Origin of the sequence: Shewanella surugensis (assembly GCF_023284005.1) — a bacterium.
In the GTDB taxonomy this organism is placed as follows: domain Bacteria; phylum Pseudomonadota; class Gammaproteobacteria; order Enterobacterales; family Shewanellaceae; genus Shewanella; species Shewanella surugensis.
In genome coordinates, this window is the sequence record NZ_JAKIKS010000042.1 from 1 (window position 1) to 42,628 (window position 42,628).

The window sequence follows — 42,628 nt, forward strand, 5'->3', positions numbered from 1 at the left end:
TTGCGGTGCGCCAAGTCAGCGAAATAAGCTAAAAAAGGCGAGTTGGGACGATGATTACAGGGCAAAAGTTTTCTTTGGTTAATTATCCGACAAAGTATGCTCCCGCCCTGACGCGAAGCGGGGTATTAATATACTGAAAGACTAAAACTTACGCAGCCAGCTGCGGGGAATCAGACCCACTGAGATTGAAATTTGAAGGAAATCAGGAATAACTTCTATACTTGATGCTAATGTGAAATATCGATTCAAATGTACCCTCTAGATGAATGGATTAAATAAAATGCTTAATTACCTAAAAAGCCAGCAAATATTGCGCTGGTACTTATTACTTTTACCCACACTCTGGTCTATTTTATTTCTGGCTAACTTTCTTTGGAATATCAACCCTCAAGCAGGTAATTATTTTGCTTTATTTATCTGGGGATTACAAGCCATCATGATGCTATTGATGATGCTGGCTAGCGGCTATTTTTTCACGAAGATGTTAATTGAGGATAAAAAAATAATAACACAACAAGAAAAAGCAAACACAAAGCATTTAATCATATTACCTTGCTACAAGGAGCCCATTGAAGTCATAAATCAATCACTTACTTACTTATTAAATCAAACGATTAATACTAAAAACAATGTTATTCTCATTGTTAGCTTTGAAGAAAAAAGCCCACAATTAGAAGAATCAAGACAGTTTTTACTTGAAACATACCAAGAGCAATTTTACTTCTTTAATATTTGTGTACACCCAGAAAATATCACCAAAGAAATACCAGGAAAGTGTAGCAATGAGCGGTTTGCTGTAAAGTATGCTCTGTCTATTCTAGACAAAAAAAACTGTGAGTTTACCGTTAACAATACACTGATCACAGTGATGGATTCAGATACACTTTTACATCGCCGCTATTTAGAATATATCGCCAATGATTTTGAAAGGCAGGGCCAAACTAGAGGCTTTAATATTATTTGGCAAGCCGCTTTATTCTATAATTGGAATTTAAATCACTCATCTTTTTTTACACGGATCACCGCTCTGTTTAGGAGCATTTGGATGATAGGTTTTAATATTCCTTTTCAAGTCCATTCAATGAGTGTTTACTCATCATCTTTAAAGCTGTGCATCGATAATGATTTTTTTGATCCCACTTACCAAATGGAAGACATGCATTATTTTGTCTCTTCGATGAATACCCGAATGGGTAAAGTCAAATTGCACCCTATTTATCTGCCCGTGATCTGTGGCCCAACTTCAGGTGAAAACTGGCAAGAAGAATTAAGTGAGTGGCATAGGCAAGCAAAAAGGTGGAGTATAGGTGCATTTGAAATCTTTCATTATATATGCACTAAAGCGCCCAATATGGGGCTCATGATCACAGCTCGCCTAGCGTTAACGTTAACCTTACTTTACGGTCTTTTTCAAAGTATTATTTTTTTTGCAACCTTAATTGCTATCCCCGTTTTACATCATTATCAACAAACGGCTGATGCACAGCTGTGGTATATTTTCGGCATGATCCCTTGGCTATTCATCATTTGGGTATTTTGCATTGATAGGCTTTTTGTGCACTTTTTTAATCTAGAAAAAGAAAAAGTCGGCCTTTTTCGTAATATATTACATATCTTCCTTACTCCCTTTGTATTACTTTCATACAATCTAGTATCATTTTTTTCACTGCATATACTGGCAATACGTGGAAAATCGGTTTGTAAACATGATCCTTCCGAAAAATCTAATCTCGCCAAATTCAAACAAAATAGCCCAAAATAACCTAATTTCAACTTCCATCAGCAAACAGTTAAACCTAAGTAAAAAAAACTAAACTTATTCATTTTGCGGCCGATATGCATATTACGTTTTATATTCACGTGATTTTACACGAGTAAACACAACGATGGAGTCCTCTATGAAAATGAATGTCGCTACACGTGTAATAGGAGGGTTTAGTGTCGTCACCTTGCTATTAATTATATTAGGTACCGCTTCTTTACTCACCAATAATAAATTAAAAACCAGCACTAGTGTATTACAATATGTCAGTATCCCAGCATTAAAATCAAGTAACTCTTTATCAAGCTCATTGTTTCTCCAAGAAAAACAAAATATCACCGCATTTTATAGCCAAGACCCCAACGAAATCCCAAACTTAAAATCTAATTTTGATACATACAGCCAGCAGTTTACTGATGAACTCGATGCATTATCATCACAAGTTAAAAATGAAGCTGATTTTAATGTCGTCCTTTCTAATTTAAAAAGCAATTATCAGGCATTCGAAAAGTATAGTAGGAGTATGCTTCAAACTCACGAAACCACGCTACTAACACAAAAAAGCCTTATAGATAAAATGGATGTAATAGAAACCACAGCGGATGATACCGCTTCCTACTTACTCGATTTAATTGATCTTGAAATTAGCGATGACTCACAAGAACAACAAATAGCATCCATCGCTAGTGGTATCGACACGGGGTTTACTGGCATTGTAAGTACCAGCTATGATTTACTACAAACACCTGATAAAACTAAGTTTAATACGATAAAAAAAGAGCTTACTTTCATTGTAAGTGACACAAAAAATAAGCTCCGTTATTTGTCTGAAACATGGGGCTATGTCATTGATGATCATTTAATACAAAAAATTAATGATGAAGCGGCAAGACTGTTTGCATTAATTGAAGATGGCAACTCCATTTTAGTGTTGAAAAGTAGAACGATTGATAGCCAAATTGCGGCCGTTGATTTGCTCGCCCAAGTTGAACAAGAATTTAGCAATACCAATGAATCAATGAAAAAACTGACCCATGCCATTGAGTCTATGTCTCAAGACATCAGCCATACCGCCATAGATAATATTAATGCTGCCAGTATTAATACGCTTATTTTAGGGATCATCGCTATTATTGTTGCCATTTTGGTGAGCATTGCCGTTATACGTCCACTGACACGTTCATTAAACAGTGTGAATCAAGCCTTCAATATTTTAGCCTCTGGTGATTTAACCCATAAACTCAATGAAGAAGGTCATGATGAATTTGCAAAACTTGCAGGCAATTGTAATCGTCTGATCGACAGTCTGCGTAATCTAATACAAGGGATCTTGCATCGCTCTGATCAACTTGCCGCAGCCGCTGAAGAAACATCGGCTATCACTGCACAAACAACCGTTGGGATCCAAGAACAAAAAAACCAAGTCGATCAAGTTGCAATCGCGACAACACAATTACATTCTAGCGCACAACAAGTCACCACCAGTGCCAATGCGGCGTTAATTGAAATCAAAGCCGCTGATAATGAAAGTCAGCACATGCGTCTTATCGCCGATGAAAATAAACAAACCATTTTAGCCCTTGCCGAAGAAGTCACCAAGGCAGGTCAAGTCATTAACCAATTACATGCAGATAGTGCATCAATCGGCTCCATTTTAGATGTCATTCGCAGTATTGCTGACCAAACCAATTTGCTCGCCCTCAATGCCGCTATTGAAGCGGCTCGCGCAGGAGAACAAGGGCGAGGCTTTGCCGTTGTGGCTGATGAAGTACGTAGCCTTGCTTCTCGCACACAAGCTTCTACCCAGGAAATACAACAAATGATCGAAGTGCTTCAGCAAGGGGCCGAGCAAGCTGTATCGGTGATGGAACTGGGTAAACTGCAAGCCAATTCTTGCGTAGAAAAAACAGAGCAGGCGAATAATGCCTTAGAAAGTATTAGTCATGCCGTTCACAAAGCACATGATTCAGGTACTCATATCACCCAAGCGGCACAAGAACAACATATGGTTAGCCAGCAAGTATCAGAGAAACTTGAGCATATAGCCTCGATCTCAGAAGAAACAGCCACTGGTGCCGATCAAACCGCACAATCGAGTCATCAAGTCGCCCAACTTGCTGAAGAGTTACAAGCATCAGTAAAAGAATTTAAAATCTAAGACATATTCCAAGTCAGTTGGCTATTGTTATCTCTCTACAGAAAAATACCGAACGAGATGTTCGGTATTTTTATACTGGATTACCTTATTTAACCTGAACTCGGGATAATGAGTGTCAAACAATCTCAATATTTCATTTAAAGTCAACAACTTAAAAAAACTGGTTATTCTTTATTTTCATATTTGGCTTAATGCCAAAACTTTTGTCGATATCAAGGCGGGATTTCGTATCTAATAGCTGGCTATTAGTAGAAAACACAACACAGATAGGGGCAAAAATAGCGGTATTAAGCGGCGCTGCTTATCCCGAGTTCAGGTTATTTAATCATACTAACTACCCGCAATCCGTGCTTCTATTACTGATGTAATAGCACTCGATGCATATCCTTTCGTTTTAGCCCAATCAACAATGGTTTTCCCATCAGCCTCCACTGACTTTAATTCTTTTACAGATAAGCGCTTGGCAACAAATGTACCGATGCTATCAGACTTAGAATCCAATGCAGTTCGCAATAAGCTTTGCCCATCGCATGAAATTGCCGAATAAATATTCCTTAGTTTTAAGCGATTTTCTTTCAATTTCTTCCGTAAACGATTTTTATCATCGCTTTGAACATAATTACAAATATTAGCAACCAATTGTTGTGGATCAGCATGCACAGGTACTGAAAATGAAGATGCTATAATCAACGCAGCCATCGCTGTGGGTAACAAACGCATCGGGCACTCCTTTATCTTATTTTTATCAACCCAAAGAAAGCACCAACCAGTGCTTTTTAATCCTTTGAATAACATGTTAAACCAAGGTAATTTAACATTTTTTAACCAAGTTTATAAAGGAATATTCCAATCCAGAGCTATTTTTTTCTACAATTTTGCACTCTTCATGCCAAGAGCCATCATCCCAGTGAGGAAAAAAAGTATCTCCTTCTACATCGAGTTTAATTTCAGTTAAATATAGACGCTCAGCTTTAGGTAACATCGCAGAATATAATTGCCCGCCCCCAATAATCACTAGCTCATCACTCTGCCCTGCTGCCATTATTGCCGAGTCAATTGAATCAACAATGGTGATCCCTGATGCTGAAAAATGTTCCTGCCTTGTAATAACAATATTATGCCTTCCAGGTAAGGGGCGACCGATAGATTCAAAGGTTTTTCTTCCCATCACTATGGGCTTATCCATTGTCATTGCCTTAAAGTGACGTAGATCTTCAGGCAAATGCCAAGGCATTTGATTATCTTTACCAATCACCCTGTTATTCGCCATTGCCGCAATCATAGCGATTCTCATAATATGTCCAATTTTAGCTAATTCAGTTAAAGGCGATCTTACCTATAAGAAAGAAGAAAACACAAGTCAATCATGAGCCTTTCACCACAAAAAATCACCTCGACTTTCTGAGCAGTAAACAAAAAAATATCATCAAAATCGTGGGTAGTAGCCAAGTCAACTCTTCCGTCTGAAGGGGCATAAAAGACAAAAAGTGCATATTGATGCCTACCTGAGTTAATGCATCGATACTGCTAAATATTAGCGCCACACAAACAATTAAAAGGTGGGATAATGCGGGAAATGCAAACCTTGAGGTTAAGAACGTTGACACAATCAGTGCGATCGCCATAGGATAAACCACTCGTAATACAGGCGCACTGATGTGTATTAAAGCAGGTAAACCCACATTGGTGACGACAATACAAATAATAGAAAATATAATAAGGTAAGTTGTATAAGATAATCTAGGGAGCTGCTCATGAAAAAATTCCGCACACGCACCTAATACACCAACCGCTGTTGTAAGACAGGCTAATGTCACAACTATTGATAATAATATCAGTCCAACATCATGAAAATGTTCAGTCACGTAACGAGTGAGGATCACTACGCCATCACGAGGAGGACTTACAAAATCTTTTGACGTCGCCCCTAAATAAAAAAGAGATATATAAACAAACGCTAACCCCAAAGCTGCAATTAATGCTGCTATCACCAAATATCGTGTTTGAATCCTTTTCTTATTAATGCCCTTTTGACGCAACACATCAATTAATAAAATGCCGAAAACCAATGCCCCTAACGCATCCATGGTGTTGTAACCTTGCAAAATGCCACTGCTAAAAGGGTTAAGGATATAATCCCCCTGAGGAGAACCTATAACAGAACTTGGTAACACCACCACAGAGATAGCCAGTCCAATCAGTAACATGATCAATATAGGAGTCAATACTTTACCGACAGTATCAATTAATTTTCCGGGAGAGAAAGCAAAAAATAACACCACAGTAAAAAAAACGACACTAAAGAAACAGTGCACTAAGTTCACACTCAACCCCAAAAAATTTAAATTAGGTAACGCCCCCTTTAAAAATGGTGAAACACCGATGTCGTAAGCAACAAGTGCGGTTCGGGGAACACCAAAGGCTGGACCAATAATGATAAAAATAATGAAAGATAACAAGGTTGCTAAGCCTTTAGGCAACAAGCCCAACACTTTCCCATTCGATTTTGCCACCGCAATTAAGGCTATCAAAGGTAAACCAACAGCCGTTAATAGAAAGCCAAACATGGCTAGCATCATATTTTTGCCAGCCATAAAACCAATTAAAGGCGGGAAAATCAAATTGCCAGCACCTAAGAAAAAAGCAAAAGTCATAAAACCTAATGCCAAGGTATCTTTACGATTTAATGTATGGGTGCTCACTCTTTATCCATAATGATTGAAGGCCATATAAAAACTGTAGCAGTTAATGCACTCTATTGACTTGAAGAAACAACATTCAGATAAATGAAAACAGATTTAATGGATATGCGATAAAACCTCACTCGATATATGAGGCTCGATTTAAACTGAACGGCTATACCCAAACCGACTAAAATACATTAAAGATATATATTTCAGTTGGCTGGGGATAATAAACTAGGAATAAACAGGCATCACTTCTTAAGCCAGAGTCTCTGCTATGTTTTTATCTTGACGTTTCTCGCCTTTCAAAAATAAACACCCCAGAATGGTCACTACCGTCGGTAATAGCCATGCCATACCATGGTGTTGTAACGGCATGAAATCCAGTACATCAACATTCACTCCAGCCTCTTTTAAACCATCAACCACGCCAAACAATAACGCCACGCTCAATACTAATCGATGTGAAAAAACAGGATGAGCAAAACGTTCAGTTAAAAAAGTGACGAGTACTAACGCTATAGCAACGGGATAAATCATCATAAGTACAGGCACGCTAATGCTGATCAGCTCTGATAAACCCACATTGGCGACTAATGCACAAATAATACTAAGGATCACCACAAAAAATCGATATGAGATTGCAGGAAAAGTTTCATTGAAAAATTCAGAACAAGCGCTTAATAGGCCCACGGCCGTTGTTAAACACGCCAAAGTCACCACACTCGATAATAATACCAGTCCAAAAGAGCCGAACTCTCTTACCACATAGTTCGTTAAAATTTGTCCGCCGTTAGTCACATTTAAGGCTAAATCACCCGCTGTCGCGCCTAAGTAGAAAAGCGAGATATACACGAAAGCTAAGCCAGTTGCGGCAATTAACGCGGCTCTAATTAAATATTGCGTTTGTATTTTAGGACTTTCAATGCCCTTTTTACGAAGAATATCAATAATCAAGATACCGAAGATCAATGATGCTAGCGCATCCATTGTATTATAGCCTTCTAAAATCCCAGTAATTAATGGGTGAGATGCATAATCTCCAGAGGCGGCTTGAACATCCGATCCCGGTAAAATTATCACAGAAACAGCCAAGCCCACTAACAATAACAATAAAATCGGGGTTAATACTTTACCGACATTATCCAGTAATTTACCAGGAAAAAGTGCAAATACCATAGAAACAGAAAAAAAAGCAAAAGTATAAAGTAATTGAGCAAGATTAAAGGTGAGATTGGCGATTTGAACTGTTGCACTAGTATCATCTAAAAAAGGTTTTAATCCCACTTCAAATGCCACTAACCCTGTTCTAGGAGCAGCAAAAGCAGGACCAATAATAATAAAAATTGTCACAGCAAATAACGTGGCGATACCTACGGGTAACAAGGCCATAATTTTACCATTCGCTTTCGCCACGGCAATCAAAGCAAGCAAAGGTAAACCGACTGCGGTAAACAGAAAGCCAAACATTGCAAATGTCATATTCTCACCGGCTAAAAAGCCTGTGAGTGGAGGAAAAATCAAATTTCCTGCGCCTAAAAAGAACGCAAAGGTCATAAAACCTAAGCCTAAAGTGTCCGCCAAACTTAATTGATTCTTTTGCAAAGTCACTATCCCATTTTACTATTAAAAAATAGACGATTAGCTTCTATTTATAAGCCCGAACATTGTCAAATCAAGTTTGTTATAAATGTACAGCGCTAACCTAGAAAACTCATCATCCAAAATACACCACATCATTTCTGCCATTGGCCATTTGGTCTTTTTTATATATTTATCTACTATGAATTGATTATTATCTCGCCCTTAGAAAAGAAGCCAACTACCTAAATTCGAAGAATACAACTTCAAAGATATATAGATAAAGAGTCAGTATTTACCACACAAAAAAATCATGGACAACATTATCCCCCTCACTCATAGACCAAAGAACAAATAAAACCAAAACACGAGCATAATAAAAACCAAAAACAAACTTATACGCAACATAAAACCACTTAATTACTCATAACTTTCATGCTCAATCAAAATATGCATTTTAGATTCATTTACGTAAGGAATATCTGTTCACCTTGACTTCATCATCCACTCATAAAAATAGAAAAATCCATTATAAAAATGTCACTTTCAAGCGTTCCGCTACGTTTTAACATTAAATTTAATCAAAAAATCCATTTATATTCCGCTATAACTTAAGAGTGTCTTACTTGTCTACTCGGAAACCTGCTATACTGCTGCGCTGTTTTTAAAATTAAAAAGGTAACTTAGCGTGGAAAGCGCCCAATTAAAGCAATTTGTAATCGATAAAATCGAAGATTTGAAAGCAAAAGATATCACCGTACTCGACGTGTCAGAACAATCCAATATTGCCGATTTTATGGTGGTTTGTTCAGGTAACTCGAAAACGCATGTGAGATCCATTGCCGAAAATCTAGTCGTAGAATCAAAACGAGCCAACCTCAATATTAAAGGTGTTGAAGGACGTGATACGAGTGAATGGGTATTAGTCGATTTAGGTGATGTGATTTTGCATGTTATGCAACAGCAAACCCGTGACTATTATCAACTCGAAAAACTGTGGTCAGAAAAACCCGAATAATGAAAATTCAGTTAGTCGCCGTTGGCACTCGCATGCCAAATTGGGTCGAGCAAGGGTTTCAAGAATATCAGCGCCGTTTTCCAAGAGATATGGCGCTTGATCTTGTTGAAATACCGGCAGGGAAACGTGGGAAAAATGCCGATATCCCTCGTATCCTACATAAAGAAGGGGAGTTAATGCTTGCTGCGGTCCCTAAAAGTAATCATATTGTGAGCCTTGATTTACCCGGTAAAAACTTGACCACGCCCGCCCTCGCCACTCAATTAAATAAATGGCTATTAGATGGAAGAGATGTCAGTTTATTGATTGGGGGACCAGAAGGATTATCCCCAGCCTGTAAACAAGCTGCAACGCAAAGCTGGTGCTTATCCGCACTGACGTTACCCCACCCCTTAGTCAGAGTGATTGTCGCAGAAAGTTTATATCGAGCTTGGAGCATTAATAATAATCACCCATATCATAGAGAATAGGCTCGACTAACATATTGCATTGGCATCTGATAAATTATCGAGCCTGACATTACAGGGTAAGGAGATAGCGTCTGTGGCACCAAATAAACGGGTAACAATGAATGATCATGCTGCCGAGGCATCACTGTTTAAACGTCGCGCCATTTTTACTTTCTTTTGCGTCGTTTCATTGTTAAGTTTGTTACTAATTAACCTTTATCAACTACAGATTATCTCCTTTCAAGATTACACCACTCGCTCAAATGATAATCGTATCCGTGTCGTCCCTATAGCCCCAAGTCGTGGGTTAATTTATGACAGAAATGGCGTATTACTCGCCGAAAATCAACCTTTTTATTCTCTTGAAATGTTGCCCGAAAAAGTCAAAAACATTCCAGAGATGCTCAATGAACTTAAAAGCATCATTCCATTAAGTGCTGAACAAATTGAAGATGTCATTCAATCTCTCAAAGGTCATCGCCGTTTCAAGCCATTAACCATAAAAAACCGACTAACAGAAGATCAAGTCGCCCAGTTTAGCGTCAATCAATATCGCTTTCCCGGTGTTTCTGTTGAAGCTGGCCTTAAGCGATATTATCCATACACGAGTTTATTCACCCATGCCTTAGGTTATGTCGGCCGCATCAATCGTCGCGATCAAATCAAACTTGAACGCGAGAATGAGTGGAAACAATATGCGGCAACCAATGATATTGGCAAGCAAGGAATTGAGCGCTTTTACGAGAGTACCTTACACGGTAAACCCGGTCATCTTGAAGAAGAAGTCAATAATCGTGGCCGCACCATACGAATATTAAAGTCTGACGCGCCAGAACCAGGCAAAGATATTTATTTAACGCTCGATCTCAAATTACAACAAAAAGCCGTGCAGCTCCTCGATGGCAGGCGCGGTTCGATTGTGGCGATTGATCCTCGTGATGGCGGGATCTTAGCCATGGTCTCTAGCCCCAGTTACGATCCCAATATGTTTGTTCATGGGATCAGCAGCAAAGCTTACAATAAGCTATTAAATTCAACCTCTCGGCCACTGATTAACCGTGCGACTCAAGGCCAATATGCCCCTGCTTCCACGATTAAGCCTTTCTTAGCATTAATGGGACTTGAAAACAAAACCATTACCCCTCAAACGCGAGTGTGGGATCCGGGTTATTGGCAAATCCCAGGCGTCGAACGTAAATACCGTGATTGGAAACGTTGGGGTCATGGCTGGGTTAATGTCCACAGTGCGATTGTAGAGTCCTGTGATATTTATTTTTATAACTTAGCCTATAAGAGTGGCGTCAATAACATTGCTCGCTTTATGGCCCCTTTTGGATTTGGCGAAACGACTGGCGTTGATATTAATGAAGAATCAACAGGGATCTTACCCTCTAAAGATTGGAAGCGTGCTCGCTATAATCAACCTTGGTATATAGGCGATACCATTTCAGTGGGTATTGGCCAAGGATACTGGACCGCAACCCCACTACAAATTGCCAATGCAGCCGCTATTTTGGCGAATAAGGGCAAGCGCTTTGTGCCACATTTTCTCAAATCGGTCAACACCAATACCACCGATGAAGATCCTAATAATGAATTAACACCACTAAAATTGAAAGACCCCAGCAATTGGAAGATCGTTAGCGAGGCCATGCGTGAAGCAGCCCATAAATCACGGTTTAAAAATGCGCCTTATACCGCAGCGATGAAAACAGGTACTGCTCAAGTCTTTAGTGTGGCCGAAGATACACGTTATAACGCAAAAACGATTGATGAACACTTACGAGATAATGCGTTAGTGATTGCTTACGCTCCCTATGAAAACCCTCAAATCGTACTTTCAGTGGTACTTGAAAATGTGGGTTGGGGTTCAAAAAATGCTGGCCCTGTCGCACGAGCGATGCTCGATGAATATATGCTAAGAGACAATGGAAAAACGGTGAAATGAGCACACATAACCATAGACCCAATATTTGGCAAAGATGCCATATCGATCTTCCCCTACTATTAGGCTTATTAAGCTTAATGGCCTATGGATTAATTGTCATTTATTCAGCTGGCGGTGAAGACGTAGCATTATTGGATCGCCAAATGGTCCGCATGGTCTTATCTTTGATCATTATGTTTGGTATCGCACAAATTAACCCTGAAGTGTTAAGACGCTGGGCTTTCCCCATTTATATGACGGGGATTATTTTACTCTTAGGTGTGCATTTTTTTGGCGAAATCAATAAAGGCGCACAACGCTGGTTAAACGTGGGTTTCATGAAGTTTCAGCCTTCAGAACTCATCAAATTAGTGTTTCCAATCACGATGGCATGGTACATCAGTAAATTCCCTTTACCGCCCAAAAAACGTTATCTTGCTGGCGCCGGCATATTATTACTCATTCCCACATTACTCATTGCAAAACAACCGGATTTAGGTACCTCGATCCTCGTCGCAGCCTCGGGTATTTTTGTATTATTTTTATCAGGGATGAGCTGGATGATTGTCATTGGTGTCGTCGTTGGGATCCTTGCGATGCTGCCGATACTGTGGTTCTTTTTAATGCATGATTACCAACGCACGCGAGTGCTCACCTTATTTAATCCAGAGCAAGATCCACTCGGCGCGGGTTACCATATTATCCAATCAAAAATTGCCATCGGTTCTGGCGGTCTGTGGGGAAAAGGCTGGCTACAAGGGACACAATCTCAATTGGAATTTTTACCTGAACGCCATACTGATTTTATTTTTGCTGTCATCGGTGAAGAATTTGGCCTTATTGGCAGTGCCATATTACTCACCTTATATCTCTACGTGATAGGCCGAGGTTTGGTCATTGCATCACAGGCACAAACGAGCTTTTCTCGGTTATTAGCCGGCAGTATCACCCTCACCTTTTTCGTTTATATTTTTGTCAATATTGGCATGGTTTCTGGATTACTGCCTGTAGTCGGTGTTCCACTACCGCTGATCAGTTACGGAGGCACTTCAATGCTAACCCTAATGACAGGATTTGGCATTCTCATGAGCATACATACCCATAGACGTTTCATCGACAGATAGGATAACGCTATTATGACTTTTCTCCCTAAATCAATTTCTCGACTATCGCTATTACTCGTAACCTCTTTTGGTTTAATGGCTTGCTCTTCATCCAATGTGGCCTCTGAAGCCCAAACGGCTCAGTACAAACAAGCCTTTATCGATAAACAATTAGCCGCAGGTTATGATAAAAAAACAATCGATTTTTTTCTTAGTCAAGGGCATTACAATCAAGCGGTGATTAATGCTATCACCACCCCTTGGGAAGCAAAGCCTTGGGATCAGTATTATCCTATCTTCCTCACCCAAAAGCGCCTCGATGCAGGACTCACTTTTTGGGATGAATACCAAGACACCATAGAAAAAGCTGCCGAGCAATACCAAGTCGAACCCGAAATTATTGTCGCCATCATCGGTATTGAAACCTTTTACGGAAAAATCATGGGCAATTATTCCGTTGTCGATGCGCTCTATACCTTGGGCTTTTATTACCCTCCTAGAGCCGATTTTTTTCGCTCTGAATTTGCTAATTTACAAGACTTAACCCAAGAAGAGCATTTAGATATCAAGTCGCTTAAAGGGTCTTATGCTGGCGCCATGGGCTATGGGCAGTTTATTCCTTCAAGTTATCGTCACTATGCTGTCGACTTTGATCAAGATGGGCGCAGAGATCTACTCAATAGCCCCATTGATGCCATTGGCAGTGTGGCCAATTACTTCCATCAACACGGATGGCAACAAGGTGCGCCTGTCGCAATACAGCTAGAGCAAACTAACAACAAACCTGATAACCTCAATGTCTGGGCGGGTAAGAAACCTGAATATCAAGTGCTCGATTTCATTCCCTATCTACCTTCATCTTCCAACTCAATCCAAAACAATGCACTCAATCCAGCTTTACTCATAGAGCTTGAACAAGCCTCTGGCAATGAATATTGGCTTGGATTTAATAACTTTTATGTGATCACTCGATATAATCGCAGCCCCTTATACGCCATGGCGGTGTACCAATTTAGCCAAGCATTAAAAGACGCTCATACTCATCCCGATAGAGGGACTAACCTCTAAATCGGATCACGGCCATGTCAAAATGTTCTACTTTCTGACTGGCCGCTGACTCAAGTTTACAAATGTATTAAAATGATACGAAAATTAACATCTAAATTGAAATTAGCACTAGCGCTAATCCTCCCTACCCCTTATGCTGCTTATTATTCCTCGCTGCCAGATCTGTAAAATAATCTCAATGATAAAAAACATCACCCTTATTTTCAGTCTCGCTATTTTATTCATTATCAGTGGCTGCTCCAGCAATAAATCCAATACCGATAACCCTAATGCTGGGCGTTATGCCATGGATAAAGATAAAGCCCCGACATCAGCACCCGATGTCAGCAAGGTCAAAGATGCCACGCCTCAATATGAAGCCTATAGTCGAGGCGGTAATCGCAAGAAATACACTGTAATGGGTAAATCCTACACGGTCTTAAACTCTGGTAAGGGTTATCAAGCCACAGGCATAGCCTCTTGGTACGGACTTAAATTTCATGGCCACCTCACTGCCAATGGTGAGGTCTATGATATGTATGCCATGTCAGCAGCCCACAAGACTTTGCCTTTGCCCAGCTTTGTTAAAGTCACTAATACTGGTAATGGCAAAACGGTCGTCGTGCGTGTTAATGACAGAGGTCCTTTTCATCAAAATAGATTGATCGACCTATCTTACGCTGCGGCCTATAAACTCGACATGCTCAAAATAGGCACAGCAAAAGTCAAAGTTGAAGTCATTTATGTCACCGACCCCAGTCTCCTAGCCGTTAATGACGCCATCCACACTGAGCAACATTATATTCAAGTTTTTGCTTCCAGTGATAAGACAAAAATCAATCAATTAGCAAAGAAACTCACAAAGCAGTACCAATTAAAATCACGACTACAAACAGTTGATAACCTGTATCGCTTACAGTTAGGCCCCATTGGGCAGCAACATCTTGCCACTCAACTGACTGATAAGCTAAAAAATGACGGCTATTCCAATAGCTATTTAGTGACCGAATAAAGTAAGTTTAATGAACCTTCTTTCTCTTGCCCTTTTCAGTAAATGGTATACTCGGGGGAAATGGTTTTCTTCTAACATAAACTAATAAGACGCGCCTTGTTATTATGAAATTTTTAAATAATCCGCTCAAAGCAGTGTTACTTGTCACCTCTTTCGCCTTTACTCAAGCCTACGCTGCCCCCATGGTGATCCCTGATGCGCCTAAAGTCGCCGCGAAAGCTTTTGTATTAATGGATTTCAATACTGGGCAAATCATTGCAGAGGAAAATGCATATGAAAGCCTCAATCCAGCCAGCTTAACCAAAATGATGACCAGCTATGTCATCGGTCAAGAAATTAAAGCGGGCAATATTAATCCAACAGATGAAGTCACCATCAGTAAAAATGCATGGTCTAAAAACTTCCCCGATTCTTCGAAAATGTTTATTGAAGTCGGTAAAAAAGTCTCTGTTGAAGAGCTTAATAAAGGCATCATCATTCAATCGGGTAATGATGCTTGTGTTGCCATGGCTGAACACGTTGCAGGCACGCAAGATGCTTTCGTTGACTTGATGAACTCTTGGGCTGAACAAATTGGCATGAAAGACAGCCATTTTGAAAATGCCCATGGTCTCGATGCTGAAAATCATAAGAGTACCGCATATGATATGGCGCTCTTAGGCGCTGCACTTATTCGTGATGTTCCCAATGAATATGCTATCTACAAACAAAAATCATTTACTTATAACGGCATCAAACAATATAACCGTAATGGCTTATTGTGGGATAAAAGCTTAAATGTCGATGGTATTAAAACTGGGCATACTTCGGGCGCCGGATATAACTTAGTCACCTCGGCAACCAAAGACGGCATGCGCCTTATTTCCGTTGTGATGGGCACAAAAAGTGAAGCTGCACGTAAGGCTGAAAGTAAAAAATTATTAAACTACGGCTTCCGCTTCTTTGAAAGCGTCACGCCTTATAAGGCAGGCGACAGTTTTGTGACTCAAAAAATCTGGTACGGCGATCGCAGCAGTATTGATTTAGGCTTTAATGCCGACACAGCCATTACCATTAATCGTAGTCAGGCTAAAAACTTAAAAGCCAATTTTGAATTGACCAAGCCACTCACTGCACCGATCGCTAAAGGCGAAGTCGTCGGCAATGTTTATTTCCAACTTAATGGTAAAGACATTGCACAGTTCCCCCTCATCACCTTACAAGAAATCAATGAAGGTAGCTGGTTCAGTCGCTTAATGGATTATTTTCAACAAAAATTTGATTCTTGGTTTAGCTAAATCTTAAGCACTAAAAACATCATAATATCGAAGCGACCACAAGGTCGCTTCTTTGCTTAATGGCTTCTCATTCCAATCACTCGTGTAGGGGCTTTCACAATACCGCTTGAATTAGGTATAATAGCCACCCTATAAGCGGTATCTGTATAAAGTAAGAGATAACACATGTTAGAAACTAAATTTGATGAGTTAATGGAATTTCCGAACTCTTTTCCTTTTAAAGTGGTTGGTAATGCCTGCGATACTTTGGCTGATCGAGTCGTTGCGGTTGTGCAAAAACATGCACCGGGTGACTATATCCCCTTAACAAAAACGTCCAGCAAAGGCTCTTATCACTCAGTGACTATTCGTGTCACTGTGATCAGTAAAGATCATGTTGAAATCCTCTATACTGAATTAGCGGCTATTGAAGGCGTAAAACGCGTACTTTAATCGTAACGCTAATCAAACAAAAGAGGATAAGTGTGATTAAGTTAACATTTATCGTATAATATCGAGCATCAGTATTTGAGTAGAGAGGCTGCCCTTGCAAGAAGCCGTTTTGCATATAAGGCATCTAGGACAACAAGACTATCAAAGCGTGTGGCGATCCATGCAAGATTATACCGATAATCGCGATACTTTGAGCCCAGATGAGCTTTGGATAGTTGAACACCCGTCCGTGTTCACCCAAGGACAAGCAGGTAAAAGCGAACATATCCTTAATCCGGGTGATATCCCAGTGATCAAAGTCGATAGAGGCGGCCAAGTGACTTACCATGGCCCCGGCCAACTTGTCGTTTATCCCCTGCTCGATATCAAAAGATTAAAAATGGGCGTGAGAGAATTAGTCACTAAAATAGAGCAAAGCATTGTTGATATGCTGGCGCAATACCAAGTGACCGCTTATGCCAAAGCCGATGCCCCCGGCGTATATGTCGATGAGCGAAAAATTGCTTCATTAGGGCTCAGGATCCGTAAAGGCTGTTCTTTTCATGGACTGGCACTTAATGTCGATATGGATATGTCGCCTTTTCAACGCATCAACCCTTGTGGTTATGCGGGAATGGAAATGATCCAATGCAAGCCTCTGGGCGGTCCTCAAAACGTCATCGAGGCAGGCAATCAATTGCTCAATACGCTTAGCCAACAGCTTGGCTACCAACATCTAGTTCATCACCAAGGATTAGCAGAGTCATTATGAATAGGCCTGAAAGATTACAACCTGGCGTAAAGCTGAGAGACGCAGAGAAACTGGCACGGATCCCCATCAAAGTGGTTCCGTCGGAACGTGAAACCATGCTGCGTAAGCCTGATTGGTTAAGAGTCAAGCTCCCCGCATCGAATCAACGCATTACCGAGATCAAGCAAGCTTTACGTAAAAATGGTTTACATTCTGTTTGTGAAGAGGCTTCTTGCCCTAACCTTTCTGAATGTTTTAATCATGGTACTGCCACCTTTATGATCTTGGGCGCGATTTGCACCCGCCGCTGTCCCTTTTGTGATGTCGCTCATGGTAGACCGTTGAAACCGGATGCTGAAGAGCCTAAAAAATTAGCGCAAACCATCAGAGATATGAAGCTTAAATATGTGGTGATCACTTCTGTCGATCGTGACGATCTTCGTGATGGTGGCGCGCAACATTTTGTCGATTGTATCCGTGAAATTCGCCTGCTAAATCCGGAGATAAAAATCGAAACTTTAGTGCCTGATTTCCGTGGTCGCATCGATGCTGCGCTTGAAATTTTAGCCACTGAGCCACCCGATGTGTTTAATCACAACCTCGAAACGGCGCCGACTCATTACCGTAAGGCTCGTCCTGGTGCTAATTATCAATGGTCTTTAGATCTATTGAAAAAGTTTAAAGCGCGTCACCCCAATGTACCTACAAAATCAGGTTTGATGATGGGACTGGGTGAAACCAATGACGAAATCGCGCAAGTCCTGCATGACTTGCGCGCCCATAATGTGGAAATGCTGACTTTAGGCCAATATTTACAACCCTCAAAGTTCCATTTACCCGTTGAGCGCTACGTACCACCAGCAGAATTTGATGCCTTAAAAGCATTAGCCGAAAGCATTGGCTTTACTCACGCCGCTTGTGGCCCACTGGTCCGTTCAAGTTATCATGCCGATCTTCAAGCCCAAGGCAAAGAAGTCAAATAAGCGTATCGCTTGAATTTGTCAGCTAACGCAATACGCAACAAACACAAAAAGGCCCCGACTTCATATTGAAGTCGGGGCCTTTTTAATAAAATAACAATGGCTAACGTGCGCTGATATCAAGCTGCATGAGTATCGCATCTTCCACACCCACTTTGGCTTGATCATTGCCGCTCATATTCACTGTTTTATAATAACCTGCACGCACGCCAGTTTGTTCAAAACCACACGCGAGATACAACTGCCGAGCCCCTGTCGATGACGCCCTCACCTCTAATAACAACACGTCAGCGTCATGGGTTTTCACAGTATCAATCACAGAGGTTAATAAGGCTTTGCCTAATCCTTGTCCTTGGCTTTTAGGCGCAATACAGATATCCATTAAGCTTGCCTCTTCAAAAATTTGATGAGTGATGGCAAAACCTGCTAATACCTCATCTGCATATATTCCTGAGACGCGATATAAAGGGCCAAAACAACTCTCTATTGTTTGCTCACTCATGGGATGAGTGTGCGCTTGTTTAGCAAGTGCCGCCATTTCAGGCGCATCTGTTCGCCGCATCGGCTTGATGTTGATGTTAATATGATTATATTTCATTAAGATTTTTTGCTTTATCAGTCTCACTATCCATTTCACTCTCTGCGTCAGGCTTATCGCCAAACACTAACAGAGCTTGTGGATATAGCTGACAGATCTGCTGCCATAAGGCCTTCTTCTCAGCAGCGTCACTTTCAAGTTCGCTGAGCGGTTTAGAGATAAGATAAGATGGCTTATTCGAAGCGTTTTGATTCACCCGCCTGAGCAGGGCGTATTCTGGTTTAGGGGAGCGAAGATCCCAAAGAATATTCGCATCTGAATTATCTTTATCGCTAAACTCACAGTCCTCAATAGGACAACCGATTAAACCTAGCACAGTCAACAAAATAGGGTGCTCACTCGTCACTTGACCTGCCACCTTATCATCGATAAGAAGGGTAAACACTTGACGTTTAGGGCGACGAATTGTCCAACGAGTAATACCCATGGCATCTAAGTAGGCCATCTTATTCATAAATCGTATTCATACTCGTCATAGACCTCGTAATCATCCCCATAAACTCATATTCACGCTGAGCACTCAATATCGATAGCATAACAGTTATTCTTTATTATCACGACTGAAACCCAGCACAAGCAGACCATAAATCGAGCCACCAACAAAGCCCTGTCTCTACAATCATCAAACGGACTGATCTGTTAATGTCGCCATCACCGCGCAGCGATAGCCGCCACAGCAATCGCCTTTGGCAGTCACTTTATCAATCGACCATATGCCCGCCATTTCTGTGGGAAAACTGTCATCCCATTCAAGTATTCCTTCAGTGAGAGTTTGGATGTAAAGAGAAAGCAAATTGGCTATCAACGCGCTTCGAGATAAGGGGTTAATAGGTCATTGGCTGAGCAGCTTATCGCGCAACGGAGAAGCTGTGCTTGATATGCGTAAACTGGCCCACTGGTAAGACTGGCTGGCATTTTTTTAATACCGTAATCTTTATTTCTTACTGCCAAATTCCAAATGAAGCATGTCGTTGTTCATTTCTATTTTACGTACTTTCCATATCTTATAAGAAGCAAGCAGCATAATAACGGAGCCAAGAAGCAGAGCCGTCAGCATATTTTCTTTGTTAGATAGCAACAGGCCTAGTCCGAATACTATGGGCATAATCGCTCGTGAAAAATTCAAAATACCGGAGTAAAATCCATTGTAGAAAGAAAAGTTTTCATGGAATACCTCGTTAACCAGTATAGGCTTGGCAATCGTCGAAATACCCAGTCCAGCGCCAAAGAGTAAAGCGAAGACAGAAATAAACCAAATGTTTGAGTTTATGGATATGTATAAGCTGATCATTCCTAAGAACATTAGCCCGGATGATAATATAATCATTCCTTTTCCAGTCATTTTTTTCTGGAAGATGATAATTACCCGACCAGCAACTTGGGCTACTCCAATAAGTGAAAAGGATGCTAATATAAGGCTTAAACTATCACCCGGTTTGTTGAGATAAGCGAATATTTCAAAAAAAATAATGGTTTGGGTGATCCCTTGTGTCGAAAAAACCAAAATCATTAATAATGAAATGGATGATAATATATCGGTATAAGAGCTCGATTGACTTGAACTTCGACTAGGTTTTCTCGGTTTTCCTTTGAATGAGATGAAGTAAGCGATAAAAAATATCAAAAGTAATAAAATAATAATATATATTGCATGTTGCCAGCTAAACCGAGCATAAATTTCATTTAAAGCAAGATAGGAAAATGTGCTGGCAAAGCCGCTTACTAAAGTGAGTTGTATTACTCGTTTATTAAAACAAACTTGACTGTACCCAACCTCCTTAAAACGAGCGATAACTGGATCCATAAATAGAAATGACAGACTTAAACCTATTAATAAACTGATGAAAATAAGCTCATTTGAGCTATGGAGGGGTATGAGCAGACCGAAAGCAATAAAAGCTAACATGAACCCTACCACCACCCCAGTTTGGGTACCATAACGATTAAAAATCCATCCTGAACAAAATGATCCCACTCCCCATGCTAACAGTAATGTAATTAAAGACCATTGATAACCAAGCACTATATGCCCATCGACTGTGATCGGTAGAATGGCGTTATAAATGATAGGATAAGCATAATATAGGATAGCTGGTAGAATCAGCTGCCCTATATTCAGGATAAAAAGAGTTTTTCGATTTATCATATGGGAATACTCAAATAAGCATCAAAATACCTATGGCCTAATATACGCAATGATTTTGAATCAAAATGAATGTTATCTCTATTAGGCGTTAAGCCATTCGTTTTTACACGCCGATAATGAGGGATTTTTGTCTCTAATAATGAGATTGCTCTATTTATTTTATCTATGTGTTGAAATCGTCCTCCTTGTTTTAAAAAGTCTGGTAATTCGCCTGAGATAAAGGGGATGTCGGGGTGATTTAATTCAGCCCGGATCTGAACAACAAACTGTTCTAACTTACCTAAATATAGGTCAGCATTAATCGGATGACTACAGTCACTCTCTCCCTGGAGCCATAAAATAGCTTTTAGCTCCCCTCCTTGAAGAGCATTTTTGATATTCGATAATGCCTTGTCATAAATAGGACCTTCCAGCCAATCATCAATACAAGTGCTCCCCACAGCGCAGGGGACCAATTGGACTGTGCTACCGGGCTCATGAGCCCGAACGCTTTTTGCAAAACTCATCGCCAGGCCTATGCCTGCCTCTGCATTATCGCTATGCAATGGCTCAACTGCAGGTATCCACTCGTTATTTTTGAAAACTTCAATCTGCGGATCTTCAATACTGGGGCTCTCAGATAACAAGCCCCGGCCAGCCATATTTGACTGGCCCATCAACAAAAATATTTCTTTTTTTTTCATGATGTCAGACTCTTGACAGCGCTTTGGAAAGTGATCAATGGCCGTGGCTCATCAGAATCAATTTGTGACTCTTCACTCCAGCGTTGAACTAGATAATGAATGTTTCCACGTAGTAATAATGTAAATCGGAAAAGCTCTTCGAGAACATCTATGACACGGTCACGGTAGAAAGAATCTACAAGAGTTCCATCTTTATGAAACTGGTTATAAGCGGTTGGTAATGAAGATTGATTTGGAATGGTATAACAGCGCATCCAACGTCCTAATACACGCATCTGGTTTACGGCATTGAAGGACTGAGAGCCACCACTGATTTGCATCAAAGCAACGATTTTTCCTTGACTTGATCTCTTCGCATCGGTATTGAGTGGCAGCCAATCAATCATATTTTTAAAAGTCGCCGATATCCCGCCATGTATCTCAGGTGATATCCAAACCATAGCATCTGACCAACTCACAGCATCCCTTAACTCGATCACAGACTTGGGCAAAGCGCTTTCATCTTTACTCTGCGTGAGGCCGGTATTTACAATAGGGATATCATGGGGATGAAAAACTTTCGTTTCTGCGCCAAAGGTTTCCATGATACGAGCAGCTTCATCAGCTAACATACGACTATAGGAGCCCTCACGTAATGAACCATAAAGAAATAATACTTTAGGCTTGGTTCTGACAATGTTTTCTTCACAACAAAATAGTTTATCCAGTGTTTGTTCAACAGAGTGCTGAGGCAAGGCTTTCACTAAGTTGAGTCGCAATAATAGCGCTTTCCCCCCAAGCATGTAAGCTGAATCTATTTCTCCAATGACTTCAGCACCTATATTTTTAAAAAGCTCAAGGGTATCAGGAGCTGACTGGAATGTGATATGGCGAACGCCATATTCACGCAATTTACCTTTAATATCCTTAATGAGTTGTATACCCAGATCTCCATCACGGTAGCTCTTATCAAGGGCAAACAATCCTGCAGCTGCTTCGACTTGCTCAACACGCTCAAGGCCCATAAAGCCTATAATTTTCCCTTTATCTTCCACAATCGTTATACACCAATCTTTGATGTTTTGCTCCGTAACGATAAAGAAGGCACCTGTTGTTTCTATTGCCCCCACTGGTTGGGCGTTTTTTATAAATTCGGTAATGAGTTGAGCTTCACCTCGGCAAGCGTCTCTAAATGTAAGTTGCATATACTTCTCCTCAGTCGTTGCATAAATAAGCTAGGATATGAATTAACATCGTACTATCACGATGAACATAACATCGCAATAGTACGATGTTAATTTGTATCCTGTCAAACTTTATCGTAGAATTACGATAAAAATAAAAAGAGGTAGTTATGGCTATAACTAAAAAAAGTATATTTAATCAACAGTATAATGATGTGTCAGATTTTGGGAAGGCGCTGGCTCATCCTGCCAGAGTCATGATTTTAGAGATACTTGTTGCAGAAAATCGTTGTGTTAGTGATCTGACCGAGCGTATTCCTTTGGCTCAATCGACCATATCTCAACACCTGAAAGAATTAAAAAAGCATGGCCTGATTGATACAGAGATAGTGGGAAAGCAAAATTTTTACTGTATTAATCAATCGCGTTACACTGAGCTACAATCAGCTTTGACACAAATGCTCAAAAAGGTAATGATTCAAACGCCCTAGAGCACCGATCAGTTTATTTTTTGGGGCTTGTTGCAAAAAATCAGTTTGGGTGAATTGGGCTCAATTCTGAGCAGACTATCAGGCTAAAACCACCTCGATATTGAACAACCGATTAATGAAGGCGGCTCGCTCTCTCATCACTCGTGGCAACCTGATCTAGCCGAGCCTCATTAATTTGCTAAATTAAGTTAATAACGTAAATATCACCCGCTCGATAATAAGTACTTGCCTGCCGACTTCCCTCAACTTGGTTATTCGTTACATTCAACGACTCGCTAAACTGATAATTATTCTCTTGGTTATTCGCCTTATTATTCGTATCACTCACTCCTTTTTACTATTAAAATAAACAATATAAATACTAATAATAAACAACCATTGAATTAAGTAAACATATAAACATAAAATAAACAAAAAAGGATAAATCTTTCAGTAAATAAATATTGTTTACCATACTGTTAATTTAAATAGTTAATTCGTGAAGTTTAAAAACAAACACTCATCAGTATTAATTTAAAATAATTAACACAACAAAAAAAATTTCATTAAGTTTTTTTAACAATACAAGCGTGGTATAAGAAATAACATTATATACATGCAGTTACCACCTCACCCTTTTAACAAACAATAGAAGAATAAAAAATTCATGAATATTTTTATTGTTATCTTTTACACTCAAAACCGTAAGCAAATGTAAATAAGAACAAACTTTTGTAAAAACCTACAATTTTTAAAAAACCTACAACAATTATTTATATACATGAGAGATAAATATGAGCATCAACAAAGCAAAGCTTTCTTTGTTATCCATTAGCCTTACCAGTCTTTTATTTTCAGCAGCAAATGCAACTTCAGATTTAACTCAAGTTAAAAGCCATTCAGACTCTTCTGATCTCGCTCAAAATAGTGTTCTTCAAGCAACTGGCCTTTCTAACTATAAAATAGATAGCAGTAAATATAACCTTTATTCTAACAGCTATCATGCAAATGAAGATCTTCCTAAAATCACTGCCTATTTATCGAATTGGACGCATTACCAACAAGGTTTTGAACCAAACCTAGATGAGTTAGCAAAATATGATACTATTTTATTATCATTTTTTGGTTTATGTGGGACTGAAATCGGCGATCCTACCGTTATAGGTGGAGTGAACGGCTTAAAACAATCATGTACTAAATATGGTTTAAATAAATATCAATTAAGCACAACAGATTCTTTTGCCGATCTAGAAAAAAACTCATTCCGGGATATCGAAATGCCATGGGCAGACGTGAAATGGCTAGATCCCAACCCAAATGGCATGCTGGGTGTCATGCAAAAGCTACATGAAGAAAAAGGAACCCGTATTGGTATTAGTGTGTTTGGTTGGTCTTTATCAAATATCGCTTCAGATGCCGTTAAACCTGAACATCGTCAGGTTTTCCTAAATAGCTTAATTGAATTTGTTCAAGCCTATTCCTTTATTGGTCAACTTGATATTGACTGGGAATATCCAGGTATTCTGGGCGCTGATAATAATGTATTCGACCCTGAAAATGATGCACGTAACTATAAAGAATTTATTATTGAATTGCGTCAAGCACTCAATAATATTGGCCGAACAGACATACTGATTGGAATCGCGTCAGGCGCACCAACGGATAAAATTGATGCCGCAAAACTTCATGACTTAGTGACTGCTGGTGTCGATGATATTCATCTAATGACCTATGATTTTTTTGGTCAATGGGATACCACGCTAAATCATCACACTAACTTGTATTCAGCTGATGATACTAAGTGGTCAGCTGATAAAGCAATAACATACATGATTGATACATTAAATATTCCCGCGAAAAACATCCAAATAGGTTACGCCAACTACTCTCGTAATGCGATTGCTACAGGCCAAGTTTACCCCAGTCCCTTAAAGGGAGCCTTTACCAAAAATGCGAGTACTGCGGGTACTTTTGAGGCGGCATCATCTGCTATTAATGACATTTTGGCCAATTATGTCAATATAGCACCTGATACCAATTTAACAGGTAAAAATGGTTTTACCCTTTATACCGATAAAGAAGCCAATGCTGATTTCTTATATAATGATAATAATCACTTGTTTGTCTCATTTGATACACCTCGTACAGTATACGCTAAATCACAGTACGCACTTAACAAGGGGTTAGGTGGTGTATTTAACTGGATGGGCGATCCAGACGAAGGTCTGATGTTAAATGCGGCGCGAGAAGGCCTAGACTACGAGGTTAACCAACAAGTTTTTGATATGAAAAATATCATTAATAGTTGTGGTGTCAATATTACTTCAACTAAAGAATGTACCGATTTAACCTATATTGCTGACCAAGGTCCAAGCTTACACCTTTCTGATCAACAAGCTGTTTTTGTTATGAACAACAGCTATGACTTAACAGCTAAACTTATTGGTGCCGATCCGAGTCAAATTAAATCAATTCAGTGGATGTTAGTTAACGCTAAGGGGGTTGATGGTCAGCTCGTTCATATTAACGAGAACGATAAATTAAATACCTCATTTAACATTGACGTCTCTGAAGAACCCAGTGAACACCTTGTACTGACTTTCAATTTGAGCATAGCATTGAAAGACGGTTCAAACTTGTCTAGCCATTTAACATATACAGTCAAAGTAAACGAATCCATTCCAGTTATCACTGATATTTCTCATGATAAGCAGTATTTATATACTGATATTGCGACGGGTAAAGTCTTTAGTTTTTCTGTCAATGCGACAGATAAAGCAGATAACGATCTTAGCTATCAATGGGATATCAGCTCTAACTATGCTCAAGCTGTTGCTGGCACGGAGAATAATAAACAATTACTGATTGATACTTCATCTTTAATCAATAAACCAACCTATGATGTTATTACTCAAGTAACCGTTACCAATAAATTTGGTCATACTGATGCAATGTTAGCAACCACAACGGTCATTGGCGATGCTGACGCCAATAATGCTCCAAGCGCCTCTTTTAGCATTGTCAGTGACAATCTTGAGCAAGGCAACATCATTGAAATACAATCAACATCTCAAGATGAACTCGTGAATGAATTAACCACTGATTGGGCGGTGACATTTGAGGACCAACCCATTGTTGTTGATGATTCAAAAGGCGTCATTGCATCATTCACTCCACAGCAAGCAGGCGATTACCAAGTCACCTTAACAGTAACAGATGTATTTAATGTAAAAGATACTGTTTCAGAAACGATCTCTGTCACCAAAATTGACACTAATTGGGATCCAGAGACCGTTTACTATACTGGCGATACTGTTATCTATAGCGGAGTCACTTTTACTGCAAAGTGGTACACCAAAGGTGACGTACCAGGCCGATCAGATGTATGGGAAGAACAGGACGATGGTACATCTAAAGAATGGAGCGCATATAAAGTATATAACACTGGGGATACAGTCATTTATAACGGTGAGACGTTCACCGCAAAATGGTACGCTAAAGGTGATATACCTGGAGAATCAGATGTATGGGCAAGCCAAGATGATGGCACAACTAAAGAATGGAGTGCATCTAAAGTATACAACACTGGCGATGCCGTTATTTATAATGAGGAAACATTCACTGCAAAATGGTGGACTCAAGGTGATTTACCTAGTCAATCAGATGTATGGGAATCAAATAAGTAACCTCAGTTCTACATACAATCTGTTTTTTAAGCTGAGTCATTTAAGTCTATCTCTTCTTGGACGGCTAAGAGTCTACTTAACACTCTGCGGCTATAAATAAATGACAGACAAGTCTAATGGTAATATTAGGCTTGTCTTTTATTTACGCTATTAGATACGGATTGTTTATCTCAAAGGTTATAAATTTCCAGATATCATAAAACGATATTATTTTACTTGACCACTTCACTCCACACTATGGCACGATAAAAAAGAAGATCGCCTGCAGGAATATATCACTCAGCGGCAAGTAAAATGTCTCAATAATGGCATAGAGATCAATCATGCTGCCATTAAAAAATGGGTTAACACAACGTATAGTTTTCGACTAAAAAAACGAGCATGGTCAATCCTTCAGAGATTTGAATCGCTACGAATGATCAGCAAAGGGCTGTTTGATTTTTGGTTACGTAGTGATAAACGAAATACTTTGGAAAGGAGCAATCCGCTTTCAGTAACCAATTGTTCAATATAGAGGTGATTCATACCTAATTATCTGTTCATAATCAATCCTATAATCTGGATAAAATGGAACCAAAACACCTCAAATACTCACTGAATATAGGATATATCTCTTATGATTTTTCTTAAGAAAAAACTGTTATTTTCATTTCTATCTGGCATTATTTTAAGCTGTATTGGATGCAACTATGACGATGATGAAAGTGCAGCTGATACACTCGCTGATAATCTAGTCATTACATTTGAAGTATTGACTAATGACGGGGTAACGGCAGGATTGCCCTGTTCGGATTTAGGAGCCGATGGAGGGAGATGTAATAAAGTCAATATGACGCTTATTAATGAAGGTAAATCCGTCTATTCAACTGATTGGACTATATATTTTCACTATATTCGTCAAATCCTTGATCTCGAAAATGATAAATTTAAAATCAGTCATATCACAGGAGATCTTTACCAGATAGAACCCACTGAAAAATTTGACGGTTTTGCTAAAGATGACATTGTGGTTCTACCACTTATCAGTGAGTACTGGAATTTATCTGAAACTGACTTCCTATCAAAAGCATTCATTGTATCACCATACTTCCCCCCAAGATAATAGCTTCTTTAAATAATGCTCTTAACCCATTAGTCACAGGTTTAAAAGGGACGAATCTAAAACGCTCTTCTGAAGACAATAATATACTAGCAACGGCAACATCTCGCTTTGAACAAAATTCAACTAATACATTACAAGATGTCACAGCAAACATAATTCCAACACCCATGTTTATTGAAGATGGAAAAGGTACGGTGAGCATTGTTAATGGTATTGCCCTACCCTATAATTTTTTTAATGAGCAACTATTTTCAGCGATAAAAAAACGTGCCGATATTATTAATGTAAACCTAAATGGTGTATTACCTGTCACCATCACTATATCACCCAATGATTTCACTGGTAACTTACATAAATCAGGTTCTTATACTTTATCAATTCAAAATGACGGTATTGAAATTAAAGGATTCGATAACACCGGTGTTTTCTATGCAGTACAATCTATTTTTAGCCTAGTCGATAGTCAACAAGCACTATCCTTACCACAATTGAATATAAAGGATGCGCCTCGTTTTGATTATCGCGGGATCATGATAGACGTAGCACGTAATTTTCGTTCTAAAAATATTATTTTTACAACCCTAGACCAAATGGCGGCTTACAAAATGAACAAACTTCACCTTCATCTAACTGATGATGAGGGTTGGAGGCTAGAAATATCAGGGTTACCTGAACTCACCAATGTTGGCTCAAACCGTTGTTTTGACTTAAATGAGACAAATTGTTTATTACCTCAGCTCGGTTCTGGCCCGACAAAAAACAATGCTGGTTCTGGATTCTTTAGCAGAGAAGATTATATTGATATTCTGAAATATGCAAAAGCACGTAATATTGAAGTGATCCCTGAAATCGATATGCCTGCACATTCCCGCTCTGCGGTTATCTCTATGGAAGCACGATTTAAACGTTTAATGGGGGAAGGAAAAACAGTAGAAGCCAATGAATACCGACTACTTGATCCTGAAGATACATCAAATGTAACGACCGTTCAATTTTACGATAAGCAAAGCTTTATCAATCCATGCCTTGAATCTTCGACTCACTTTGTAAACAAAGTTATTTCTGAAGTGGCTGCAATGCATACTGAGGCAGGTGTGCCCTTAACGACTTGGCATTTTGGTGGGGATGAAGCAAAAAACATCAAATTAGGCGCTGGTTTCCAAGACATCAATGCAGAAAATAAAGTAAACTCGAAAGGTACTATTGACTTATCCGCACAAGATATACCATTTTCTAAGTCCCCACAATGTAAAATACTAATCGATAAAGGCATTGTAAATAGCTTCGAAAGTCTACCAAATTACTTTGCAGAAAAAGTATCTAACCTTGTGGCAGATGAAAATATTCCAACTTTTCAAGCATGGCAAGATGGATTGAAACACAGTAAAAATGCCGATGACTTTGCAACAACAAACAAGCGTGTTAACTTTTGGGATCCTTTATTTTGGGGAGGCGCATCATCGGTTTACGAATGGTCTAATAAAGGTTATCAAGTCATTATTTCAAATCCAGATTACTTGTACATGGATATGCCATACGAAGTGGATCCAAAAGAGCGAGGTTATTATTGGGCTACAAGAGCAATTGACACCCGTAAAATTTTCACTTTTACTCCTGAGAACTTACCTCAAAATGCGGAAACGTCTGTCGATCGTGACGGTAATAGTTTTATCGGTAAGGGGGAAGTTAACGCAAAACCATTCTACGGTTTGTCTGCTCAGCTTTGGTCTGAAACAGTACGTACTGACAAACAATACGAATACATGATATTTCCTCGTCTATTAGCTGTAGCTGAGCGAGCGTGGCATCGTGCTGAGTGGGAAAATGATTATAAAGAAGGTCTTGAGTACTCACAAGAAACCAATCTGGTTGATAAAGAAGTACTACTCAGAGATTGGAGACGATTTTCAAACATCTTGGGCCAACGTGAACTCGCTAAACTTGAACAATCTGGAGTGAATTACCGTTTACCTATTCCAGGGGCAAAGATTGAAAATGGAAAATTGATGATGAATATTCAGTTTCCCGGTGTTAATCTTCAATATTCAGAAGATGGTGAACATTGGATAAATTATTCCGATATACAAAGTCCAAACGTAAGTGCTGAAGTTTTTATCCGTGCAAGATCCAGCCGTATAACAAAGGTCAGTAACCGTCCGAGCAAGTAAATCTTCAACAGCGCTCATTGATCCCTTATCTTAATTTCTGATCATTACATCAGAGGCTTTCGCCCTGGTATCACCCACTTCGAGCGCTAAACGTTTGACTCCCAATTGACTGGCGGTGACATACACCGCCTCATCATCAGTGGCATACATGCCAAACATTTGCAGCGCTTGTTGATTGATTTGCCGAGTGTGGTTTTGCAACACTATAGTGAAGGCTTGAGTGAACTTGGTTAAGATCTCAGCTTGGTTTTCTAAGGTTTGTTTAACCGCCGCTTCATCCGTGGGAGAGAGTTGCCGTATATGGCTTAATACATCCTGTTTAATTTGAGCAAATAACGTTTCAAAGCCTGGTGTGCTCATCAGCTCAGGTTTAGGTAAGGGATGTTGATGTGGAAACATTAACCGGTACCTCAAAATTAACATGGCTACCTTGCCATTGACCTTCGAAATAGAGATCTAATCCTTCCGCTCGCCGCTTAGCGACGTGGTCATCACTTGGGTGACGCGACTGACAAACTGATTAAAGCCATCAAGTCGCCGCCCCGTTGATCTTTCTATGCCTATCATAGAACTCTCCTTTTTAGCCTATTGAGATGACTTTGTTATAGCCGTTGTCATATCAACACCATCATCGGTATAACCATGAATATGCCCATTATAAATAAGCCGATCCGCTGCCATACTCGCCTTATTATCGGTAATATCACCACCCGCATTAATATTGCTTTGCACTTGGAGATCTTGTGAGGCTAAAACCATTTTACTCTCTAAGGTGATTTTCTCTGCCGCCTGAATAATGAGGGTGCCAGCATCCATGTCCCATACTTGGCTGCACTTATCGCCAAAGTGAGTGATCACTTCTGCAGCGTTATCACCCACGAAAGGAAAGTCCGTTGATGCGATGCCCACTAGCGCAATATATTGCTGAGCTGAATAGCCTGCGCCAAAATTCAACAGCAGGACTTACTCACCGATACTGGGGCATCGATAATGACTGACTCTTCCTGCTGCATGCGCAAACCATTTAATAAACGGCATGGTTAATGCGCCGTGTTCCACTTTAATGAGCTGGTGACTCTCATGGATTTCGCTCACCCGTCCAAGGCGGATCATCGACTGCATTTGCCGCCTGACTTCTTCAATTTCGCTGCTGAGTTGCGACATTTGATCTAAATAGGGGCGCAGCTGCTCCCGCACTAACGATTCGATAGCGACGCGCATAAGATACCCTTTGATTAATTTAAGTTAGAGTTAGAAAGTCATGATCACGGCGTATGCCTATAATAAAAAAGGGCTATTAATAAAAGCGATTATGACTTAAGCGACACATTCAACAGTTCTGGAGTGACTAAAATTGTCTGGTATTCATCGGTTAAATCAATATTAGCGGGATTAGCTACCACTCTTATTTCTGGCCTCTGCCAAAGGTCCACTGATATTATCTTCACCTAAATATAAGGTTTGTCGCCAACTCAATACCCTAACACCCGTTTGTTGACTGCTTATTGCATCGCTATTGACGGGCTCATTATTAGTCACCTCGTTATTAACTAATTCGTTATTAGTCAAATGGAAATGACAGGCACTGGTATTGATATATTCCGGTTTATTCATTTGTAGCGTATTAATGCCCTAGGTATTTTCATCCACTAAACGGGTCAGCTCTGCCTGTAAATCTAAGCTAAGCAACTCAACCTCAGTGCTGGGATCCGTTTGTTGAGCAGCCGTTTGAGGCACAGCGCAATGCAGTTTTATATGATACGCATACCCGTACTGGCCTTGGCCATTAAGCGCATGTTCGACTTGCCATTCAAACTCGATAAAAATCGTCGGCAGCGTTAAAACAGCATAGGCTTGAGCTTGACGCTCTGGCCCTTGATAGCTTTTTATTATCACATCTTCAACCATATCCAGCGCTTTCCATTGGACAGCTAATGCTTGCAGAGCTTGCCTAATGGCTTGATAAAACTGACTCGGTTTACTTATTATCACGATAATGGGCTCCATATTGACTCCTTTGTTTCACATTGGCTGTTCGCTAAAACGTTCGCTTTCATGTGCTAGTGCTCGAACTTTAGCTTTCAAAGTCGTCTTGTACACATTTTTGTAAGCGCAATTTCAACCACTGTTTTTCAAGTTCATGCTTTTCTGAATCTCGTTTATCTTGAATAGCCCGATACGCCCAGTTGGTCGCAAAGGTTGATGCGGCCAATATTATGCCTAATAATAATGCCCAATCATTAACCGTTAATGCACTCCCTGCGGCCGTACTCACTGAGGCACTATAGGAAGCATTACTGAGCACTCTTTGAATACCCGTTCCCTCTAAGCTACTCATTTAACACCTCCTTTATTTCAACCTTGGCGTTAATCTTATTATGTTGGTTTTTCTTCACTTGATACCAATCATCAAGCCGCTGCCAATCAGTATTGCAATGAGCCAAACTGGCAATAAGTCTTAAATTATATTGAATAAGATCGGCGTTAGTTTGAGTAGCTATGAATGATAATGAATTGCTTGCTTGGTTTACGGTACCACGCTGCGCAGCTTTACTTATAGTGGCTTTATTTGACCAAATCCGAGTGAAGACGGCGTCAGTCGACTCGCTATTATTTGAAAATAAGGGGATCTGACACCGCACTATCATATTCTTGGGCGGCAGTACAAACAGAGGTTAGCTGTAAGCCAATGTTCGCACAATCACTGGCGTACTCGAGCACCCGACTAATATCCATAGGAATAGGCTCATTAGCCCAAACATAAACCTGTTCATTTTCAGCCTCCATTAATCTATCCAACAGCTGTATTTGCTGATCCAATTCTTGTGATAATGTTTGTTTTGCTTGCGAATTGGCCTTATTTAACTCGGCCAATATGTCAAATTCATCAACCATTATTTGCTGCTGCGCCGTTTGGGTCTTAATCACGCCTCTTAAGATACTGAGATCAGACTGCAGCAGGGTTTCTTGGAGCTTCATGGCTTCCATTTTTACTTTTTCCGCATCAAAACGCAGCTGCAATACGGTGGCATAACTTAATACCCCCACTAGCATCACAGTAAGAATAAACAGGCTATTTTGACTAAATAGGGCGAACATAGGCTAAGTTCCTTGTACAAAAAATGAGTTCAGATTGCCTGCGACGCACTAGACCTGCCAGTTTTTTTCCGCCAGCATATACCCATCGTTTAAGCTCTTTACAGGCACCTTAAACGATCGTTATTAAGCAATTTTTTACGTAAAGTCGAACGCTTGAATGCTTGAATACCCACATTATAAATAAAGCTTAAATAAGCCATATGCTCCCCTTGAGAAAGCCGTGGGGAGAGTGCCAGTAATCGCTCATATGATGACTCAAGTCTACGGCTAACTGCTCCAAACATTGCGCTTCGGTAAAATCTTGCCCTAATTGAAGCTCGCCTCCGGTATGACCATAACAGCTGGTCACAATACCGATGGGATCGAGATAAGTGCCTAAAACCAATCCTTCATTTTCAGCCACTAATATGCCACCCGACAATGCAACAGCACTTGTTAGCCCCAAAGCCATTAATCGTTGAGAAATAGCCATAGCGCCTCCTGAATTTTTACTTTTTTGGGAATGAGTAACCGCAAGCCGCTTAATGCCGAAAATAAGCACCTTAAATAGATAAAACGAGAGTATTAGTCTTTTTCATTGCCGTTAAAAACAATTAATTTAACCCATATTAATAAACAAGAGTTGAATAAACTCATTGTTAAACTCATCTCCAGTATAGGCATATCATAGGGTTTTATAGCTTTATTTTCAGCCCTAAAACTGTCCCCTATTACTCCATGGATATTAAAACTAAAATAATATTAACCATACTCCATAAGTTAGCATCAAAAATAACGCATAAATCAACTGTCACTCTGAACATTCATTAGAGTAATGACGAATAAAAATAAAAGTTGCCACTATTAAAATCAGCCCACAATAAAACCTGCCCAGAGAGCCTCTATCAGGTTAGTCCGTTGTATTCGTAGAGTAGAATAAAAAAACTATTAAACGGTATTAAATTAATTGCAATACCGTTTATGATATAAAGATAACATCCCTGCGTTATATTAATCTCATCTCCAGCATAGGCATATCATATGTTTTTCCCGCTTCATTTACAGCCCTAACACTGTCCTACTTTACCCCTCTGCAATCTATAACAGCCATTAATAAAAGTGATTATTAAGAGCTATCATAAACAAGTGAGCGAGTACTAACACACTAAGTCATCAGCAAGGTGTCACATACTCATACTCATACTCATACTCATACTCATACTCATGCTCATGCTCATGCTCATGCTCTCGCTACCACCACAACTAACCCATTCAGTCTACATATCACTAAAGCTGACTCCTTATTAAGGTTTGCTCCAGTATAACGATATTATAGGCTTTTCTACTTTAGTTTACAGCCCCAAAATTGTCCCTTCACCTTTACATTAGAAACAAAAAAGCCACCGCTAATCATTTTAGATGTGGCTTTTGTTTAATGATTAGCGTTATTTAAATAATAACGACATGAACCCGTTAAATAATGAAATCCGCGATAAATATCGTTACCATGACGGAAATAAATCATCATAATTTAAACCTTAATAAATATTAATAACCTTTTATTTTCGTTTTTGTTAAGTGAACACATTAATCTAGTAGTATGAATTCATAATAAATAACAGAGTCAGTAAACACATGAATAATCTAATCAAGTAAACCTCCTTCGGCACGTCTAAGCCAATACGTATGTGACTTTTTTGAATTAAACCCTAATAACGCCCAATCTTTCTGGCAAATATATTGAGCTCTCAGTGCTCTTCGACATTCGATACTCAGAGAGTCGATTAATACATCGTAAACTGATACCTGTTTTGGCGTCGCTATTTCATACACATTATGATGACCAAAAGTAGAATGAGTTTCACCAAGCCTATCGCAAGTACTTCTGGTTGAGAATCCACGCCCATATTCTTGCCCCCTCCAGTAGCGCCCCCAAACAGATAACTCATGACGTAATGTTTTTATGCTCATTCTTGTGCATACATCACCGTTTTTCATCATAGTATTCATTGCGATTGACCTCATCATCCCTTCCTTCTGACTAAACGCATTTTTCAACTAACGCTATTGACTCTCGCTCACTGAAGTAAAATGCCCTTCGGTTAACTTATCTCACCAACATCACTTCACTTACTGACATTCAATAATATCTAATTATTAACCAAAGTTAATTAAACTCCATTCTATTGAGTATAACTCACTGCCTTTTTGACTTCGGTCACTGGGATCTTAAAAACAAGTTCACAAATAGCAGTCAAATCATCATAAGAAACAGCGGTAGAACCTCGCTCCCATCGCTGATAAGTCTTAGAATTTATACCATAAGTTTCAGCAACTTCAATTTGAGTTAATCCTCTTAACCTTCTGCCTGTTTTTAAAATTTCAAACCCTCGCGCTTTTATGATTTGCGGTTCCATTTATCCTCCTTAAAGTGGCAAAGCTAAGATCTCAGCAAAATGACACGCTCCCTGTATCCAAGACACGTTACAGTAGCTTGCCTTGACTAGAGCTTAACTTAGTTCATTTCAACCATTGATGGCTTCCAGTCTCAAAGCATCTGAGCCAAAAGCTCTTTTACCAAACCTTACCTGTTCAAGTCTTTGTATACGTTCATGATCATCACGGCAATAACTATCACAAAACCGCTGCTCCATCCCGATAACCTCAAAACAGTAATAACAACGTCCAGTGCTACACGTTATTACTGTAGTTAATTGAGACAAACTCGACTTTATGCGCCATTGCATTAACCTCTGAGCATCATCTGCTAAATCAGACATCATTCAGCCCTCCCCTACAAATTCCTTATTATATTCTCTATTTTTCAGCTTCTTAATGCTATTGATGTATTCTATTTTGATTCACTCACACTATTCCAATGGCAAAAACCTACTCAACTCTCCTTAACTTAACCATCAAACCCACATTTAATTAACTTTAATATAACTATAATATAACTGTAGTTAATAAAAAGCAATCACCAAAGGGAGTTGAATTTTATAACTATGGTAATATAATGAGCCCATGAACATACTCGCAATGAATATTAAAGACAGACTCAAAGCGGTTGGCCTCACTCAAAAAGAGCTAGCCGATAGAGCCAATATTTCTCAAGTCATGGTGCATAAATTGGTGTCGGGTAAAACCACCTCTACCTCTAAAATTATGGCGTTAGCTAAGGCACTTAACTGTACGCCGGACTGGTTGATGTATGGTGATAAGACTAAAACTGATGCTGATGCTGATGCTGAATGGGTAGGATCCATCGAGCCTTGGGGTAATGACACTATTTTAAGCAAGGATGAATTAGAAGTCCCTTTCTTTACAGAAGTCGAACTTGCAGCCGGTAATGGCGCGATTGCAATAAGTGAAAATCATGGACCTAAACTCCGTTTTGCAAAATCGACATTAAGACGTCAAGGCGTAGAAGCAGAGCATGCTGCCTGTGTGAAAGTGAATGGCAGTAGTATGGAGCCCGTTTTACCAACAGGCTCAACCGTCGGTATCGACACGGCTAAAACAGACATTATCGATGGGAAAATGTATGCTATCAATCATGATGGCATGCTGAGAGTAAAGTTAGTTTATCAGCTTCCCGGCGGTGGGATCCGCCTACGTAGCTATAACAGCGACGAGTATCCCGATGAACATTATGATAAACAACAAGCGAGTCTGATCCGTCTCATCGGCAAAGTCTTCTGGTATTCAGTGCTGCTATAAAAAATACATTTTTTATCGCTCAAAACTTGAATAGAATACCGGACGCCCTTTTGTGATAGCTAAGTGATCTGAGAACCTCATTGCACTGGCTATCAATCATCGATTGAGTTAAAAAAACCAAAAAAAAACCTGCTCAAAGAGCAGGTCAGACATATTCAAGTCATCCAAAAGGAAATAAGGTTACCGCAAAAAAAGCGTTAATCTATGCTAGGTCATAACGACATAACACTTGAGTCTAGCGACACCAAAAAAGTGCTTTAAGGTTGATGGATAAAACAAAACTCACGTTTAAAGGAGAGTTAACCTTTAAACGACATGGCGAAAATCCCGCCATGCAAAACATCCGAGTTAAACCAAATATTTTGCCAATAAATTGTGTTCATTTGTGAATAAGCCATTTTCGTACTCCTAACAAAGTTGTAATAAAATTACTCTAGTGAAACTTAGCTGAATAGACTAGATAAGCCGCCAGTTCAGGTTTAGAGTCAACTTGTCGCTCGATTCCTTGGAGAATTATCCTTCCTGGATAGACTAGATTGGTTAGCGAGTCGCTAACCAATGAGAAGCATTATAGCTAAGTGTAATTTTATTACAATCTTTTTTATTAAAAAGACTAATTATACCCACTTTAAGTAATAAAAGAACAGGGTTCAAATAAAAAGCAATATAATCAAATGCATATGGTTTACGTTGATATTGGAACTAAATTAAATTCAGAATAATCGACCTCATTAGACTCAACATAAAGTCAAAAACAGACATAATGAAGAAAAAACGTCCTTATTGAAAATAAACAATAAGGCAAATAATAACACGATGAATAGAAAATCAATTCTGAATTTCCAATCTGCTCAGCCTTCTAGTATATAGTTAATCAAGCTAACAACAGGAGCTGCTGTAGGACTGCCGTAATGAGGATGTCCCTCTACCGCACTGCCAGCAATATCTATATGAGTAAAAGGCAAAGGTAAATCAGCATGCAAGCCGTGATCAAACAATCCCGATGCCTTGAGTAAAAAAGCGGCGGGATACTGATGACCACGTGCTGTAATGGCTGAAGGTCCATTATTTGACGATAAAACATCTGCGGCCCCTGAAGGATCGATGATTTTATTAAAGTCCTCTCGGCGTAATGACGATCGCTCTATTGGCTCGCCCCATTTTTGCGCTTGTTGCTGTATATGAACCCCCACCTTTGCGTGCTTAGCAACACTGTTTTCTACCATCGCGGTATAACCGCCATAACAACGCACCACATGCCCTGTTAATGTCGCGACAGAATAGAGCTGCGGATGAGGCGCACTTTTTGCTTGAATACGCAAATGAGAAAGCAAATCAGCCAATACTAAACGTCCTTCCGCATCGGTATTGCCTATGCGGACGCGGCAATCAGCATGACTCGTCACAATTTCATCGGTGACAAAAGCATCACTGCCGATACTGTTACGCACTAAACCTAACTGTGCTATCACGCGGATCCCTTTTGGCTGTAACAAGGATAAGGTTTTCATTAAACCAGCAACAGCGGCCGCGCCGCCTTTATCTCGACTCATACCGGCCATCCCCCCTGCCACTTTTATATCTGCGCCTCCAGTATCATAAATGACCCCTTTGCCTGCAAAAAGAAACGTCCGCGTTATTTCACCTTCGCCGCAATATTCTAATTTAACCACTCGAGGATGATGTCTCGGTACGGCAAAAGAGGCCCGCGCCACCGCACTCAATAATGGATAGTCATGTATTAATAAATCAATATTATCAATAACCTCAATACCGATCGCTGAGCCTTCGAATGCTGCTTGGCAGTAATAACTAAAGCGAATGGCTGACATTCTTTCAGGCTCTGTGCCACATAAGTCTCGGGCAAGTTGCCTACCCGCTTCTATCGCACTGAGCTTATGACCTCGTTTATTTGAAGTGAATAAGCCTATTTCAACAATCGACTCTGGTACTTTTCCGGCTTCTCTTTTCTCCAAGGGCTGCCATAAAGCCTGCGCGCAGGCTAATGCAGAAACGTTATCCGCTAATTGAAAACGCTCATCGTTAGCTTCTATCACCATTAATATTGGCTTTAACGCTCCCGAGGCTTGTGCCATGTTGATCCCAGCTTTAGCCGCGTCACTGTAAATACGCACATCTTGATAATCATCATCGACTTGCAATACTGGGGCTATGATCAATTTACCTCCCGCTAACCCAGGAGCCAACAATAAGCAGGTCGACTGGCCCACTCTGTTATCAACTGACGCTGCATGCTCGGCAAATAATCGTACCTCATCAACTGGAATACCCTTGAGTGTATGAGTCACAACAATTAATGCATCCCAACCTTGTCCATCAAATATGGCGCTTTCATCTTTAACATCTACAAAATTGACTGATTTCATTTTATTTATTCCCCTTAAACAGCGCTATCAATGGCTATATCGCGACTATTTCATTCTGCTTTAACGCTTACTTATGCTAGAATATCGCAACTTTTCACTCACATTACAATAATAAATAGCCTATGTATTTTCACATCTCTGGCGTACTGCTAAAGCAAAGAAAATCATACCGTAATCACTGAGTAGCGCCTGTTTCATTGATAACTTAGGTTGCAATAATATCCCCCTCATTAATTAGGAGTGTTTTGTGTCTTCTTTAAGTCAATTACAACCGCCAGTATTATGGCAGTGGTTCGAACAAATTTGTGCCATTCCACACCCTTCTAAACATGAGCAAGCACTCAGCCAACATATTCAAACTTGGGCAAAAGATAAAAATTTATCCATTATTGAAGATGCGGTTGGCAACCTGATTATTCGTAAACCAGCCACCTCTGGCATGGAAAATCGTAAAACCGTCGTGCTTCAAGCTCATTTAGATATGGTGCCGCAAAAAAATGCCGATAAAGAGCATGACTTTGAAAACGATCCCATTGATGCTTATATCGATGGTGACTGGGTTAAGGCAAGAGGCACCACCTTAGGCGCAGATAACGGCATCGGTATGTCTTCTGCACTCGCCGTACTCGGCAGCGATGATATTGTTCATGGCCCTTTAGAAGTCCTATTAACCATCGATGAAGAAGCGGGCATGACGGGCGCTTTTGGCTTAGAAGCCGGTATGTTAGCAGCCGATATTCTGATTAACACCGATTCAGAACAAGAAGGTGAAATTTACATGGGCTGCGCTGGGGGCGTCGATGGAGAACTTAGCCTGCCAATGCAATGGCAAGCGCCCAATGAACAAGTCCATGCTTTTCGCTTAGCGCTATCGGGCCTTAAAGGCGGCCATTCAGGTGTGAACATTCATCTTGGTCGCGGCAACGCCAATAAATTATTGGCCCGCTTCTTATTCGATCATGCACACACTTTATCGATACAATTAGCCAAGTTCGAAGGCGGCTCATTACGTAACGCTATTCCCCGTGAAGCTGAAATCGAATTTAGCTTACCTGCTGATAAATTGTCTCAATTACAAAATGATATAGCAGATTATCAAGCCTTGCTACGTCAAGAGTTAGCGATAATTGAGCCTGATGTCGAATTCACCTTAACGGAGATTGTGATCCCTAGTACCGTCATGGCAAATCACAGCCAAACAGGGCTGGTTAACCTTATTCACGCCTGCCCGAATGGGGTAATACGCATGAGTGACGAAATTGAAGGTGTAACGGAAACCTCCCTCAACCTCGGCGTGATTAAGACCAGCAAAGACAGTGTCACCTTATTATGCTTAATTCGCTCCTTGATGGATTCAGGCAGGGACAACGTAGAAGGTATGCTCAGTGCCTTAGGACAATTAGCGGGTGCCAATGTCGAGTTCAGCGGGGCTTATCCCGGTTGGAAACCGGATAACAGCTCACCGGTTATGGCTAGCGTACGTGACACTTATGAGGACATTTATCAGAAAGCACCCACGATTATGGTGATCCACGCAGGTCTTGAATGTGGTCTGTTTAAAAAACCTTATCCCGATATGGATATGGTCTCTATTGGCCCGACTATTCGCTATCCTCATAGCCCTGATGAAAAAGTCAATATCACTACCGTAGGTCAGTACTGGACCTTATTACTGGCGATTTTAGAGCGTATTCCAGTTAAGGGTGAATAAGTTCGATTATTCGCTAAAATGCCTTTTAGCCATAGAAGCCAAAGTATCAACACGCTGTTTTAGCTTCTTTTTACAATGAATCGAAGATGACAAACTAAAACCCTAAATCCAGCTGCGCTTTTTTGAGTTCTGTTATCCTTTTTTGATTATTATCTTCATGGTTTAATCCAACCGAAATACCGATTAAACGTATGCCTCGATCGTGCCGCCGCTCTAATGCTTGCTCTAATAAGATATAAAATAAGGTTAATGATATCTCATCACTGCGATGTTCGATGGTGGTTTGTTTAAAGTCATTGAATTTAAGCTTCACGACCTGCTTACTGATCTTTCGATCTTTCGCACTTCGCTGTACCCTTTTGCTGAGCTCTGGAATTAATGACTCCATCACCGACTGACATTGAGAAAGCGTAACAATATCTTTCGCCAGTGTGGTCTCGACGCCGACAGATTTGCGTTCACGATGAGGATAGATACCTCTAGCGTCAATACCTTGTGCGCGCTCTAGTAATGAAGCCCCAAATTTACCAAATTTAGCCAATAATATTGCATCAGGAAAACCTTGTACGTCACCACAGGTGTGTAAGCCTAAATCCGCTAGCTTTTGTGCGGTCACTTTTCCCACACCGGGGATTTTATTAAGTGATAATGTTTTAACAAACTCAGGGATCATCTGAGGCAAAATGACATACTGCCCATTGGGCTTATTGAGATCTGACGCAATTTTGGCTAAAAATTTCACAGGGGCAACACCAGCCGATGCCGTTAAACCGGTTTCTACAAATATTTTATCTCTGATTTCAGCAGCCATTAAAGTGGCTGAGCCTTGACTAAATTGGCAATCAGTGACATCTAAATAGGCTTCATCTAAAGACAATGGCTCAATTAAATCGGTGTATTGCCTGAATATGCTCTGGATCTGTTGTGAGACACTCTTATAAACTGCCATTCTGCCCGGCACTAAAATCAAATCAGGGCATAGCCTCAGCGCATAAGCCGACGCCATCGCTGAACGCACGCCATATTCACGTGCTTCATAATTGCAGGTACTGATCACCCCGCGTCGATCACTTCGCCCCCCAACAGCAATCGGCTTCCCCCTTAATTCAGGAAAATCGCGCATTTCTACAGCAGCAAAATAACAGTCCATATCGATATGAATGATCTTCCTCAATGGGGTTCCTTAAATGAGCATAAAGTCGCATTCTCTATTGCATACTATACTGTGTATAAAAACAGTATTAAAGAGTATCATCTTTAATCTGACTTTTAAGTGAAAAATCACGCGATAAAGGCTCATAAATGACGTTAACAACCACATTTAGCCTTTTCATCTCATGGCAAGTCATTCAAACTAATCAATCTCACATTCAACACAATACGTTCCCATGACCTTGTCTACTCCCCAGCCAATGCCCACGATCCTAAAGCAAACCGTTTTAACCACTAGTACTTAAACACAGTGAAAATGATCGATTGGATTCACTTCAAAACGGGTAACTGTTCGCTCGGAAATAACAATGAAAGACTTCTAGCTTTACGGGGTTTCTTACTAA

42 protein-coding genes and 3 pseudogenes are annotated in these 42,628 nt (G+C 40.0%); 19 read left to right on the plus strand and 26 right to left on the minus strand.

Going from position 1 to position 42,628, the window contains the following annotated elements; genetic code table 11:
- Window positions 1–280 precede the first annotated feature (280 nt).
- Window positions 281–1,762, plus strand: coding sequence for a glycosyltransferase family 2 protein (locus L2764_RS12040; RefSeq protein WP_248940494.1), 1,482 nt, complete (start codon window positions 281–283; stop codon window positions 1,760–1,762).
- Window positions 1,763–1,898: 136 nt separating this feature from the next.
- Complete coding sequence (locus L2764_RS12045) at window positions 1,899–3,920, plus strand: methyl-accepting chemotaxis protein (RefSeq protein WP_248940496.1); 2,022 nt, start codon at window positions 1,899–1,901, stop codon at window positions 3,918–3,920.
- A gap of 330 nt (window positions 3,921–4,250) precedes the next feature.
- Here the strand turns inward: L2764_RS12045 and L2764_RS12050 are convergent, their stop codons facing one another.
- The 4 genes from L2764_RS12050 to brnQ (L2764_RS12065) all read right to left on the minus strand — a co-directional run bounded on the left by L2764_RS12050 (window position 4,251) and on the right by brnQ (L2764_RS12065) (window position 8,209).
- Entirely contained in the window at window positions 4,251–4,640 is a 390-nt protein-coding gene (locus tag L2764_RS12050) for a DUF3718 domain-containing protein (RefSeq protein WP_248940498.1), read from the minus strand.
- Between the two features lie 91 nt (window positions 4,641–4,731).
- Window positions 4,732–5,214: a type 3 dihydrofolate reductase gene (gene folA, locus L2764_RS12055; RefSeq protein ID WP_248940499.1), complete on the minus strand. Its 483-nt coding sequence runs from the start codon at window positions 5,212–5,214 to the stop codon at window positions 4,732–4,734.
- A 94-nt stretch (window positions 5,215–5,308) separates the two neighbouring features.
- Entirely contained in the window at window positions 5,309–6,622 is a 1,314-nt protein-coding gene (gene brnQ, locus L2764_RS12060; RefSeq protein ID WP_248940500.1) for a branched-chain amino acid transport system II carrier protein, read from the minus strand.
- 240 nt (window positions 6,623–6,862) lie between these two features.
- Window positions 6,863–8,209: a branched-chain amino acid transport system II carrier protein gene (gene brnQ, locus L2764_RS12065; RefSeq protein WP_248940502.1), complete on the minus strand. Its 1,347-nt coding sequence runs from the start codon at window positions 8,207–8,209 to the stop codon at window positions 6,863–6,865.
- Window positions 8,210–8,873: 664 nt separating this feature from the next.
- Between brnQ (L2764_RS12065) and rsfS the strand changes: the two genes are divergently transcribed.
- The 10 genes from rsfS to lipA all read left to right on the plus strand — a co-directional run bounded on the left by rsfS (window position 8,874) and on the right by lipA (window position 18,163).
- Entirely contained in the window at window positions 8,874–9,203 is a 330-nt protein-coding gene (gene rsfS, locus L2764_RS12070) for a ribosome silencing factor (protein WP_248940504.1), read from the plus strand.
- Window positions 9,203–9,673 carry a 23S rRNA (pseudouridine(1915)-N(3))-methyltransferase RlmH gene (gene rlmH / locus L2764_RS12075; RefSeq protein ID WP_248940506.1) on the plus strand — a complete coding sequence of 157 codons (471 nt, stop codon included), beginning with the start codon at window positions 9,203–9,205 and terminating at the stop codon, window positions 9,671–9,673. Before rsfS ends, rlmH begins: the two co-directional genes overlap by 1 nt.
- A 73-nt stretch (window positions 9,674–9,746) precedes the next feature.
- The gene (gene mrdA / locus L2764_RS12080) at window positions 9,747–11,600 is read left to right on the plus strand and encodes a penicillin-binding protein 2 (protein ID WP_248940508.1); all 1,854 of its coding nucleotides are present in this window, start codon (window positions 9,747–9,749) and stop codon (window positions 11,598–11,600) included.
- Window positions 11,597–12,703 carry a rod shape-determining protein RodA gene (rodA, locus tag L2764_RS12085; protein ID WP_248940510.1) on the plus strand — a complete coding sequence of 369 codons (1,107 nt, stop codon included), beginning with the start codon at window positions 11,597–11,599 and terminating at the stop codon, window positions 12,701–12,703. The genes mrdA and rodA overlap by 4 nt, the downstream gene beginning before the upstream one ends.
- A gap of 12 nt (window positions 12,704–12,715) precedes the next feature.
- Window positions 12,716–13,750 carry a lytic murein transglycosylase B gene (mltB, locus tag L2764_RS12090; RefSeq protein WP_248940511.1) on the plus strand — a complete coding sequence of 345 codons (1,035 nt, stop codon included), beginning with the start codon at window positions 12,716–12,718 and terminating at the stop codon, window positions 13,748–13,750.
- A 178-nt stretch (window positions 13,751–13,928) separates the two neighbouring features.
- On the plus strand, window positions 13,929–14,741 hold the full coding sequence (locus L2764_RS12095) for a septal ring lytic transglycosylase RlpA family protein (protein ID WP_248940512.1): 813 nt from the start codon (window positions 13,929–13,931) through the stop codon (window positions 14,739–14,741).
- A 104-nt stretch (window positions 14,742–14,845) separates the two neighbouring features.
- Window positions 14,846–16,018 carry a serine hydrolase gene (locus L2764_RS12100; RefSeq protein ID WP_283106989.1) on the plus strand — a complete coding sequence of 391 codons (1,173 nt, stop codon included), beginning with the start codon at window positions 14,846–14,848 and terminating at the stop codon, window positions 16,016–16,018.
- A 165-nt stretch (window positions 16,019–16,183) separates the two neighbouring features.
- Window positions 16,184–16,450: a DUF493 family protein YbeD gene (gene ybeD / locus L2764_RS12105; protein WP_248940513.1), complete on the plus strand. Its 267-nt coding sequence runs from the start codon at window positions 16,184–16,186 to the stop codon at window positions 16,448–16,450.
- A gap of 94 nt (window positions 16,451–16,544) precedes the next feature.
- On the plus strand, window positions 16,545–17,201 hold the full coding sequence (gene lipB / locus L2764_RS12110) for a lipoyl(octanoyl) transferase LipB (RefSeq protein WP_248940514.1): 657 nt from the start codon (window positions 16,545–16,547) through the stop codon (window positions 17,199–17,201).
- On the plus strand, window positions 17,198–18,163 hold the full coding sequence (gene lipA / locus L2764_RS12115; RefSeq protein WP_248940515.1) for a lipoyl synthase: 966 nt from the start codon (window positions 17,198–17,200) through the stop codon (window positions 18,161–18,163). Before lipB ends, lipA begins: the two co-directional genes overlap by 4 nt.
- 100 nt (window positions 18,164–18,263) lie before the next feature.
- On the opposite strand, the gene rimI is transcribed toward lipA, so the two are convergent.
- The 6 genes from rimI to L2764_RS12145 form a co-directional block, all read right to left on the minus strand.
- On the minus strand, window positions 18,264–18,758 hold the full coding sequence (rimI, locus tag L2764_RS12120) for a ribosomal protein S18-alanine N-acetyltransferase (RefSeq protein ID WP_248940516.1): 495 nt from the start codon (window positions 18,756–18,758) through the stop codon (window positions 18,264–18,266).
- A complete protein-coding gene (locus L2764_RS12125; protein WP_248940517.1) occupies window positions 18,748–19,212 on the minus strand; it encodes a DNA polymerase III subunit psi in 465 nt (154 codons plus the stop codon). Before L2764_RS12125 ends, rimI begins: the two co-directional genes overlap by 11 nt.
- Before the next feature lie 168 nt (window positions 19,213–19,380).
- Window positions 19,381–19,563 (minus strand): hypothetical protein, encoded by a 183-nt coding sequence (locus L2764_RS12130; RefSeq protein WP_248940518.1) that lies wholly within the window; start codon window positions 19,561–19,563, stop codon window positions 19,381–19,383.
- A gap of 129 nt (window positions 19,564–19,692) precedes the next feature.
- Window positions 19,693–20,904 carry an MFS transporter gene (locus tag L2764_RS12135; protein WP_248940519.1) on the minus strand — a complete coding sequence of 404 codons (1,212 nt, stop codon included), beginning with the start codon at window positions 20,902–20,904 and terminating at the stop codon, window positions 19,693–19,695.
- Entirely contained in the window at window positions 20,901–21,587 is a 687-nt protein-coding gene (locus tag L2764_RS12140) for a sialate O-acetylesterase (protein WP_248940520.1), read from the minus strand. Before L2764_RS12140 ends, L2764_RS12135 begins: the two co-directional genes overlap by 4 nt.
- On the minus strand, window positions 21,584–22,771 hold the full coding sequence (locus L2764_RS12145; RefSeq protein ID WP_248940521.1) for an NAD(P)H-dependent oxidoreductase: 1,188 nt from the start codon (window positions 22,769–22,771) through the stop codon (window positions 21,584–21,586). Before L2764_RS12145 ends, L2764_RS12140 begins: the two co-directional genes overlap by 4 nt.
- Window positions 22,772–22,920: 149 nt before the next feature.
- Here L2764_RS12145 and L2764_RS12150 point away from each other — a divergent pair, with 149 nt between their 5' ends.
- The gene (locus L2764_RS12150; RefSeq protein WP_248940522.1) at window positions 22,921–23,241 is read left to right on the plus strand and encodes an ArsR/SmtB family transcription factor; all 321 of its coding nucleotides are present in this window, start codon (window positions 22,921–22,923) and stop codon (window positions 23,239–23,241) included.
- Window positions 23,242–23,419: 178 nt separating this feature from the next.
- On the opposite strand, the gene L2764_RS12155 is transcribed toward L2764_RS12150, so the two are convergent.
- Complete coding sequence (locus tag L2764_RS12155) at window positions 23,420–23,569, minus strand: hypothetical protein (protein ID WP_248940523.1); 150 nt, start codon at window positions 23,567–23,569, stop codon at window positions 23,420–23,422.
- A 445-nt stretch (window positions 23,570–24,014) separates the two neighbouring features.
- Between L2764_RS12155 and L2764_RS12160 the strand changes: the two genes are divergently transcribed.
- The 4 genes and pseudogenes from L2764_RS12160 to L2764_RS12175 all read left to right on the plus strand — a co-directional run bounded on the left by L2764_RS12160 (window position 24,015) and on the right by L2764_RS12175 (window position 30,176).
- A complete protein-coding gene (locus tag L2764_RS12160) occupies window positions 24,015–26,906 on the plus strand; it encodes a glycosyl hydrolase family 18 protein (protein WP_248940524.1) in 2,892 nt (963 codons plus the stop codon).
- A 247-nt stretch (window positions 26,907–27,153) separates the two neighbouring features.
- Window positions 27,154–27,437: pseudogene (locus L2764_RS12165) on the plus strand (DDE-type integrase/transposase/recombinase); the annotation flags it as partial.
- Between the two features lie 85 nt (window positions 27,438–27,522).
- The gene (locus L2764_RS12170) at window positions 27,523–28,008 is read left to right on the plus strand and encodes a carbohydate-binding domain-containing protein (protein ID WP_248940525.1); all 486 of its coding nucleotides are present in this window, start codon (window positions 27,523–27,525) and stop codon (window positions 28,006–28,008) included.
- 167 nt (window positions 28,009–28,175) lie between these two features.
- Window positions 28,176–30,176 (plus strand): family 20 glycosylhydrolase, encoded by a 2,001-nt coding sequence (locus L2764_RS12175; protein WP_248940526.1) that lies wholly within the window; start codon window positions 28,176–28,178, stop codon window positions 30,174–30,176.
- A gap of 30 nt (window positions 30,177–30,206) precedes the next feature.
- Here the strand turns inward: L2764_RS12175 and L2764_RS12180 are convergent, their stop codons facing one another.
- The 13 genes and pseudogenes from L2764_RS12180 to L2764_RS12235 all read right to left on the minus strand — a co-directional run bounded on the left by L2764_RS12180 (window position 30,207) and on the right by L2764_RS12235 (window position 36,037).
- Window positions 30,207–30,575, minus strand: a complete 369-nt coding sequence (locus L2764_RS12180) for a baseplate J/gp47 family protein (RefSeq protein ID WP_248940527.1) — start codon at window positions 30,573–30,575, stop codon at window positions 30,207–30,209.
- A 186-nt stretch (window positions 30,576–30,761) separates the two neighbouring features.
- Window positions 30,762–31,130, minus strand: coding sequence for a hypothetical protein (locus tag L2764_RS12185; protein WP_248940528.1), 369 nt, complete (start codon window positions 31,128–31,130; stop codon window positions 30,762–30,764).
- Between the two features lie 9 nt (window positions 31,131–31,139).
- Window positions 31,140–31,397 (minus strand): phage baseplate assembly protein V, encoded by a 258-nt coding sequence (locus L2764_RS12190; RefSeq protein ID WP_248940529.1) that lies wholly within the window; start codon window positions 31,395–31,397, stop codon window positions 31,140–31,142.
- Window positions 31,398–31,568: 171 nt separating this feature from the next.
- Complete coding sequence (locus L2764_RS12195) at window positions 31,569–31,790, minus strand: hypothetical protein (RefSeq protein ID WP_248940530.1); 222 nt, start codon at window positions 31,788–31,790, stop codon at window positions 31,569–31,571.
- Between the two features lie 18 nt (window positions 31,791–31,808).
- Window positions 31,809–32,183: a hypothetical protein gene (locus tag L2764_RS12200; RefSeq protein ID WP_248940531.1), complete on the minus strand. Its 375-nt coding sequence runs from the start codon at window positions 32,181–32,183 to the stop codon at window positions 31,809–31,811.
- A gap of 67 nt (window positions 32,184–32,250) precedes the next feature.
- On the minus strand, window positions 32,251–32,514 hold the full coding sequence (locus L2764_RS12205) for a holin (RefSeq protein ID WP_248940532.1): 264 nt from the start codon (window positions 32,512–32,514) through the stop codon (window positions 32,251–32,253).
- Window positions 32,507–32,818, minus strand: a complete 312-nt coding sequence (locus L2764_RS12210; protein WP_248940533.1) for a hypothetical protein — start codon at window positions 32,816–32,818, stop codon at window positions 32,507–32,509. The genes L2764_RS12205 and L2764_RS12210 overlap by 8 nt, the downstream gene beginning before the upstream one ends.
- Window positions 32,787–33,275 (minus strand): hypothetical protein, encoded by a 489-nt coding sequence (locus L2764_RS12215; protein ID WP_248940534.1) that lies wholly within the window; start codon window positions 33,273–33,275, stop codon window positions 32,787–32,789. Before L2764_RS12215 ends, L2764_RS12210 begins: the two co-directional genes overlap by 32 nt.
- Window positions 33,259–33,372, minus strand: a pseudogene (locus L2764_RS28240) (glycoside hydrolase family protein); the annotation flags it as partial. The pseudogene L2764_RS28240 and the gene L2764_RS12215, both read right to left, overlap by 17 nt.
- A 1-nt stretch (window position 33,373) precedes the next feature.
- Window positions 33,374–33,747: pseudogene (locus L2764_RS12220) on the minus strand (glycoside hydrolase family protein).
- Between the two features lie 1,151 nt (window positions 33,748–34,898).
- Window positions 34,899–35,255, minus strand: a complete 357-nt coding sequence (locus tag L2764_RS12225) for a hypothetical protein (protein WP_376708410.1) — start codon at window positions 35,253–35,255, stop codon at window positions 34,899–34,901.
- Between the two features lie 182 nt (window positions 35,256–35,437).
- Window positions 35,438–35,671 carry a helix-turn-helix domain-containing protein gene (locus L2764_RS12230; protein ID WP_248940537.1) on the minus strand — a complete coding sequence of 78 codons (234 nt, stop codon included), beginning with the start codon at window positions 35,669–35,671 and terminating at the stop codon, window positions 35,438–35,440.
- A gap of 108 nt (window positions 35,672–35,779) precedes the next feature.
- Complete coding sequence (locus tag L2764_RS12235) at window positions 35,780–36,037, minus strand: hypothetical protein (protein ID WP_248940538.1); 258 nt, start codon at window positions 36,035–36,037, stop codon at window positions 35,780–35,782.
- A 241-nt stretch (window positions 36,038–36,278) separates the two neighbouring features.
- Here L2764_RS12235 and L2764_RS12240 point away from each other — a divergent pair, with 241 nt between their 5' ends.
- Window positions 36,279–36,974 carry an XRE family transcriptional regulator gene (locus L2764_RS12240; RefSeq protein ID WP_248940539.1) on the plus strand — a complete coding sequence of 232 codons (696 nt, stop codon included), beginning with the start codon at window positions 36,279–36,281 and terminating at the stop codon, window positions 36,972–36,974.
- Window positions 36,975–37,825: 851 nt separating this feature from the next.
- Here L2764_RS12240 and L2764_RS12245 read toward each other — a convergent pair.
- Window positions 37,826–39,361: a M17 family metallopeptidase gene (locus tag L2764_RS12245; RefSeq protein WP_248940540.1), complete on the minus strand. Its 1,536-nt coding sequence runs from the start codon at window positions 39,359–39,361 to the stop codon at window positions 37,826–37,828.
- Window positions 39,362–39,608: 247 nt separating this feature from the next.
- On the opposite strand from L2764_RS12245, the gene L2764_RS12250 reads away from it, so the two are divergent.
- Window positions 39,609–41,072: an aminoacyl-histidine dipeptidase gene (locus L2764_RS12250; RefSeq protein ID WP_248940541.1), complete on the plus strand. Its 1,464-nt coding sequence runs from the start codon at window positions 39,609–39,611 to the stop codon at window positions 41,070–41,072.
- 94 nt (window positions 41,073–41,166) lie between these two features.
- On the opposite strand, the gene dinB is transcribed toward L2764_RS12250, so the two are convergent.
- Window positions 41,167–42,246: a DNA polymerase IV gene (dinB, locus tag L2764_RS12255; protein ID WP_248940542.1), complete on the minus strand. Its 1,080-nt coding sequence runs from the start codon at window positions 42,244–42,246 to the stop codon at window positions 41,167–41,169.
- Window positions 42,247–42,628 lie beyond the last annotated feature (382 nt).

Excerpts from the sequence above, each read along its gene's own strand:
- L2764_RS12125 (WP_248940517.1), bottom strand. The coding sequence starts at position 19,212 with ATGAATAAGATGGCCTACTTAGATGCCATGGGTATTACTCGTTGGACA.
- L2764_RS12240 (WP_248940539.1), top strand. The coding sequence starts at position 36,279 with ATGAACATACTCGCAATGAATATTAAAGACAGACTCAAAGCGGTTGGC.
- ybeD (WP_248940513.1), top strand. The coding sequence starts at position 16,184 with ATGTTAGAAACTAAATTTGATGAGTTAATGGAATTTCCGAACTCTTTT.
- rlmH (WP_248940506.1), top strand. The coding sequence starts at position 9,203 with ATGAAAATTCAGTTAGTCGCCGTTGGCACTCGCATGCCAAATTGGGTC.
- L2764_RS12095 (WP_248940512.1), top strand. The coding sequence starts at position 13,929 with ATGATAAAAAACATCACCCTTATTTTCAGTCTCGCTATTTTATTCATT.
- rimI (WP_248940516.1), bottom strand. The coding sequence starts at position 18,758 with ATGAAATATAATCATATTAACATCAACATCAAGCCGATGCGGCGAACA.
- L2764_RS12140 (WP_248940520.1), bottom strand. The coding sequence starts at position 21,587 with ATGAAAAAAAAAGAAATATTTTTGTTGATGGGCCAGTCAAATATGGCT.
- L2764_RS12135 (WP_248940519.1), bottom strand. The coding sequence starts at position 20,904 with ATGATAAATCGAAAAACTCTTTTTATCCTGAATATAGGGCAGCTGATT.
- L2764_RS12160 (WP_248940524.1), top strand. The coding sequence starts at position 24,015 with ATGAGCATCAACAAAGCAAAGCTTTCTTTGTTATCCATTAGCCTTACC.
- L2764_RS12225 (WP_376708410.1), bottom strand. The coding sequence starts at position 35,255 with ATGATGAAAAACGGTGATGTATGCACAAGAATGAGCATAAAAACATTA.
- L2764_RS12180 (WP_248940527.1), bottom strand. The coding sequence starts at position 30,575 with ATGTTTCCACATCAACATCCCTTACCTAAACCTGAGCTGATGAGCACA.
- L2764_RS12190 (WP_248940529.1), bottom strand. The coding sequence starts at position 31,397 with ATGCGCGTCGCTATCGAATCGTTAGTGCGGGAGCAGCTGCGCCCCTAT.
- L2764_RS12150 (WP_248940522.1), top strand. The coding sequence starts at position 22,921 with ATGGCTATAACTAAAAAAAGTATATTTAATCAACAGTATAATGATGTG.
- L2764_RS12205 (WP_248940532.1), bottom strand. The coding sequence starts at position 32,514 with ATGAGTAGCTTAGAGGGAACGGGTATTCAAAGAGTGCTCAGTAATGCT.
- L2764_RS12100 (WP_283106989.1), top strand. The coding sequence starts at position 14,846 with ATGAAATTTTTAAATAATCCGCTCAAAGCAGTGTTACTTGTCACCTCT.
- folA (WP_248940499.1), bottom strand. The coding sequence starts at position 5,214 with ATGAGAATCGCTATGATTGCGGCAATGGCGAATAACAGGGTGATTGGT.
- rodA (WP_248940510.1), top strand. The coding sequence starts at position 11,597 with ATGAGCACACATAACCATAGACCCAATATTTGGCAAAGATGCCATATC.
- L2764_RS12145 (WP_248940521.1), bottom strand. The coding sequence starts at position 22,771 with ATGCAACTTACATTTAGAGACGCTTGCCGAGGTGAAGCTCAACTCATT.
- L2764_RS12040 (WP_248940494.1), top strand. The coding sequence starts at position 281 with ATGCTTAATTACCTAAAAAGCCAGCAAATATTGCGCTGGTACTTATTA.
- L2764_RS12050 (WP_248940498.1), bottom strand. The coding sequence starts at position 4,640 with ATGCGTTTGTTACCCACAGCGATGGCTGCGTTGATTATAGCATCTTCA.
- L2764_RS12175 (WP_248940526.1), top strand. The coding sequence starts at position 28,176 with ATGTTTATTGAAGATGGAAAAGGTACGGTGAGCATTGTTAATGGTATT.
- L2764_RS12195 (WP_248940530.1), bottom strand. The coding sequence starts at position 31,790 with ATGAATAAACCGGAATATATCAATACCAGTGCCTGTCATTTCCATTTG.
- L2764_RS12215 (WP_248940534.1), bottom strand. The coding sequence starts at position 33,275 with ATGTTCGCCCTATTTAGTCAAAATAGCCTGTTTATTCTTACTGTGATG.
- L2764_RS12170 (WP_248940525.1), top strand. The coding sequence starts at position 27,523 with ATGATTTTTCTTAAGAAAAAACTGTTATTTTCATTTCTATCTGGCATT.
- L2764_RS12235 (WP_248940538.1), bottom strand. The coding sequence starts at position 36,037 with ATGATGTCTGATTTAGCAGATGATGCTCAGAGGTTAATGCAATGGCGC.
- L2764_RS12245 (WP_248940540.1), bottom strand. The coding sequence starts at position 39,361 with ATGAAATCAGTCAATTTTGTAGATGTTAAAGATGAAAGCGCCATATTT.
- mltB (WP_248940511.1), top strand. The coding sequence starts at position 12,716 with ATGACTTTTCTCCCTAAATCAATTTCTCGACTATCGCTATTACTCGTA.
- L2764_RS12045 (WP_248940496.1), top strand. The coding sequence starts at position 1,899 with ATGAAAATGAATGTCGCTACACGTGTAATAGGAGGGTTTAGTGTCGTC.
- L2764_RS12230 (WP_248940537.1), bottom strand. The coding sequence starts at position 35,671 with ATGGAACCGCAAATCATAAAAGCGCGAGGGTTTGAAATTTTAAAAACA.
- L2764_RS12200 (WP_248940531.1), bottom strand. The coding sequence starts at position 32,183 with ATGGAGCCCATTATCGTGATAATAAGTAAACCGAGTCAGTTTTATCAA.
- lipA (WP_248940515.1), top strand. The coding sequence starts at position 17,198 with ATGAATAGGCCTGAAAGATTACAACCTGGCGTAAAGCTGAGAGACGCA.